The following is a 57,671-nucleotide window of genomic DNA, read 5'->3' on the forward strand; positions in this document are numbered from 1 at the left end:
CCATACGCCGAAGCGTTCGAAGTAGTAAGGAGGGTCTGGGAATGAAAATGAAACTTGAGTTTCCGTATCCCTATGTAATCAAATCATTGGATAAATATTTTGGAATTCGATCATTTTCAACACAAAAAAAGAAGAGTACAATGCAAGAACGTTATACAAATACAGAGTCGAAGAGGTCTAAAAAGAAAAATCTTTCCATATTAATTGCTACGTTTTGGGACTATCCTCATACTGGAGGATTATCTAATTATATTACGGCACTTAGTGAAGGTTTAAGACAACAGGGACATCATGTCGACATTATCTCTCCTAATCAATTTTCTCAAAGCCGAGTAGAAAAGATGCGTGAATCGGTTGTTCCCGAATTAAAAAATTTTTTTAAAACACGTTATGAAAATTATAATAGCACAATTGTTAGAAATCAAAGAAATATGTATATCTATGAAAAAATGTTACTTGATAATATTAACTTTAAAAAATATGATATCCTCCATGCGCAAGATTTGTTTACAGCTAATATATTAGGAAGAATTAACGAGTACTATGGGAAAAAATTATTATTTACCCCCATGGAATGTATACTTTTAACCGGCTGAGGTTTGGCATATTTCAAAAAGGTTCGCTGGAAGAAGTCTATTATACAGTATTAGAAAGAAAGGCCATTGAATTTGCCAATCACCTTATTATTCTCAGTGATTCATTTCGGCGTCCATTAATGCAGTTGGGGGCAAAGCGAGAGAACATGACAACTGTGTTGACGGGCATTGATTATCCTGATAAGTATCATACAAAAAATACATCAGCGCATAAGAAACTCGTTATTACATGTGTCGCTAGATTAGGCCCAAGAAAAGGCCATAATATATTACTTGACGCTCTTTCACAAATGGGAAGCAAATATACTGACAACGTTAAAGTACTCATTGTCGGAGATGGTGAGATGAGAGACAAGTTAGAGGAACAAGTCGATGATTCGAATCTTTCCATGGTGGAGTTTTTAGGGGCAAGAGATGATGTGCCAGACATTTTAAGTAAAACTGATATTTTTGTACTTCCAACTTTAAATGACAGCCTGCCTGTTTCTATTATTGAGGCTATGCATAGTGGGGTTTGTGTCATTTCCACACCATTAGGAGGTATACCTGAACTGATTAACCACTCTAAGACAGGTATCCTTGTCGATGCAGGAGATACAAATAAATTGGCACGCGCATTAAAGTTCGCCATTGAAAATCAAAAAGCTCGAGAGCAGTTGGGTAAAAATGCAAGAGAGTTCGCTAAGAAGCATTTAACTAGAGAGACAATGGTAGCGAATATCGAAAAAATCTACAAAAAGTATTTAGGTGAGGAAGAACTCTATGAATCATGAACATGCAGCGGTTGTACTAGATTTAAGCGCTAATGGAATTGGAATTATTAGAAGCTTAGCGAGAAAAGGAATCAAGGTTTATGCATTTGATGTAGAGAAACCTTATAAAATAGGAAAATCACGCCTCGCTTCATGTGGAGTATGCCCAAGCCCTTTATCTGAAGAAAAGGAATTACTCACTTTTCTAATCAACTTAGCTAAAGAATTTAAATTGAAACCCATTTTGTATACAGGTGCGGATGATTATGTGGTATTCATTTCAAAATATCGAATAGAGCTGTCTAACTACTATTTATTTTTGTTCCCTGAACATTCGTTGATTGAAGAAACACTGAATAAACATAAAATGTATGAACTGGCAGTCAAACATAATATTCCATGTCCTAAAACGTATGTGATTAAGAAGCAAGAACAATTGGAAGAAGCAATATTGAGCCTCGACTTCCCATGTATATTAAAGCCGGTTTTGGGGCATGAGTTTCGAAAAAAGATAAATCAAAAGGCCATTCTCATACAGAATCCAGACCAACTTAGAAATGAGTATAAATTGTATCGACAGCATGGAAAACTCATCCTTCAGGAAATCATTCCTGGCGACAATCAATGTTTTTATAAAGTTGCCACATTTTATGACGACAACATGGAGTTACTAGCGTTATTTTCTTTACAAAAGAATCATCAATTTCCAGCTGAATTTGGAACAGGGGCTCACATCGTTAGTAAACAAGTTCCAGAATTAGTGGATATATGCTTACCTTTTTTGAAAATATTAACCTTAAAGGTATTGCTATGGCAGAGTTTAAAAAGGACCCTCGCGATGGTGTTTATAAGTTTATTGAAATAAACCCTCGCTTTTGGTTAACGCATAGTCTGACAGGGCCTGCCGGTATCGATTTTGTTTACATGTATTATTTATATTTAACCAAGCAAAATCCAGCGCCGAGACTTAAACAAATAGATGGTATCAAATGGATCTATCTTGTGCGGTATTATTTAACATTCCGCCATAAGAAAAAAGAGCTGAAATGACGTTTAAAGATTTTTATGAAGGGTTACGAGGCAAAAAAGAGTTTGCTTTGTTTGCATGGGATGATCCAATGCCATTCATTAGAAGCACATGGTCTCATTTGATAAACGCCTGGAAACGAAAGCGAAAGGAATGAAAACATTGTACGAGGCAAAAACATTATCCTATCATTTTGAAAAGTTAAAAATTGTAGAAAAACTCTCTTATTCAATGGATAAGAGAGTTGTAATAGATTCCGATAAAATAGAGTGTTTAAAATCAACAAGAAGAAGTAGCATATACAAATTATTTATTCGAACAAAAGCTGATTACTATCCTATCATTTTAAAAATATATAATTCAGCAGATTACAAAAATGAAATAGAGATTAATATATATGATAGAGCTTATCCTATATTGAAAGAATTTCTTCCTAAAATATATCATATTGAACAAAATGGAAATGAAACTTGGATATTCATGGAATTTGTACGCCAAGTACGCGGTCAGATTACCTTCTCTCCGAAGCATTTTGACTACATTATCCCTACTGTTGCCAAACTTCACGCACACACATTTGAAGACAAGATTAAAAAGCATAAAGATGTTTGGGAATCTTGGCTCCCCATTTATGAATCGAGCCAAATGAGAAATGATCGAACAAAATACATTGGAAAGACGATTAATTTTCTTGATGATGCGATGAAAGACGACCGGTTAAGGGAGATCATTAAACCTTATTATAAATCTCTAGTAAAAATATGTAATAAGGGACCGGATTTTTCCCGGAACTATTTAAAAATGGTTCATCGATAACACATGGTGATCTTCATATGCAAAATATTTGTAGCAACAATGTGACACTAAATGCACCATGGAATATTCAATTTATTGATTGGGAGTCAGTTAAATATGCACCCGTCTGGTTTGATATGGTTGTTTTAGTTGAAATATTATTAGGTTTTAGAAAAGATTGGCAGGGCCATGCAGAAGAAATTCGTACACATTGTGTGGAATTCTATGCAAAAGAAATGAAGAAGAAGGGTATTAAATTTAAAACCGCTCCAATGGACCTTTATAAAATGGCATATTTGCAGAGAACATTAGAAAAAGGACTGCATACCCAGCTACGAAGAATATTTGATAATCGCGGCGGTGAGTTATTGCCGTATCACCTTGAAAAAATTTCGACCTGGGGAAGAGAATTAGGCTTATAACATATATAAAACTTTCATCATTAGCTGAGTTAGGGGGAGATACTTCTGAACACAACACAGGAAGAGCAAAATGAATGTATTTGTCCCTTCCATGCGAGCCTGCTAAAAGTTATGGATGAATATTATCAAATAGATAGTAAAAAAAATTATGTAATCAAACCGTTTCAGACGTTTGGAATCAAAAAAGATAGTATACCAAGTAAAACGAAAAATTTAAAAATTCTTTATGTAACATTTTTAAAATATCCCAATACAGGGGGATTATCAAACTATATTACTTCCTTAAAAACAGGTTTTGAGAAGTATGGTCATGACGTAGATGTCATCTCTCCTACTCAAATGACAGCAGTTCATCTAGAACAAGACATTCCGCAGGCTGCTAAACATGCAAGGGATTTTATGTTACAACGATATGGTACAGCTAATGAAAAAATTATAAAAAACACGAGCTTTTTGAACGTGTTTAAGTCTTTCTTAAGGGAAAAAAAGCTAGAACAATATGATGTGTTTCATGCGCAAGATTTATTTGCTGTCTTTTTATTAGGACAACTAAATCTAGAATATAAGAAACCTCTTTTTTTACACCGCATGGGCATTTTACAGAAAGTCGATTAAAATTCGATAAAATAAAAAAAGGATCAATTGAAGAAGCGTATTTTAGTGAAATTGAAAAACAGGGAATAAGAGCATCCGATCAAATCATAACGATCAGCAATTCCTTTCATTCTCCTTTAAAAGAATACGGGGCAAAGGCAGAACAATTGATTACTGTTCATACAGGTATACCTTTTCATCAAAATTCTATATCTAAACAGAAGTGTAATGATAATCTTGTAATTTCCTGTGTTTCTCGTCTTTCTCCTAGAAAAGGCCATGACATCTTTTTGAAAGCGCTCTCGCAAATTCAACAAGATTTGTCTAATGTAGAGGTATGGATTGTTGGTGATGGTGTTATGAGAGAAAGATTAGAAAACCAAGTGCTACAACTGGGTCTCGATAATATTAGGTTCTTTGGTAGAAGAATAGATATACCAGAAATTCTTTCCTCTTCTGCAATCTATGTTTTACCTACCATTAACGATAATTTTCCTATTTCAGTTATTGAAGCTATGTTTTCTCGTCAAGCTATTATTACAACAAATTGCGGTGGCATACCAGAAATGATTCAACACGGAAAAACAGGGATCATTTGTGACCCAGGCAATGTGCAACAACTTTCCGATGCTCTTAAATTGCTTTTAAGCAATAAGGGTCTTCGTGAACGATTAGGAAGAGAGGCTCAGGCCTATTCACGACAACATCTAACTCAAGATGTGATGGTCTCAAAGGTAGAAAAAATCTATCACTCTTTTATGAGCGATATGCAGAATCTGTATGGAATGCCTTCATAGAAAGATGATGACTCAATCTATGAAGGAGAATTATTCTGAATCAAGAATGTGAAAATATTAGTTATAAATACTTTTGCTAATGGAATAGAGAGCTTTTGCCATGAGGCATCGGGGTCAATTCGGCTAATGGTAAGTATCTGTTAAAGATACTATATGAAAAACTTCAACTTTTCTATTACAATGTAATTGAATGAGAAAGGCTGAGATTCTTAATAACTATAAGGGTGTATTTCTAGATTGCCAAATACAAAAGACATTTTAGTATCACTAAAATGTCCTTTATTTCACGACTTCCTTGCAATCCGCTCTACTACCTTCTCTAACTCATCAGGTTTCAAAAACTCAATAGGGGAGAAACCTTTTTCAAACGTAAGTGAATCCGCCTCAATCATCAGTACATATTTATCATTAACCTTCGCAATATGAATCTGGTCTCCAAAATCCGCAAGTAAGGCCTTCACAGAAATATGGTCTGCCTTTAGCTTTAATTCAATCTCAGGGGTATGCTCCACAATTTGTGCGGTAGCTTCCATTACTTCTTCTGTTGTGAAATGCTCCATAATTTCACGCTTAGGACTTGCAGCCCATACTTCCATCGCTTGGTCGAAGTGTTCCCGTTCCTCTGTACCTTCTTCAAACACGTCTTCAATTTGGTCGTATACCATATCCATAACTTGTGTTTTCATAATTTCTGGCATGGAACGCTCGTACTCAACGAATTTTAAGAAGTCTTCGAAGTAGCGGGCGTGAGATGCTTGGTGGATTTTTAGTTCGCCAACTTCCACGATGCCTTCTTCTGGCATGTATGGATATTGAATCGACTTCATGTTTTTCGTTGTGATTGCCATTTCGACGTTTCGGATTAGTGTTGCTTCATCAGAAATAGAAGCGACTTTTGGTTCGAAGTCACATTTCATTACAAAGACGAACGGATCGTCGAAGTATTTGCGAAGCTTTGCTTGGGCAACGAGAAATACACCGCCGCGTACAGCGCTTGTATCAATATATGTATAAACGAGCGGTTCATTTACATCCTTAAATGTTTCTTTCGTTTCTGCAAAGCGAATGCGGTTAAATAGGTTGTAGTTCGGATTCGAATCTAATTCGTGCCCAACTTCAACGATAAAGCGGCCTATTTTTGTTGGGACTTGTTCACTTTTGGGATGACGGTCTACTTTTCGTTTTGAGATTTTTAATAATTCGCCGTCTAGAAAGTCTTTTAGTGAACTGTCCTCATATTCTTGTGCATCTAACGTTTGAAAATGTTTATAACGTTTATCTGCTTGTTCACCTTGTCCGTCTACTTGTACGACGTAAAAGGAAAGAAAATTGATTTCAAAATCCATGATTATCACCTTGTTTCGTTTCATTAACTCTTTTCAGTATAGAGATGGAGAAAACATTCGTCAATTTAAGAAAGGAAGGGGAAGCCCTTCCTTTCATATTTTTTGTTTTACATATTAAAATCCATCTTCGTATGGTGTAAGTGGGATGTTTAATTTGTTTTCAACAACGCGTAGACGTTGATTTAGTCTATTTAAGCGGCGTGATTGGCGTTCTACAACTTGTTGAAGTTGGTTTACTCTTTTCTCTATCTCATTTACACGACGTTCTAGCTCACGGCTGCCACTGCCTGGAAATGAGATAGGAATTGGAAATTGACGATTTGGGTCGTATGGATCGTATTGCTGCATAGGTTCTATATATTGTTCATATTGTAGTTGTATATCGTATTGTTGTGGGATATAAGGATTATATGGATTGTAAGGATACATAGACAACCTCCATTCTATAAATTGATTGAATTTATCATACTGTATGTGCGGGAGTGGATGGCTGACATTATGATAGGTCACCTTTTCTTTTTGTATGGCCATTAAACAGTTAGCCTTAAAATGAGTCATTATTTATTATAAATATACGTATTATAAACATAGTAAAATATTGATCGATAAAAAATTGTTTCTAATGAGCTTGTTGGTATATAATGGATAAAAAGGGTGAGATAAAATTTTTAACAAAGTTAAAGATTTTTTAGTAAATATATGTAGACATTTAAGAAAGAAAAGAGTAATTTAAAGTATGATGGAAATGTAATGATAATGTAATAAAAGTAATATTGTGAAATAATGTGATCATACATAGACTTGTTTGAATTAGAAATAGAAAAAGATAGAGAATAAAAGGAGAGAGTAGATTGTTAAAAAAGGTTCGAGGTTTGATGATAGGGGCACTATGTATAGGCGTAGTTAGCGGATGTAGTCCGAAGGCTAGTGAGGTCACATTAGTGAGTGGTGCAGGTGAGAATGTTGCACAAGCGAAGGAAGAAGTAAATAAAAGTATAAGTTTAGTAGATGGAAGAAGTGGAAAAGAAGTAAAAAAACTAGATTTAGCAAGTTTAGGTTATTTTGAAGATGAGAATAAATTTAAAAAGGAAGTTACTAAGGTTGTTAGCGAACTTGGAAAGAGTATCGATACAAAGATGGTTCCTTCTCGTATGACAAGTGATGGTAAATGGATAGAAGGGAAACCCTCTTATGAATTAATGGAAAAAGAGTTAATAGATCAATTGATGAATGTAGGATTGTGGGATTCTTCTTATCAGCTGCCGATTGTAGAGAAAAAGCCTGTAGCAAAACCAGAAGATGCAACTGGCAATGGAGCAGTTTTAGGAAGATATGAAACGAATTTAGGAGGTTCTACTGGTGGTAGAATAGAAAATATTCGTTTGTCTGCAAGCACTGTCAATGGAGTTGTATTAGGAAAGGGAGATAGATTTTCCTTCAATGCTTTAATAGGTGATACAACACCTGATAAAGGGTACCAATTAGGAAAAGAGATTATAGATGGTAAATTAGTAGATGGATATGGCGGTGGTGTATGTCAAACTTCTTCTACACTGTTTAATGCTGCAGATCAAGCAGGGTTAACAATGGTAGAGAGATCAACACATTCCAAACAAGTAGGCTATGTACCTAAAGGTAGAGATGCAACGATTGCGTATCCTTATTTAGATTTAGTATTTGAAAATCCAAATGAAACTCCAGTTAAGCTTGTGATGTACATAGAAGGTCAGAAATTAATCGCAGAGGTACGTGCTGTAAGATAAAGTGAAACTTCCATCAGTGGGGGTTTTCTTCATTCCCCACTGATGGTTAGTTGAACCAATCGAGCTTTTACGGGCAGTTATCCCCTACCTATCTTCTTCGTTTTTCTCTGAATCTTGAGGTGGGGGTCTTACTGCCCGTTAATGCGGGATAAATGTAGTAGGTCATTCCTTTAAAAAGTGTGAGTCGAAGGAATTTGAATAAAGAAAAATAACGGGTTGTAATAAAAAACAAAAAAGGTGCTTCTTATGCAAGCACCTTTTTTGTTTTTTTAAGTATATAGATGGAAACGTATGTTCCTTTTTGGTATACTTTGTGTATACAAAATAAGAAAGGAGCTTGTCCAATGAAAAAAGCATATTTTTCAATTCGTATCTATAAGAATGCACTGAATCCGAAGTATGTTGAAGCTATTGGACATGCTCTTTTCGTATTTAATCGTGCGAAGCATTTCGCTTTTCAAACGCAAGTGTTAGAAAAACGTTCTGGTACCTCCAGAAATTCTGATAGTATGCAAATTACTGTAAAATCACGATTTAGTCTGAATGACTATTATGCAAATAGTGCTGTGCAGGAGGCCAATGCGCTGTTTTCTTCTCAGACAGAATTGAAGAAATTGTATATCGAAAATAAAAATGAACAGATTAAAGCTGTAAAAAAGAAGATTAAGAAAACCAAGTCAGATTTGACAGTGCTGAATAAAATGAAAACATCTTTTATCAAAGGAAAGCCAAAGTTCAATAAAACGTCCAAAGAACAACAAATGGGACGATATTTTGTTGTGCAATTTAAAGAGAGAACGGATATTTACTATCACGCCTATCAATTTGAGCATGAATATTTAAATGTGCGTATTCAAACACTTCGTTCTCGTTTAGGTAACCTTGAATTTCGGTTGGATAGACTACAAAAATTACTTCATAGTTTAAAAAACAATGTTTCTTCTGTTGTATTTGGGAGTAAAAAACGATTCAAAGCACAACATACTGTAGATACTTATGTTCAAAATCATACACTTTGGGCTCAGGATTTTGAACAGGCTCGTTACAGTCAAATGTTGATTTCAGGTCGAAAAGACGCGAAATCAGGAAACTTTGTATTTACATACAATATAGAATCACAATCTTTACACTTTACAACACCAAACGGTGTTGCAGTTGAAATTCCGAACCTTACATTTCCGTATGGACAAGAACAAGTGAATGCAGCTGTTCAAAACCAATGGAATTGCAAAGATAAAAAGAATGCAGGAAAACCGATTAGTTGTGCAATTGAAGACCACGGGGATTACTACATTTTTAAATGTTTAATAGATATTGAAGAGAACCAAAATAAAAACTTCAGCAAATCCGATGGTGTCATTGGAGTAGACTGTAATTTTGACCACTTTGCTTGGTCAAACATCAATAAACAAGGACAACTCATAAAAACGGGTATATTATCCTTTGATATTTTAGGTAAAACATCAGAACAAATTACTAAAATCATGGAAGCAGAAGCCATTGCATTAGTTGATATTGCTGTAAAAGCAAACAAACCGATTGTTGTAGAAAAATTAAACACAACAAAAGCAAAGGTTAAGAACCCTTATGGTAACAAAAAAGCAAACATGATGATGAGCATGTTTGCTTACAAAAAGATGATTTCAGCTATTAAAAGCCGTGCTGAGAAGATGGGTATAGCAGTATTTGAGGTAAATCCAGCGTACACTTCTCAAATTGGTAAAATCAAATATATGAAACGTTTTGGTATCAGCATTCACCAAACGGCTTCTTATGTCATTGCTAGAAGAGAAATGGGATTTAAAGAAAAACTTCCACCAATTTTGTATTCACTATTACCGGAGAAGATGGTAGGTCTGCATCATTGGGCGCAATGGAAGTGGCTGTCTGGTATCCTGTCTGATTTACGTGTTCACACATTCTATCAGATGGAGCTTTCGAACCATAACAAGATTCGTTCTGTGAACGAACTTTTTCCTCCAGGGGCTCTTACAGACTTGGAAGTAAAAGGTTTGTCTAAGTTTGAAAGCAGAAAAACCATACCTTGTTGAATGGGTATGGTCTGCTAAGCATTTTGTCTTAGTTGTCCCTTTTGGGAATCCCTTCATCAAAAATCCATTAGGATTTTTGATGGGAGTAGTTCAATGAAATGATCCTTTGAGATAGGTAATCTTATATTTTTTGATTTTGTAATTTAGATTTTGTCTTGGAATTCCTAATTGTTCACTTGCTTTTGTAATATTTCCTTGGGAATCATATATTGCTTGTTCAATCATAATCCGTTCAAGATTCTCGATTTGTTCCGGCAGACTTTTGGAAAAAATAGTATGCTCTTGAATAGATGATTGATTGGCTTGCTGGATCATTTTGTTTTTAAAAGTAGGAGAAAGATGTTCAAATGAAATGGCACTTTCATCGTAAATCAGGTTCAAAGCTCCTTCCAACGAATGCTCCAATTGTCTGACATTACCTGGCCATTGGTAGTTCATGAAAAATTGATAAACATCTTCATCAATCCCTGTAACATTAACACCTAAGGCAGTCGAATGTTTGTTGATAAAATACTCTATTAAAGTAGGGATATCTTCTTTTCTATTTCGTAATGGGGGGATGACAATATTTACTACCGCTAACCGATAATAAAGATCTTCCCGTAGTTTGCCATTGGCTATAGCCTCAAGAGGATCCTCATTAATCGTAGTAATAACTCGAACATCAATATCTAAAACTTTAGATGAACCTAAGCGTTGAAGTTTTCTTTCCTGTAAAACACGAAGTAACTTTGCTTGAAGGTTCGTTCCCATAGAATTAATCTCATCAAGCAATAAAGTTCCTCCATGCGCTTCTTCAAATAATCCTGCTCTATCTGTCGCTCCGGTAAAACTCCCTACACTGGTTCCAAATAACAGTCCTTCAAGCAATGACTCAGGTAATGCTGCACAATTTTGAGCTATAAAGGGCTTGTTTTTTCGTGGGCTTTCATTATGGATGCTTTGAGCGAATAATTCTTTTCCCGTACCAGTCTCACCGAAGATTAAGACGTTCGAATTAGACCGTGCAGCTCTTCGGGCTTGTTCAGCCGTCTGCCTCAATTGTTTGCTTGAAAATATAATATTATCAAATTGGAATCTTGTATTGTTTTTTCGAGCTAACATAGAATTGGAAGGAGCAGAACTTCTTTTTGTTTGTTTTTGTAATTGAAAAATGGTTTCAGTTAGCTGTTTTTGTTTTGTAATATCTGTTGCAATCTCTAAAGCTCCCACCTTTTTATTTCCTAGAAATAAAGGAACAGTTTTTGAAAGAGTTGTGACCGATTTGCCATTGGTAGTAAAATGATTTTCTCGTTGGCTGAGTGTCTTCCCTGTGTTCAAGGCCGTAAGAAGAGTGCTGGAATTTTCTTCTATTGGCCAGGTATCCACAATTCTTTTATTTCGTACTGATGCAGGTTCAACGGTATCAATTTCCCCCATTTTTCGATTGTAAAATATAATTTTTCCTTGTTGATCGATTGCGGTGATGCCTTCTTCAAGTTGATCTAATATTACTTCGTATAAATGCTTAGTTTCATTCATTTGTTGAAGTTGATATTGCAATTGTTGGATCTGGGTATTGTCTTTGAGATTAAGAAGGTAGTAGACAGTTTCAGAATCGATTTGGATAACTGAAATATTTACAATTAACTGCCGGGTACCAAGAGAAAGTGCGATGCCTGTTTTATCTTTTTTGAATTGAAAACTTTTTTAAATTCCTCTGAAGGGAAAATTTCATAGATAGAAGTTCCGATTATGTTACTTGGACTTGATGAAAATAAACGTGCAGCAGATCTGTTTAAAGAATGGATTTCTCCTTGTTCACCAGTAAGAATCATACTATCAAAATTGGAATTCCAAACCTTATGTAAGGGAAGAACGGAAAAATCACTCATTGTGTTCACCACCTTTATAAATATTCAATGAAACAGAGAAAATATAAATAATCAGAATATTTTTAATTATACCAAAGGTAATGATCTGATTAAAACGATTCGTATAAATTTTTTGCTGGAGGTCATAGAAAAATATTTTTCTATGAATTTTTTTCATTTGGAGGATATTTTTCATATTTATATTTTATAAAATTCGAAGAAACCTTGATATAATTAGTATTTTTTATTTGGCATGAATGTTGCATAGAGAATAACTAAAAAGATTAGAGGAGGTTATTTATGAATAAAGTATCTTTACAACATATTCATGCTATTGATGTACATGCTCATCCTTTTGTTGCTAATCAAGAACCTTACACAGTAGAGGAATTCGTTAGGAAGCTATCTTTATCTGTTATACCACCCCGCTCTATAAACAACTATATACAAAATAAGAATCAACCTTTTCCAGGAATTAATATGTGGGTTCAGATTTTGATTCAACGACTTGCAAAATATTTTTCATGTGAGCCTAACTTGATGGATGTAGTAGATAACAGAAATAAATATGCAGGTGATTTTAGAGGGTATACAAGGAATTTGTTTCAAGACGCTAAGATTACTGGAGTTGTAACTGACTTTGGATATCCAATGCCGATGTTAAGTAAAGATGAGTTTGCAGATCTATGTGGATCAAAAATATGGGAAATTCATAGAATTGAACCTGTTATGGTTCATTTATGCAAAGAATGTGACCGTTTTGAGGAATTTAGTGAAAGGTATCGTATTGATTTAAGACAAGCTTTGCAGAAGTCTGATGTTATCGGTTTAAAATCGATTATTGCTTATAGAAGTGGATTGGAAATCTCAGAAATGAGTGAACAAATGGCTCGGGATCAATACCGAGAATTTCAAACGAACGACAGGGCAGAGGTGAAAGCATTTCGTGATTATTGTCTTCATATAGCGATGGAAGAATGTACAGCTGCCGACAAGGTTATGCATATTCATACTGGTATTGGAGATGGAGAAGTTGTTTTACCGAAAGCGAGTCCGAGTTTTCTAATAAACATGCTTAGGGATAAAAAATACATCGATACTAAGGTTCACCTTGTTCATGGAGGATATCCCTGGGTTGAGGAAGCTGCTTTTATTGTAAGCATTCTCCCAAACGTTTATATGGATATTTCGCTGCAAAATCCTTTCGCAGGTCATGGAGTTCAACGAATTCTTTCTCAAGTGTTTGAATTTGCTCCTTTCGATAAAGTTATGTATGGGTCAGATGCTTTTACTGTACCTGAAATGAATTGGTTAGGAGTGCATTTATTTAAGGAATGTTTCGAGACAGTTTTAAATACTTGGATTGACTCTGATTATATGAATGTGGAAACAGCCCAATGGATTGGCGAAATGGTTTTGTTTAGAAATTTTGAAAGGGTTTACAAAAAGAACCTGCAATTTAACCTGTGATTGAAGGAGGAGCTAGAGATGTCAATCGAACAATTCGGTTATAAACAGGAATTAAAGAGGACATTAACATTTTGGGATCTTGTATTTTATGGGCTGATTTTTTGGTTCCTATTGCTCCATTTGGTGTTTTTGGCTATATCTCAGACACTTCGAAGGGTATGGTCGCCCTAACTTATATCATTGGTATGATCGGAATGATTTTTACGGCCTTGAGCTACGCTAAAATGTCCCAGGCTTTTCCGATGGCAGGTTCCGTTTATACTTATGCACAAAGAGGGATTAATGAGTATGTTGGTTTTCTTGCTGGTTGGGGAATCTTGCTAGATTACATTCTTGTACCTGCTTTAACTTATGTTGTCAGCGCAGTTTCATTAGCGGGAATGGTACCAGAAGTGCCGGTTTGGTTTTGGTTGGTTCTCTTTATTTCCTTTAATACCTTCATTAATATTCGCGGGGTAGAATTTACCGCAAAAGCAAATAAAATTATTTTGGTTTTACAATTTATGGTTTTATCTATTTTTCTTATATTCGGGCTGATCGCTTTATATAAAGGAGTAGGCGGTACTAGCTTAACAATCAAACCTATATATGATTCTAGCAAGTTTAATCTACACATGGTTATGGGAGCAGTTTCAATAGCGGTGCTATCTTTTTTAGGTTTTGATGCTATTTCCACACTTTCCGAAGAGGTAAAAGGAGGCAACAAAATTGTAGGTAGAGCTACAGTTCTTACTTTGTTGATTGCAGGCGTATTGTTTATATCTCAAACCTGGGTCGCAAGTGATCTTATCCGTGGATTGAAAGTTGAAAATTTAGATACAGCTTTCTATCAAGCTGCTGAATTGGCTGGGGGTATTTGGTTAAAGAATTTGACACTCATTGCGACAGTATTTTCTTGGGGAATCGCCAGTGCACTTGCATCTCAGGCAGCCATCTCCCGACTTCTTTATTCCATGGGGCGGGATCGTAAATTGCCTTCTATATTCGCAAAAGTTCATCCGAGATTTCAAACACCATATATGAGTACTTTTCTAGTGGCTATTGTTTCTTTTTCTGTAGGAATGGCGTTTGAAAATAACATTGGGATGTTAACGAATATTGTTAATTTTGGAGCGTTGATTGGTTTTCTTATATTGCATATTTCAGTAATTAATCATTATATCATTCGTCAAAAATCAAAAAAATTTATTCAACACCTTGTATTTCCTCTTTTTGGGTTAATTATTATCAGTTATGTAGTGTATGGAATGGATCGGCTTGCGATTGAAATCGGATCTGTTTGGCTTCTTATAGGGGCTATATATATGTTTGTGCTTCAAAAAGTGAAAGCAGGGAAGATAGAAATTGAAAAAGGGGGGCTGAACACATTGAAAACCATTGAAAAACAAGACATAGAATTGAGTAAGGAAATGACAGAACAGTTGACTCGTATTCGAAGGCATATTCACCAATATCCAGAACTTTCTTTTCAGGAATACGCTACGTGCGAGTATATCATTTCGTGCTTACAAGAATGGAAGATTCCGTACGAAAAAGTTGGAGAAACAGGAATTGTCGTTGATATTATCGGAGAAATGGGAGAGGGATTGCATATTGGGGTGCGGGCAGATATCGATGCGTTGCCGATTGAAGAAAAAACGGGTCTTTCTTTTTCTTCTCAAAATCATGGAGTCATGCATGCTTGCGGGCATGATGGTCACACCGCTATTTTATTAGGAACAGTCTATCAGTTATTTCAATTCAAACATAGATTTAGTGGACGAGTCCGTTGTATTTTTCAACCGGGTGAAGAAGCGGATGGCGCCGCAGAAGAAATGATACAAAAAGGAGTGATGGAAAATCCTTTGATCGATGAAATGATTGCCCTTCATTTATGGCCTCATTTACCATTCGGAACAGTTGGTATCAAATACGGTGCAATTACGGCCTCTTGTGATAATTTCATGATTGAAATAGTGGGAAAAGGGGGACATAGTGCACGTCCGCACCAAGGTATTGACGCAATAGCCATTAGCGCTAATGTTCTTCAGGCCCTTTCTCTTCTTGTCACGAAAAGTCATAATCCTATTGAGCCGGTAGTGGTTCATGTCGGGAAAATTCAAGGCGGGACGGCAAGTAATGTAGTTGCTGATCAGGTAGTACTAGAAGGCACAACAAGAACCATAACTATGGAAACAAGACAGAAGATAAAATCACAAATTATTCAACTGGTTGAAGGTATAGTGAATTCGTATGGAGCCAAAGCCAATGTTACATATACATATAGCCATCCGCCGGTGATAAATGACGAAGCATTAACTCATAGCATTGAAGAAGGAATAAAGGAATTATTAGGTGCGAATGCAGTTTATGTATTGAAAGATCCCTCAATGGGTGCAGATGACTTTGGCGCATTTGCTGTAAAGGTTCCGAGCACCTATTTCCGATTAGGTATTAAACAAACAGATCAGCCTTGTTATGATTTACATCATCCTGAGTTTCAATTTGATGATCAGATTATTGCGGTTGGCGTTAAGATCTTTACTTATAGTGTACTAAGAAGATTACTAGAAGGGGGACAATCAACATGTTAACAAAAGAAAACGTTTTAAAAATCGTCGAACAAGAAAATATTGAATTTATTCGAGTGGAATTTTTAGACTATGCTGGTATGACAAGAGGAAGAACAATCCGTACCTCTCAACTTAACAGCGCAATGGAAAAAGGAATTAACTTTAGTACAGCAATTATGAGTTTCGATTGTTTTGATGAATATATTCCCAACCCTACGTATGGAGCAAACGATGGAGATTTCTTTGCGGTACCTGATCCAAGTACCTTCGCTATCCTTCCTTATCGGAAAAATACAGCAAGAATGCTTTGTGATTTAGTCGATGAAAACGGAGAACCATGGGAGGGATGTCCAAGAAGCGCATTGAAACGCCTGCTTTCAGAAGCGGAAACACTCTTAGGCGGAAAAATGTATATGGCATTTGAACAGGAAGCTTATTTACTGAAAGAAATAGATGGGAAGCTTGAGCCGGCAGATAAAAGCCATTGTTTTTCTACAGACGGCATAGACATTCAAGAAGATTTTGTTCAAGATTTTGTTTATTCCTTGGAAAAGATGGGTGTTCAAACAGAACAAATTTCCAGTGAGTATGGCCCTGGGCAATTAGAGATAAATTTGAAATACGCTCCTGCTTTGAAAGCGGCGGATGATCAAGTAACATTTATGCATTTATTTAAACAGATTGCTAGGGACAAGGGGATGGTCGGCACATTAATGCCTAAACCATTTCAACACTTACCGGGCAATGGACTGCATGTTCATATTAGTATATTTGATAAAATTGGTGAGAATATCTTCCAGGATGCCACAGATTCAAGAGGGTTGGATATGTCTGAAAAAGCGTATCATTTTATAGGGGGCTTCTAAAACATGGAGCATCTTTAATTGCAATCGGTGCCCCTAGTATTAATTCGTATAAACGGATGCAGTCAGGATCTTGGGCACCAGCCCACATCTGCTATGGAGCCAGAAATCGTTCGGTATTAGTAAGGATCCCTGACAAAGCAAGGGCAAGAAGATTTGAATTTCGAGGTGCTGATGGAACGTGCAATCCGTATTTACTTGCAGCCTGTTTAGTAGCTTCAGGCCTACATGGTATTCAAAACAGAATGGATCCAGGTGAACCGATGGATGTGGATATAAGTAAGTTAGATGATATTGAATTAAAAGAAAGAGGAATTTCCTGGGGACCGAGAAACTTAAATCAAGCAGTAGGCCATTTAGCAGAAGACACAATTTTGGCTGAAACTATTGGAAGATCAATTTGGGAGGAATTTATTAAAATTAAAAGATCAGAATGGGATAAATATATTAGGCAAGTAAGTGATTGGGAATTAAGGCTATTCTCTTCCAGGTTCTAAATAAAAGGATACGGTTGGAAAGGGAATATGTAAAGGATCAGATCATTACAAAAAAGTTCCTATTATATGGACTCTCATAATCCTAAAAGATAGTAAATGTACTATGAGATAAGGTTTCTACCTTATCTTTTTTATTTTAAGTATAAAGATTCATCTTTATATCTGTCCGGTTAATTCTATATGTGGTAATCTTTTGTATTTGATTAACGTGATATAAAAGAAATTTAGTAAGGCGCGAATTCCTAGAGAAGTAGCGTCTTTTTTATCCCGTATTAACGGGCAGTAAGCCCCCCACCTTAAGATTCAGAGAGAAACGAGGAGGGTAGGTGGGGGATAAAAAACCCTCCACTGATGGAAGTTTCACTTTATGTGTTAAAGAGCAGACTGGTTACAAAAAGAGGAATAATAAGGTATTTTGTCGAATGAGTTTTCGTAAAATAATGAATTGAAAAAAGTTAATGCGTATTACAGTAGACGTTGTAGCTAAAAAAGGAGTATTTACATTGGACAAAATAAAAAAATTATCAATTCCAAATAACGTAAGAGTCATTGTTATTTCCGATATTCATGGAGAATTAGAACTTTTCAAAGCGTTATTAGAAAAAGTTAATTTTAGCACAGAGGATTACTTAATCATTAATGGTGATCTTTGTGAGAAAGGCAGTAACAGTAAAGGTGTTGTAAGCTATGTAATGGAACTTTCAGCTAAGAATCCAAAGGTTCATGTGATAGAAGGGAATTGTGATACTTTAGTTGAAGAGCTTTTAAATGAAAATCCCCAGTTAGTAAACTATTTATGTACGCAGCGGCATTCTATATTGAATGATTGGCTTGAGTGCTTAGGGTATTCTGTGAGCGAAGATACAAACATCCGAGAGATAAAGGGAATATTAACAAGTCATTTTTCAAAAGAAATGAAGTGGCTTACAGAATTACCAACTGCTATTGAAACAGAAAACTATATTTTTGTTCACGCAGGACTAGAGGACATAGAGAATTGGAAAGATACAGATCGAGATGTTGCTATTACACTGCCAGCATTTTTACATAAGTCACATCGTGCGAACAAATATGTAATAGTGGGACATTGGCCAGTAGTTAATTATTCTTCAGATGTGCCAGTTGATAATCCGATTATAGATCAAACCAAAAAAATAATTGCAATCGACGGTGGAAATGCAGTCAAAGAAACGGGTCAATTAAATGCATTTATTATTCATACATCATCTAGTGGAGATATATTTTCATATACATATGTTGATCGTTTTCCAAAATGTAAATTGTTGGAGAATTTTAGTGCGGAACGTATGATGGTTGGTTCTATTACATATCCACGATACGATATTGTTCCAGTCGAAAAAGGTGAACACTTTACTCTATGCAAACAGCTAGAAACAAAGCAACTAATTTACGTTAAAAATGAATATATTCATCAAAATGAAACGGGTCATTTCACTGCAAAAACAGATGTTTCCTGCGCGCAAATAAGTGTAAGTAAAGGAGATAGTGTATCAATAGTCGATGATAGCTGTACAGGATATAACTTGATAAAAAAAGATGGTGTAGTCGGCTGGGTGGCTAAAGATATTCTTGGTAAAAACAAATAAGTTACTTTATATATGAAAAGGGGAATTGTAAATTGGTTCATCAACTGGAAATAGAAGATGTGAAAATAATTGATGAAGATATTGAAGAGCTTTCAGAACTTTTGAGAGTAGTAGTGGATGACGGGGCATCAATAGGTTTTTTACCGCCAATGAAACAAGAAGAAGCGATAAAGTATTGGGAAACCGTGTTAAGTCCTGAGGTTATACTATTTATTGCAAGGATAAACAAGGAGGTAGCAGGCAGCGTACAATTGCATTTAAGTACGAAGCAAAACGGAAGTCATCGGGCTGAAATTGGAAAATTAATGACTCATTCTAAGTTTAGGCGTAATGGAATTGGACGTGCACTGATGCAAAAAGCAGAAGAAAGAGCGAATCAAGAAAATAGATCTTTGTTAGTATTAGATACAAGAGAAGGAGACCCTTCTAATAAACTATATACATCATTAGGCTTTGTTGAAGCGGGGAAGATTCCTCGCTATGCTGAATCGGCAAACGGAGAATTACATACAACGGTTTTTTATTATAAATGTATTTAGTACCTTTTTATATTTCCGTAGTCTTTTCAGAATAAATTAGTTAAAAAGAAAAGACTACATACTATACGCGAAAGGGTATAAAACCGAGGAATTATATAAGGGGTTAATTGGTTTTGGAGGAGGACATAGCCCATAGCGGGAGACGTATCCGCAGATGTGAATCATCGAGGTGTAGCCTTGGAATAAAGTTTGATCAAATTGAAATTAATAGCCTTGATAAACGAACAAAAAGAAAGAGCGTGTTTTTGAAAAAAGATTGATTAAAACACGCTCTTTATATTTTCAATTAAATGATTCTTTTATAAAAAAGTTTGATCATTTCTATGATCTTTCCTCCATTAAATCGCCCTTTAATTAAATAACGACTTGTTTCTATTAGCTGGTTTAGTTAAAGAAGGCCTCAAATGGGTATGTAGTCAACATAAGCGATGTTATCAGCAATGAAAAAGGATCTTCATTTGAAGATCCTTTTATAATATCTATAAATCATTATTTAAAATTTCCCACATTTTACACATTTACCTCTGGTTTGCTTCTGATAATTCCAGGTAGCTCCAGTGATCGCGATACCCAGCAACAACCATCCTCCATATACTATAGATACCAACAAACCTTCGTCATCGAAAGACATTGGTCCATTCGAAAGACCTAATACCTCCAAAAGAGATCCCAATATTGCCAAAAATCCCATTGAAACTGTCATAGATGCAGCAACCCAGCCTCCGGTGATTAGAATGAATCGAGGAACTTTTTCCCAGCAACAAACGGTACCCACTTAGGAAAAATACGCCCCCATTTTTGTACAAGAGCAAGACAAAGCAATGCACAAGCGCCAAATACTAGCATTTCTCCATAAGCAGAATGTTGACTGAAATTTTGGCCACCCCCTAGGGTGCCACCGAAGGACCAATAAAGTTTCAATAATGGATATGGAAAAGATAGTACAAACGCAGCATAGCCGAACCAAATACGGTCAGATTGGGTTTTCACTGAAGGCCCTTGACCACATACAATGCATGCTCCTCGGGATATACGTTGAAAAGAGAGAGTTGCTGTAGCAAGCAGTATGGCAGCTATGAGGCTAATGGTTCTGGTTGCAAATCCTGGCCAATCCACAACAGGGGGCAAACCGGGGATTCCAAGTACAGCAGCTGTTCGTAATATGTCAAACACAATACCGCCTGATGACCAGACTAACATAAAACAAGCTCCCCATGTGCTAATTAGCAAAAGAAAACGTGGCGTTAAACTTTCACGCTGCCAGTTAATAGATAGTGCTAGTGCAATCATTCCTAAGATTGAAGCAAATACCGTAATTCCTACTGGAGCAAATCCCATTGTGTAATCCGGTGCTTCAGGTAAAAAGGATTTCAATATAATTGCGAATAGTGTGATAGAACTTGCTCCAATTGCAAACCACGCTTTAATATTCGATTGAACAACCTTGGTTTTACTGTCCACCTTGGTAACTTCTTCTCCATTGAAATTAATCATTAATGAGTCACCTCATTTTATTTTTCAAGATTGTTACCAACCTTTTTGCTTTTACTATAATTCCTTTACGATAATCAACAATGAAGGCAGATCACTAAGGACATTTTCAATCCCTTACTTCTCGGTTATTAATTTAAGTTTATATAAAAACTTCAGTTGCTAACATAGCCTCAGGAAGTATTTTCCAATACAGCTATGGTCTTAATTAAATTTTAAATATCAAGACTTCAATTTTTTCAAAACGGTTCAACTTTATTTCAATGCTGCATTAAGACTTAAAAAACTAATTTTCTGTAAGTATTTTAAGAGATAAAAAACAACTGTTTACGGTATAAAAATAGTGCTATTATCAAGAGGGATTTTTTACTTCCTCTTAGGATAGCACTACACTACATTCGTTAAGTTTTTAGTGCAATCTTTGATAAAAAATTTAAAAAATAGTGTAGTGCTTTGAGAAAAAAGAAAAATCTTTAAACAAAAGAAATCTCTACTTCCGAAACAAATAGTGGGGATTTTTGGCATTTTAATGGACTTAGGGAAATGAATAAAAAATCGTTGCTTATTCAAGAAAAGCATCTGTTAGTTCAAGTGAAATTCTTCACAATTTAAATATAAAAAATTACCTCCTGCTATTTATTAAAACCTTTACCTAATTAATGAAAATTATTATTAAAGTAGTCCCTATTAGTCACCATGTTGACATATTTTTAGAAAACATGGTATTCTATAATTGTAAACATGGTGACTAATTTAAAGGGGAGCTAAATATGGATATCAACTTTTTAATGAAAGAACTACATTTTATGCAGCAAAGTTACGCAACTTTGTTTTCGGTTGTCAATAAGGTTCAAACTCGAGGGGACGAATACATGGAGATATTAACTGCCCGACAACACATGGCTCTGATTGCTATTGCACATTTACCAAGTGAAAGCACTACACTTATTAATATCGCTAAAAAGCTAGGTACAACAAAGCAAACCGCTAACAAGTTGACTACAAGCCTTGTGAAAAAAGGTTATGTTAAAACTATGCCGAGTAAAATGGATAAACGTTCTATCAATATCGAGATTACCCCCGAAGGAAAAAAAGCGTTAATTGCTTGTTCGGAAAAGTCTACCTATTTTTTAGCGGATATGTTTCACGATTTCACAACTGACGAAATTAAAACATTTTGGAGATTATTACAAAAGCTCTATCGCTTCGACGGCGAAGAACAAGACGGTTTTGAAGAAAATGCAAATCTTGAAGTTGAAGAGCAGGCACAGTTAAACTCAGATAGTTATCAGGAAAAAGTTTTGGCGGAGTTTTCAAAACGTCGATATGGGGGTGCAGAATGTGAGTGAATCCTATATTAGTAATATTCTTCATCAGAAAGCAAAAGATACTGAGAATAAGATTAAAGAAAAAACCTATTATGTTAAGAATAAAGTCCGGCAATCTATTTCTCAGGCCAAGCATAAATTTCATCGCAATAAGAAACTAAACTGGGTTGGCAATTGTGTATCAATTGCTATTGCGCTACTCATCATCGCCGCTTCTTGGCTAACCGCAACAAATTGGCTATTTTGGATAGGTGTAGCAAGCATTGTAAGTAATGCCTTATTGCTCATTATTACCGTTATCAAAAAATGATCTAAGAAAGGAATACATACTATAGGTACTATTGTTTCAATTTATTATTATGAATAACAGATTTTAAAATATTCCCTGTTTTATATAAAATTATTGAGAAAATCTTACTTTCATTAGGTTTATAGAAATTAGAAAGGTAAAATATTATCTCTTCTAGAATTATTCGTACATTCGAAATAACTCTAGAAGAGGAGAGTGATCGTTTTGTTGAAAAAAGTTGTCGCGGTTGCAACGGCAATTCCGTTGGTTTTTGGTATTATGTCCACTGCTTCTGCAGTAGAGGAAACACAAGTAAAGGTACAGGCAGTTTCGCCTCAAGTACAGGCAACCGAATATTTAAAAGCGAACGCTGCTCAGTATTCTTTAAAGGCGGATTTATCAGATTTGCAATATGTTTCTACGACAGATACACAGGTGGCATCTTATGTTAGATTTCAACAAACAGTAAATGGATCTCCTGTGTTTTCTAGGCAAGTAACCGTTACGCTCAATAAAGGAGGACAAGGTATACTAGCAGTTTCAGATTATCTTCCTGTACAGAGCGTCAAGCAAATTAAGCAGAAATTGAGTGAAAAGGAAGCAGAAGGAAAATCTAGTCAGTATATTGAAGCTGACGATCCAAATATATGGGCTCCGACTACGCGTGAATTCGGATATATGGTCGAAGAAGGTGTAGCAATTCCAGTGTATCGGATTGTCATTCACTCCCAAAAGCCGTTCGGTGCATGGGAAACATTTATTGACGCGGAAAACGGAAAGCTGCTTAAGAAAAAAGACTTAAACCGAAAAGCAGAAGGGCAAGGAAAAGTGTTCCTGCCAAATCCTGTAGCAACGAGTGGAAGTTTGGTTGGGCTGGCTGACAATAATGATGCAGACTCTACTGCATTAAATAATCAACTAAAAACGGTCACTTTAAAAGGACTTAATGGATCAGGATATTTGATTGGAGACTATGTGACGATTACGTCGAAAGTAAAAACGTATTCTGCCTCTCTTCAATATAATTACACACGTTCAAATGATAGATTTGAGGATGTTATGGCATATTATCACATTGATACTTTGCAACGGTATATACAACAGCTAGGCTTTAATAATATTAACAATCGTTCTATTAAAGCGAATGTGAATACATATAAAGCCGATAATTCTTTTTATTCCCCTTCGACTAAGGCGCTGACATTTGGTTCCGGCGGAGTTGATGATGCGGAAGATGCAGGGGTTATTGGTCATGAATATGGTCATTCCATTCAAGATAATCAAGTTCCTGGGTTTGGAAATTCTTCAGAAGGCGGAGCCATGGGAGAAGGCTTTGGGGATTTCTTGGGAGCTACTTATGAAGATGCTGTATCAAGTACAAGTTATGGAAAAGCGTGTATCGGAGAATGGGATTCGACTTCTTATTCAAATACGAACCCAACTTGTCTTCGCAGATTGGACGATAATAAAGTGTATCCAAAAGACATTGTAAATGAAGTTCATGCGGACGGCGAAATTTGGTCGCAAGGTGAGTATGATATGGCGCAAGCTTTTGGCCGCGATATTGCGACAAAAATCATTTTGCAATCGCATTGGTCCCTTACTCCTAACGCTACGTTCCGTGACGGTGCGAGAGCGATTAAACAAGCGGATGCTCTTCTTTACGGAGGACAGCACGGCACGGAAATTGATCGTATTTGGACGGCGCGGGGCATCAGTACGAATTAGGAATTGTCAGAAGTGTTTTGTCTAATTAGGTCATGTTGTTTTCAGTGAAGCAGAATTTTATTGTTAACAAAGAGCGCATTGTAATAGAAGATAAGACAACAATGTATACTTGTCATAGTGATACGTATGAGAAGCCGCTGACAAATGCAGAGGGAATTTGAATGGAATTCTAGAAGATAAAAGGATATCGACATTTGTTGATATCCTTTTTGATATTGTTGAATTGGAAAAATATCGGATAAATGTGTTGACAAAAAACAATTGTGTAACTAATATAGTTACATCTTGTCTGTTATTCTATACTCTAATTTATTGAAGTAATTGAACAAGGTATAAGCAATTTGAAACATAAAGTGAAACTTCTATTTAATAGGGTTTTTTCTTTATCCCGCGTGTTAGTGGGAAGATAAAAAAGGGGGTTATATGATTGCAAACAGAATTACAAATGAAAGTACAAGTCGCAAAAGATAAGCGAATCATCCTAGCGATTATTCTTGGAAGCTTATCTGCGATTGGTCCGCTTTCTATTGATATGTACCTTCCGGCTTTTCCAGCTTTAACAAACGATTTGCATGCGACAAGCGCACTTACGCAGTTAAGTTTAACTGCATGTTTGTTAGGAATTGCGTTAGGTCAATTGTGGGTTGGTGCATGGAGTGACCGTCAAGGGAGGAAAAAACCGATTGTAATTGGTCTTGTTATTTATGCAGCTGCTTCCTTCTTATGTGCGTTGACACCGTCTGTATGGTTGCTCATTGTATTACGCTTTATTCAAGGTGCAGCCGGTTCAGCAGGAATTGTACTTTCTCGTGCTATTGTGAGGGATTTGTACACGGGATCTGAGCTTACAAAATTCTTTTCTGCTTTAATGCTAGTAAATGGAGCAGCTCCGATTTTTGCGCCTATTATGGGCGGACAAATTTTAAACTTTGCTTCTTGGCACTGGGTGTTCATTGTGTTAGGTGTATTAAGTGGACTTATGTTATTAAGTGTTATTTTTATTTTGCCAGAAACGTTACATGAAGAGAAAAGAACAGCAGGCGGATGGGGAGAGAGTTTATCTCATTATAAACGTTTATTACAAGATCGCGTATTTATGGGATATGCACTTTCTCAAGGGTTTATCACAGCAGCCATGTTTGCTTATATTTCAGGATCACCATTTGTTATTCAGAATATTTTTGGTGCTTCGCCGCAATTATATAGCTTATTTTTTGCGATTAATGGTTTTGGTATTATTATTGCATCTCAAGTTACAGGGCGCCTGGCAGGGCGGATTAAAGAACGTACTTTATTAGTAGCTGGACTTCTCTTTGCATTGCTAGGAGGCATCACTCTTCTTCTTATTATTTTGCTGGCACCTTCTTTAATAGGAGTGTTAATCTGCTTCTTTATTATTGTTTCTAGCGTAGGGATTGTTGGGACGACTGGATTTACGTTAGCGATGCAGAATCAGCAGAAAGCAGCAGGAAGCGCCGCAGCTTTATTAGGACTTTTACCTTTTATATCTGGCGCTGTAGTAGCACCTTTAGTTGGTATTCAAGGAGAACAGACAGCTGTACCGATGGGAATTACAATTGTTTGTTGTCATATCGGTGCAATGCTTAGCTTTATCATTTTAACAAGGCGAAAAAATAATTGAAAGTTTTATATACAATATTGGGAACTTTTTAGTTTGATTGTACGTGTAAGGTTAAATGTGCAGGAAACTTATAGAAGAATAAATAGTAGCTAGCTTTATGAAATTGATGTTAATGAGAATTAAGGTACAATATATGGAGGAGGATTTTATATAGAATTCTCCTTTATACATAGATAGAGGTGAAAAAAGATGATGCTGCAAGAGATGGCACTTCGTATATTTGTAGCTATATTGGCAGGAGCACTTATTGGAACAGAACGCCAGTGGCTTCATCGTATGGCAGGATTAAGAACGAATGCTTTGGTTTCATTAGGAGCATGCTTGTTTGTTTTATTGTCAGTTATTGTGACAGGGGAATCTAGTCCAACCCGGATTGCAGCTCAAGTTGTTAGTGGAATTGGCTTTTTAGGCGGGGGCGTCATTATTAGAGACGGCTTTAGTATTCGTGGCTTAAATACTGCTGCAACATTATGGTGTTCTGCAGCTGTTGGGACTCTTGTCGGAGCAGGTTTTCTAACAGTAGCTATACTAGGGGCGTTTGGAGTTTTATTAGCTAATATTTTCCTTCGTCCAGTTGCATTATTTATGAATAAAAAATCAACTGATAAAATGCCAGAGAAAATGAATTATGTGTTATCTGTAACGTGCTCTAATAAAGATGAAGTGCATATTAGGTTGTTGCTAATGCAAATGCTAAATACAGAAGGAATTGAGTTAAGAGAACTATATAGTGAAGAGATTGAAGAAGGTAAAAAAATAATGATTCGAGCAGTTTTACATTGTGATGCTAAGAAAACAGCTTTTATTGAAAAAGTAGTGAATGGTCTTAGTTTAGAAGCAGGCGTTACAGCTACCGGATGGAAAGCTATTTCTGGACAAGAGGTTGATTAATGTTTTTTTTATAAAATTAAAATAATAAATTTGGTACATGTCAAAGGCCAAATATTTAAAGTGGAAACGCCATCATGAAATGATGAATCAACACATGCACTGTGTTGATTCATTTTTTATTTGAACTTCATTTGAAATTTTTAGATTATTCTGTATAATGTAAAACAAAACTTTTTAAATCCTACAGTGAGGCGGTCAAAGATATGAAGAATGTGAAAGAAATGATCAAAATTGAAGATATTCTCGTTGCGTATAATACGTTAAAAGATGTGATTCGAAATACATCTTTAGAGCGAGATCCTATTCTATCAGAGAAATATCAATGTAACGTATATTTAAAACGAGAGGACTTACAAGTTGTTCGTTCTTTTAAAATACGGGGTGCCTATAACTGTATTAGCAATTTACCGATGGAAGAGTTGAAAAAAGGAGTTGTATGTGCTAGTGCGGGTAATCATGCACAAGGTGTAGCTTATACATGTCATAAATTACAAATTCCAGCAAAGATTTTTATGCCAAATACAACACCAAGTCAAAAAGTATCACAAGTGCGCTTTTTTGGAGGAGATTACGTAGAGGTGATGCTGCAAGGAGATACATTTGATAGTTCTTATGGGGAAGCAGTAAAATATTGTGAAGAGCAGGAATTAACATTTATTCATCCGTTTGATGATCCACATGTGATCGCAGGACAAGGGACGATTGGTGTAGAAATTCTACATGATACGGATTGTACGATTGATTACATGTTTATGGGAATTGGCGGAGGAGGCTTAGCAGCTGGAGTTGGAACATACGTAAAAGGAATTAGTCCTTTAACGAAAATTGTTGGGGTTGAACCAGAAGGTGCTGCTTCTATGAAAGAGGCGTTTGCGCAAGGAGAGGTTGTTAAGCTTCCGCATATTGATTCGTTTGTGGACGGAACAGCGGTCAAACAAGTTGGTTATCTTACATATGAAGTTTGTAAACGTGTACTAGATGACATTGTCGCTGTACCAGAGGGGAAAGTGTGTACGACATTACTTGAACTTTATAATAAAAATGCAATTGTTGCAGAGCCGTCTGGTGCCCTGCCAATTGCAGCACTTGATTTATATAAAGATGAAATTCGGGGGAAGACGGTTGTTTGTATCGTGAGCGGTGGCAATAACGATATTGATCGGATGCAGGAAACGAAAGAGAGATCGTTAATTTATGAGGGACTGAAGCATTATTTTATTATTAATTTTCCGCAGCGTCCCCGTGCTTTGCGTGAGTTTTTAGATAACGTTCTCGGTCCTAATGATGATATCACTCGTTTTGAGTACACGAAGAAGAACAATAAAGATAATGGTCCGGCTCTAGTTGGAATTGAACTTCAGCGAAAAGAAGATTATGAGCCTCTTATTAGACGAATGGAGGAACAGGACGTACGTTATATGGAAATCAATCACAATCCAACATTATTCAATTTATTGATCTAAAAGGGGTATTGAAAATGAATTTAGAAAAAAGAAGTCAGGTGAAGAAGAAATAGCAGAACTGAAAGAGCTTGTGAAAGAATTGCACGGTTCCATCCATCAACTGCAAGTAGAAGTGCAGCAACTGCGGCATGAAAGACCAGTTGTACAAATGAAAAAGGGGATGGAATGGACACCATCGATGATTGGTCAAGTTGGAGGTTTAATTTTAGGCGCTCTTGCAGTTATAGGTATCTTTTGGTGAAAAAGAAAGGTTTGCAGCTCATGCTGCAAACCTTTTCTACATTAAATAACGTAAATAAATATACACGTGTGATAAAAGTAGGGCAACAATGGTTAATGGTAACCCGATTTTTAAGAATTCCATGTAAGAGAAACCATATCCTTCACGTTTTGCAATTCCTGCTACAACGACATTGGCAGAGGCACCAATTAGCGTGCCATTTCCTCCTAAGCAAGCTCCAAGAGATAAAGCCCACCATAGTACTTCAATTTGCGGAGAATCCGGTGAAAGTCCAAGTCCGCTTGCTAAGTTTTGAATAAGCGGAATCATTGTTGCTACAAACGGAATGTTATCAATTGTGGCAGAAGCAGCACCAGATACCCATAAAATTAAGATGGATGCATAGCCAATATCTCCGTTTGTTACATCCAATACTTTCTGTGCAAGTGAGGAAATAAGTCCGATATCAACAAGTGCACCGACAAGAACGAATAAACCTGCAAAGAAGAAAATTGTTACCCATTCAATATGAGCAAATACATCTTCTATCTCGTGTTCTTTTACACCGATTAGCATTAAAAGGACAGCACCAGTCATCGCAATTACAGCAGCATCAACATGAATAATAGAATGAAGAATGAATCCAAGTATTGTTAATGCTAAAATTGATAAGGACTTAACGAGTAAGCTGCGATCACGAATGTAGTCTTTTTCATTTAAAGACATCAGTTTCTGAATTTGTTCGTCTGTTGTTTTTAATTTGTTGCGATACATAACATATAAAATAAGTAATGTAACGGCAGCAATAATGGCAACAATCGGTGCTAAATTCAGTAAAAACGCATTAAAATCAAGATGCTTATTAGCAGATCCAATCATAATGTTTGGAGGATCACCAATAAGTGTCGCTGTTCCGCCGATGTTAGAGAATAATACTTCTGAAATTAAATACGGAACAGGAGCTACCTTTAAAATACGTGTAATCGATAATGTAACTGGTACGACTAATAAAACGGTTGTTACATTATCTAAAAAGGCAGAACCAACTGCGGTTAAAAGGGATAGGAGCAGTAAAATTCGAATTGGTTTTCCGCCGGCTGCTTTTGCAGCTTTAATAGCCACATATTCAAAGACCCCAGATTGACTTGTAATATGTACGAGAATCATCATCCCAATTAATAGAGTAATGGTTTCCCATTGAATATGTGTAGTAAAGGCAGTATGTAAATCTACAATTCCCATAATAACCATAATGGCAGCCCCAAGCAAAGCAATGACAGCACGGTTAATTTTTTCTGAGATAATAAAGCCGTATGTTACTAAAAATACAGCAATGGCAAAGTAATATTGCCAGTTTGCAACTTCATGTGCTGAATGTTCCAATGTGTTCACCTTCTTTTTTAATATCCTATACATAGTTGTGTATAAAATTGTCGAAATACATTCCTCTGCATAAATTTCATTGTAGCAAATTCGCATACAGAAAGAAATGAAAATACAGAACACACAAAAAAAGATATGTAATTTCACATACCGTATTAAAAATAAAAAATAAAAAGCAAAAAAATAGGCAAAGTAATCATTGTCCTCTATTATAAGAGATAGCAATTTACATTATTTTTTCGTAAACTGATTAAAAGAGGTGAAATCCGATGGAAATAATTACAGATACTTCTGTCGTACAAAACGAGATTGAACGTTTTCTAAATAATGATGTATACCTTCATTTAGAAACAACGAACGGTGCATATGCTTCGCATGTAAATGAAAAAACGATGACAGTTGGGGCATTTGTGCGTAATGCAGTAATTCGCTTTGAACGCGGTAAAATTACGGGAACGAATCCATACCGTATTGGTTTAAAAATGGAGCACGGCTGGGTATATGCAGAAGGTGTGACACATTGGGAAATAGATGAGAAAAATCGTCTGTTATTAGCAGGTCATGATGAAAAAGGGCGTCTAGCAGTTGCGCTGCAATTAAGTTTAACGCCATTTGCATAAGGAGTGAGATTATGGAAAGACACGTACTTGTAGTATTTCCGCATCCAGATGATGAATCATTTGCAGCGGGAGGAACAATTCGTCAATATCGAAATAATGGAATACCTGTTACGTATGCTTGCGGAACACTTGGGCAAATGGGACGTAATATGGGGAAAAATGTATTTGCAAATCGCGAAACGATTCCAAGCATTCGAAAGCAGGAATTAGAAGAAGCTTGCCAGGCAATGGGCATTGAAGACTTACGTTTACTTGGATTCCATGATAAAACATTAGAATTTGAAGATGTTGACTTTGTAGCAGATAAAATTGAAGAAGTGATTCGTGATGTGAATCCTTCCTTAATCATCACATTCTATCCAGAGCACGGTGTACATCCAGATCATAACGCATTTGGACGCGCAGCTGTTCGTGCGGTAGAACGTATGCCAAAAGAAGAACGTCCAGTTATTCATGCAGTGGCGATTACGAAAAACCGTGAAGAAGTATTAGGAAAGCCAGATGTAATTAACAATATAAGCGACGTGTTAGAACAAAAGTTAGCGGCGCTTCGTGCGCATCGTTCGCAAACAGAAGCGATGTTAGAAGAGATGGAAGCAAAGCTAAAAAAACAAGACCCAGCGACATTAAAATGGTTACAAGGTGAACAATTTTGGACGTATAAATGGGAATCATAAGCTAGAAAAAATAAATTTTCTAGCTTATGATACATAACGAGATGCTGCAATTATGGCATCTCGTTTTTTGTTAGATAGGCACATTTATCTAATCCCTCTCATACAATACAAGCGAATTGTAGAAAGAGGAGGTAATAATCATGGATTATTCACATGAAGATGTGCATGGAGACTTTCGAAATGGTTATCAATTGAACGGAGAAGTGATTTCTAATGTTGATCCGTATGTTGTGCAAACTTTACAAATGATTGTTGGGAAAAATGTTGTTGTGGATACAATGCGTGGTAGCGTGCATGGGGTATTAAAAGCTGTCAAACCAGATCATATTGTAATTGAAGAAAAGGATACACCTTTCTTTATTCGCATGCAGCAAATTGTTTGGGTAATGCCGGAATAATAATACACATGAAACAACCTTTATCTTTCATACATCAGTAATGATGGAAATGATGAAGATAAGGGGGCTTCATACTGATGATAAAACGAATTGACAAGTTGATTATCCCACTCCCCGACCCGAAGTATGCTGATGCAAACGCAGCGGCTGCGGTGCAAGAATTGTTAGGCGGCCGTTTTGGTGAGATGTCGACACTAAATAACTATATGTTTCAATCTTTTAACTTTCGCGGTAAGAAAAAATTAAAACCATTTTATGATTTAATTGCCAATATAACAGCGGAAGAATTTGCACATGTTGAATTGATTTCAAATGCAATTAATCTTTGCTTAACTGGAACAACGCATGCGGGAGATCCTGATATTGGAACAATGAAAGCTGCGAAAGATAAACGTAATACGCAGCACTTTATTTCAACCGCACAAACTACTCTTGTCGGTGATTCAATGGGAAAAGCATGGAGTGGAGATTATGTGTTTAATAGTGGAAATTTAATACTAGACTTATTGCATAACTTTTTCCTAGAATGCGGAGCACGGACAAACAAAATGCGTGTTTATGAAATGACAGATCATCCAACAGCGAAAGAAGCAATTGGGTATTTACTTGTCCGCGGTGGCGTTCATGTTTTGGCATACGCCAAAGCGTTAGAAGTAGCAACAGGTGTTGATGTGGCAAAAATGCTCCCAATTCCAAACTTATCTAACAAAGTATTCGATGTGGCAAGACGCTTTGAAGATCAAGGTGCCCACTTAAAACTGTACCGTTTTAGTGATAATGATTACACAGACTTAAATAAAATTTGGAAAGGAAAGCACCCGGAAGATGGGCAGCCGCTTCAAGTTATCGATGGCTCCCCACAAGGTGCGCCAATTCCAGACTTAGATGAATTGCCAGAAGAATTTGCCCCAGGGATATCACAGGAAGATTTCTTTGAAATTGTGAGAAGGTTACAGAGATCGGCTGGGTTGTAGGGGAGAGTGTTTGAAAAAAACCCCAACATCTGTTACTAGTGTCAGATAAATTATCATGCTTTATTTTGAATGAAAAAACCGATGTGAATTGGTTTTTTCATTTTTTTGTATTTGTTGATTTTTAATGAATTAAAAATAGCTACGAAAATCATAAGTGTATCGAAAGATGATGTATACCAGAAAGTGAAGTTCAGCGTATTTTAAGCTTGAACACGTAACAAACCATAGCTATACATGCTCATGTTTCATCGAACAAAAAGGAGATTTAGAACGTCGGATTCAAAATGTACAATAAAAAATGTAACATATGAATTTCGAATTGATTCTCATTTTTTCAAACGGTATGTATGGTGAGCATAATTCACGCTGCTGCATCATATAAATTTAATAGCGTCTATGAAAATCATAGAAGTTATTCCAAGTAAATTTATATAACGAGAGGGGGAGTATAAATGAATAAAACGCTTTCTACAAAATTAGTTGTTGCAATTGGAATCGGTTCAGCAATATACGGTGTATTAGGATTATGGGGATTTTCCATTGCACCGAATACTTTCATTAAACCAGCGCTTGCTTTATTAACGATTTTCGGTGCTATCTTTGGACCAATTGCAGCTTTATTAATTGGACTAATTGGTCATACAATCACAGATGCCATTGCTGGCTGGGGCATTTGGTGGGGCTGGGTGTTAAGCTCAGGAATTATTGGTTTATTTATGGGATTTGTCCAAAAGCGCTCTACATTTAGTGTGAAAAATGGAAGATACGGTAAAGGGGATATTATCCACCTTTCTATTACAGGTGTAATTGGTATTCTTTTAGGAATCGTCTTTGCAGGTGTATTTGACATTCTCATTATGGGCGAGCCGTTCGATAAGATTGCTATCCAAGTAGGCGGTGCGATTATCGCAGATGTTCTCGTGTTTTTCATCCTCGGTTTACCAATTGTGTTAGGACTTGTGAAAGCGAATAAAAAGAATACTCAATTAAAGATTGAGAAGTAGGAATATACATATGAAACCGATTATTTCTTTTGAAGATTTCACATTCCAATATAAAAACGTAGCTGAACCGACGATACAGGATATTACCTTTCATATTTATCCTGGCGAAAAAGTGTTAATCGCTGGGCGAAGCGGATCAGGAAAATCTACATTAGCTCATTGTATCAATGGGCTCATTCCTTTTTCTTATGAAGGGACAAGTACAGGAAGTCTTTCTGTATGTGGTATTGACCCTAGACATACGAGTATATTCGAGTTAAGTCAACGTGTAGGAACGATTCTACAAGACCAAGATTCCCAATTTATCGGATTAACAGTTGAAGAAGACGTTGCGTTTGCAATGGAAAATAATTGTGCGGAGCAAGGGGAAATAAAACAAATTGTAGAACGTTCACTTAAAGAAGTAGACATGATCAAGTTTCATTCACATAGCCCTCACGATTTATCAGGGGGACAAAAACAGTCAGTTTCTCTAGCGGGCATACTAGCTACAAACACTGAGATTTTGTTATTTGATGAACCTTTAGCGAATTTAGATTCTGTAAGCAGCCAAAAAGCAATCCAACTTATGAAAAAGATTCATAGACAAACGAATAAAACGATTATCATTATTGAGCATCGCATTGAAGAAATGCTCGATCTCGATTTAGATAAAATTATTCTTTTGGAAAATGGCCGTATCGTAGCAATCGAAGCACCGACTGATCTATTACAAACAAATGTTTTACAAAAAGTAGGGCTAAGGGAGCCTGTATACATAGAAGCATTAAAAACATTGGAATATCCATTCTTGAATGAAGAAGTTTATCCAATAGAAAATATTAATTCTCGTATATTACATGAAACGTTATCAAAATGGATGTTACAAAACCCAATACATACAGCAATGTCCGAAAAAGAATGTATATGTAAAATAGAAAATATCTCGTTTGTATATCCAAACAGTAATTTTGCATTGAAGGATGTATCTATGTCTATATACAAAGGTGAAGTACTCGCTCTTTTAGGAAACAACGGTGCTGGAAAATCAACATTTGCTCATATCATGACGGGAATGAAAAAAACATCAAGGTAAAATTCTTTTAGAAGGAACTGATATTACAACATGGTCAATCCGGAAGCGGGAGAGGCCATCGCTTATGTGATGCAAAATCCTAATCACATGATTACACAAGCAACTGTTTGGGAAGAAGCTGCATTTGCTTTAAAACTGAAGAATGCTTCAGAAGAAATGCAGAAAACAGTAGAAAATGTATTACAAATTTGTGGTTTATATCCATTTCGAAAATGGCCGGTACAAGCATTAAGTTATGGACAAAAAAAGCGTTTAACGATAGCCTCAATTCTTGTTACAAATCCCAAACTTATTATTTTAGACGAACCAACTGCAGGACAAGATTATTTTCACTACAAAGAGTTTATGATGTTTATACAAAAATTAGCGAAACGTGGAATAGCTTTTTTATTCATTACACATGACATGAACTTAGCGCTAGAATACGCAAATCGGGCGATTGTACTACATAACGGAGAAATCATTGCAGATGATGCAGTAACTACCGTGTTGGCAAACGAGCGTATTTTAAAGCAGGCAAACCTCCGTGAGAGCTCACTTACTGGCTTAGCGAAACATGGGAATATACCAATTCCACAGCTATTTGTTCAATCTTATATGGAAGCAAGGAGGGGGGATCATTCATGAGTAAGATGGGGACACTATATATAGAAGGCAAATCATATTTCCATCGTATGGATGGCGCTGTAAAACTAATCCTATTTATTATATGGATGATTCTCACATTCCTATTCTTTGATTTTCGTATTTTATTATGCTTATTTCTAATCGGATGCATACTACTAGGCATCGCAAAAATTCCAACGCGCAGCATGTTGATTATTTTTAGTGTTATTTTCACATTTAGTATTTTGAATTCCATCATGATTTTACTCATTACCCCAACACATGGATCGGAGCTAACCGGTACATATACGTCACTTCTCCATATTGGCTATGCAACTATTACACTAGAAACTCTTTTTTATGCAATGACACTATCATTAAAATATTTTACCTTATTACCATTTACACTTATCTTTATTTACACAACACACCCGGGTCAATTTGCAAGCAGCTTAAACAAAATTGGACTGCCTTATAAAATTGCTTATGCAGTTAATATTGCACTGCGCTACATTCCGAATATACAAACGGAATACGAACTCATTAAACATGCACAGGAAGCAAGGGAATTCCATTTCATAAAGGAGAAGCAACTCTTTTTCAACGCATTAAAAATCGAATGACGATTTTTTGGCCGCTTGTGATACATTCATTGGATCGAATTGATACTGTTTCGAATGCTATGGATTTACGCGGTTTTGGAAAAAAGGAGAAGCGAACATGGTACTATAGGACGAAAATGCAGCCTCTTGATTATATGGCTATTCTTATTGGGATTTGCATTTTGATTATTGCTATTTATTTGAAACTCACAATTTTTTATTCGTTTTGGTATCCTTTATGAGCATTAAATGAATATTTGGTGGCTTGCGTATAATAGATGACAAACGAAGATAGGGTATTATCCAAGTCAAAGAGTACTAGTTTTATATCTTGTAACATGTGCTTGCTCCTTTTAAGTCCTCCTTTTTAAAGAATTAATCGAGTCTATTAATGCATTCTTTACTTTGATTTTAGTATAATTGATATAGTTATCAGTAGGAAATAATTTCAAAAGGGGGAGTTGGTTTTGGAAAGAGTTAACGTGGTTTCAGCTTTAATTTATGATGATAATGAGAATATATTAATAGTAAAAAACATAAAGGGTGATTCTTTTTATTGGAGTCTTCCGGGCGGAGCAGTTGAAGGAGAAGAAACCTTAGAACAGGCTATAATCCGTGAAGTAAAAGAAGAAACGGGATTTAACGTTGTTGTTACCGGGTTGAGTTCCGTTAGAGAAATGTTCTTCGAAGAAAGAGGTCATCATGCTTTAATCATTACTTTTCATGCAAAGATTATTGATGGTGAAATAAACATTAATGATCCTGATAATGATATTGTTGAAGTAAGGTGGGCAAATAGTGAATCAGTAAAGGAATTGATGCCGTCCTTATTTGAGAGGCTAAAAATAAATTCTGATAGTAATAAAACACTGGCTTTTTATGCATTTGAAGGTACCAAATAAAATCGAGAAAAGGTTTTATTATTGATAAAAGAGTAGGATACATAGGGATTTTGTTGCAAACATAAGAGAATCGTTCCTTTTGATTGGTTTGGTTGTGGTGACTTGATTATATCAGAAAAAGGCGATTTATATACAAAGGAAGAGGCTGCCCAAAAGTTTTACTCTTGGGACAGCCTCTTTCACTATATAAAGGGAGTGGAACCTATTTTACACCAACTGCATCATATGACTGCTTCACGGCTGCCACTTCTGCAGAGTTTGCGCCGTATAAATCAGCTGCTGCTTGTACTAAGGCAGCACGCGCTTGACTAAAAGTTGCAGATTCAGTTAAGTATAGTGTATTTGCACGATAGTAAATTGCACCTACTTTATCTTTACCAACGCCATTCACTGTTACACCATAATGTGTACCGCCATTTGCTAATAAGTAAGCAGCTTTATTGATAATACCGCTATTTGTATGAACGCCGCCATTATCGCTCGTTCCAGTATAACGTTTAGAGTAATGATCTGGGTCACCATATTTTGTTGGATCGCTCATAGAACGAAGCGCATCCCCAGCTTTACCAGGTGTATAAATATCTTCACCAACTTCCCAATCTGGATTACGGTTATCATAGTATTCTATTAATGTTCCAAAGATGTCAGAGAATGCTTCATTTAACGCACCAGACTCACTTTGATAAATGAGGTTTGAACTATATTCTGTCACGGCATGTGTTAACTCATGTCCGACAACATCGATACCACCGGAAAATGCAATAAATGTAGATCCATCTCCATCACCATAGACCATTTGCGATCCATTCCAGAAGGCATTGTTATAATTTTTGCCATAGTGAACCGTAGATTTTAACGGTGCACCAGCATCGTTATAAGAATTGCGGTTAAAGGTGTTTTTGTAATAATTATATGTTACACCTGCATAATAATGTGCATCCACTGCCGCTGCATCGGATTTAGCATTAAAGACGTTATCTGTATCTGCCCATAACGTTCCCGGCAATCTTGTTCGGTTATTTCCATTGTATGTGTAAATTGTTGCACCGTGTGTATTATCTTGTAAATAATAACTAGATCCAGAGAGTGTTGTATTAATAGACTTTGTATCGCCTAATACCCCTTTACCGGTTCCTACTGTACTTGTACCTGTTACAGGTTTACTTGGAGCCGTATTGTCATTTGTTGCATTGTGGATTGTATTATATTTGTTTAAAACTTTACCGCTATCAGCTTCAATGAAATAATAATAGTTTCCTGGCTCTGGATCTAAGAAATTCAATTTTACAACATATGCATATGTTGTTTCCTCACCATTTTGATATACATATAAGTCCGCAGACGGCTCTACTTCATATTTTGGGGTAAATCCTAAATCTTTTTGTGCGATTGCAATCGCTTTTTTTCCTTCAATTTTATTTTTGTTCTTCAATTTCTCTTTCTTATCTAAATCAGGTGCAACTGTTCCTGATACAACCTTTAATACACCATCTTTCCCAACATGAGCTACTTGAGTAGATCCCCATACTGGTACACCTTCATATATTTGCTGTAAACGGATAACTGTTGCTTCTCCAACAGGGTCTTTTATAATCTTTTGTACTTTAAAGGATTCTTCTGCACTTTTTTCGCCTAGTTTATAATCTTTTTTAGCAGTGTTTAAATAATCAAATACAACAGATTCTGCCTTCTTTCCTGATGCACTTGTTAGATTGCCCGATACAAACTCTGGAGACTGTACCGTCTCATTATATTTCTTTGTGGAAAGTACGTTCTTTGAATCTGCAAACGCAGAGCTTGTCCCTCCAAATGTTGTCACTGCCATTCCAGCTGCTAACACAAGTGCTAGACTCTTTTTCTTCATCATTTTTTCCCCCTAACAAAAATTTTTAAAAGAGAGTAGCTTAATGGTAGCATTAAGTTTCTATTATTAGAATACTGAAAATTCAAATAATTTATTTCTCAAGTTTTCTAGAATTTTGATGAACAATAAAAAAAACAAGAGTAAAAAAACTGATTCGAAAAGTCGTTTTTCAACGACATTTGATTCAGCTTCTTTATTGTTTAAGTATCCATTAAGATTGATTGGTTATTTGCTTAATAATCAATAGATAGATTCTATTTAATAAGGGGTACTCCTTTAAAAAAAGGAAAGATAATAATAGTTAAAGATATAACTAATGTACAATTTGTTTTCATAGCTTTAGATAGGAATCTTTACATAGTGTATAGAATATTCCAAAACAATCTTATTTTTTATGTTGTAAAGGAGATGTTGTAATGGAAGTAACTATTCGTCCCGTTCAGATACAGGATGCTAGCGCAATTCATCATATTTGTATACAAGATTCGGTTTTACCATATATGGTTTTTATGCCAAGTATGCGAGTGGATGCTATGGAAAATAGAATTCGTAACTTAGGACATAATCAATTTGAATTTGTTGCGGAGTTTGATGGTAATGTTGTTGGATTTGTAGGTTTAACGCAAGGACAAGGACGAAGATCGCATTCGGGAGATATATTTATCGGTGTAGATAGTGAATATCATAAAAAAGGAATTGGGAAAGCATTACTCACAAAAAATTCTCGATCTTACGGACAATTGGCTAATGCTTGAAAGGGTAGAACTTGGCGTTCTCGAAACAAATCCTGGTGCACAAGCGTTGTATGAAAAATTTGGATTTATAGAAGAAGGAACAAAGAAGGGGAGTTTAAAAGCAAACGGTAAATTTATTGATGAAATTATGATGAGTCGCCTTCGTCCAAATGGTCTGGTTATGCAAGCGTGATTATTGTGTAATTACAATAAAGTCATAGACTAAGCAAGAAAAAGGTATAGGCTACATTCAAATCCTCATCATATTTTTTGAAAATATGATGAGGATTTATTTGTTTATGCTTTTTTTCATTTATCTAAAAGCGAATGAATGAGGTGACTTCTTTGTTTAAATGGAACAAAGAAAAAAGTAATATAGCCTTCTGATAAAGTAAACTAAAATAATGAAATGATAGAGAAAACAACGTTTGAATACAAACGTTGTTTTTTATGTACTTTTCTTACAATTTGTCTTGTTATTTCTTAAAAGGTCATTTTATTTCAAATAATGTTGTAACAATAATACTGTATGATGCATAGCATAAAGTATACACTGTATGACATATAGTATATAAAAAATGAGGTGGGTGAATGAGTACATTATTGAATTCATTAACGACAGAGCTTAGGAGAGGAACGTTGACATTAGCCGTTTTAAGTCAATTACGAACACCCCAGTATGGATATTCACTTGTTCAGTTATTGGAGGAATCGGGCATTACCATTGAACAAAGTACCTTATATCCATTGCTTCGCCGACTAGAAAAACAGGAATTAGTGACGAGTAGCTGGGATACATCTGAGAGTAGACCCCGTAAGTTTTATGTTTTAAGTGAATATGGGTTAGAGATCTTTTTGCAGTTAAAAAGGGAATGGCTTAAGAATTCGAAAGAGCTCTATAGCTTATTAAAAAGGGAGGAAGACGATGAATCTGATTGATATTTATATACACGAAGTTACTCGGAGGCTGCCTGAAAAAAATCGTGAGGATATTGCTCTAGAGTTACGGTCAACCATAGGGGATATGCTGCCTGATGATTACAGTGAAGAAGATGTAAAGGCGGTTCTTGAAAAATTGGGGAGTCCAGTCACAATGGCTAGTGGTTATCGAGATTGGCCAATGCACTTAATTGGTCCACGCTATTTTGATGTATATGTGACGCTACTAAAAATGATTTTACCGATTGCCGCTGTCATTTCGTTAATTTCGATGATTGCCATACATTTTATTGGGTATAGTGGAGAACAAGCAGTTATAAATATTGTTTTTAGTCTTATAGGCAAAGGAATAGGGAGCATCATTGAAGTAGGGATCCACGTATTCTTTTGGCTAACACTTGTGTTTGCTATTTTAGAAAGAGCAGATAAAGGAAGAGATGAGCAGCCATTAACAGCAAGCTTAAAAAAATGGACTCCTGATGATTTGAAAAATATCTCTTATGTCCCTAAGAAAAAAGCGATTTCAAAGGGCGAAGTATTTGCAAGTTTAATGTGGACTGCGATTTGGTCAACTCTTTATTTTTATGCGAATCATCTTGTAGGTGTATATGAACGCGGTAGAGACGGACTTGAATTTGTGACCCCAACTTTTAATCAGGAAGTTTTACTTGGATATTGGCCAATCGTTCTTGTTGTAATTGGTTTCGAAATAGCATTAGCTCTTTATAAATTATTAAAGGGGCAATGGACAAAAGGAATTGCAATTTGTAATGCTGCACTCCAGCTTATCGCAACCATTGTGTTCATTGTTATAGTAATAAATCCGAATGTGATGACCCAAGATTTTATTACGTTTATGGCTGATTTATTTACCATAACAGCTAATCAATTTAAAACATGGGTAGTTGGCGGTGGAATTTTCATCTTTATTTCATTTACAGTAATCGGTGTATTTGATGGCTTCCGTAAGGCTAGAATTCGTTAATATATTTGCTTATTAAACTACCATTACGTACTTTAAGACCGGAATAATCATGTTGCAGTTGTATCTTTGAAATAACGTTGAACCGTTTTGAAAAAGATGAACTGTTTATAAAAGTTAAACCGTTTTTATGGTTAATTAAGAAACTGTTGAGTGATAATAGAGTTGTTCCGTTAAAGGGCCATAATATTGAATAAGAGATCACATAAAACCTGACTTTTTCATGCTAACAGGATTCTGAAAAAACCAAAAACGTTGATTCATCTACAATGTATAAAACTGTATAAACGATAAAATATGAATAAACACCAATCCCTTGAACCGTAAGGGATTGGTGTTTTTGCTCACTTCATATAGATTAGCTAGTATACAACAGGTATAAAATTTAATAAGGCATCTTTTAATATAAAAAGTGAAATCACTAATTTTTTATCGCGAACTAAGACTTACAACTGAGTCTATAATTTGGTCCCAGTCTTCACTATGAATCTCATGACCTGATCCATCAAGAGCCACTAATTCAGCATGGGGAATAGCTTTCGCAAGAGCAAGTCCATGCTCGTATGGGAGAGCTGGATCTTCTGTGCCATGAATAATGAGGACAGGTACGTTGATCTCACCCATTCTATCGTAATACTCGCCTCCGCCTTGCAGCATGGCATGATTGAATCTGCTCGGCAGCTGTTTAGCTCGGGCAGCCTCTCTTTCCGCCAGTTTATATATTCTTACCTCCTCGTAAGGTTTGGAACCACATAAAGTTTTCCATCCACCCGCCAGATAGGAAATGACCTCCTCACGATTTGACCAATCTATGGAAGCACTTTTCGCATGGTAATCCAGTATGCTTTGATCCATTGGAGGCAGTTTTTCCATCTCAGTCCCGAACACACTTGATGCAATTAGGGTAAGCGTAAATATGCGTTCTGGATATCTCAGGGCAAGAATCTGACCGATCAAACCGCCCAGGGACATTCCAACGATATGGGCCCGCTCTATGGAATAAGCATCCAGGACTCCAACCGCATCGTCAGCCATGTCCGTTATTGTATAGTTAGAAGTCCCAGGTTCATAAGTGACGGATCGTCCCAAATCACGATGATCGTACCGAATGACAAATCTCCCCTGATCTGCAAGGCGGAGGCAGAAGTCCTCATCCCACCAGTCTAATGAAGACATCGCTCCCATGATTAAAAGCACAGCAGGATCCTTAGGGTTTCCAAAACTTTCTGTACATATATCTACTTTATTTACTTTATTTACTTTCAGTATCTGTTCACTCATGTTTTTACCTCCTTTTAAATGTTAAATGATTTGGAAATCATAACCATACTTATTCCTGTTAATATAGGGGTATTCCCTCATCGCCATCAACTTAACACAAATGAACTACCCCCAAACGATAAAATTGAGCAATTTGTACAGAATTATCGTTTGGGGGTAGTTCTAAATTCTTAGCTTGATGGGCATGTGGTAGGACCCCTAATATCTATTAATAAAAGCAGTTTTTCTCAGATGGTTGAGGGCATCATCCTCAAAATAGATGGATATATATGAAAATAATATTATAATATAACATTAAAAAATATACGCCAAGCCTATGATTATGCATCCGTCTTGGCGTTTTCCTTTAAACAATACCTAAGTTCGGTTTCAGTCTTCGATTGCTTGGTAGACAGTGGTCCAGAAGTCTTGGATAAGATGCGATGAGTCCGGAGTGGACATCCCAACCTGGGTGAACAGGATTCCAGTAAACTGTTTGTCTGGATCAGCGTAAGCTGCAGTTCCGGTTCCGCCATCCCAGCCGAACTGACCGATAGACGCGTAGTCTCCAAGATAGGTACGTACCGCCATCCCAAAGCCCCAGCCGCCTTGTATCCCTTGTCCAAACGATAAATGGACGTTGTTTTTGGCCAAATCGTCTCGGTATACTTGTTGTTCAGGAGTGAGACGGTTGGTGGTCATCAGCTGGACTGCAGGTCGGGACAGGATCCGTTTGGTTCCGTGCATCCCTTTGTTCAACAGCATCTGCAAATACGCGTGATAATCGTCGACGGTTGCGAGCAGCCCACCGCCGCCTGCTTGGAATGCTGGAGGTTTGCTGTAACGTCCGCCTGCACCCTCATCCCACACGATGAACTCACCTGTCTGCGGATCGGGGTTGAAGGCAGGTGGAAGCCGGTCAATCTTGCGCTCAGGCACGTAGAAGCCAGTGTCCTTCATCCCCAGTGGATCGAGGATACGTTCGCGCAGGAACGACTCGAATGTCTGACCCGTGACCCTGGCAACAAGCACGCCGAGCACTTCGATACTGATATGATACTGCCACCGCTCTCCGGGCTGGTAGCTTAGCGGAAGTGCACCTAGGCGACGCATAAACTCATCTGGATCGGGCATATCCTGCCCTGGCGTGTCGAATATCCCACTCTCGAAGAACGCGTTCATGATCGGAGAACTCATCAACGTGAGATCCACTCCGAGCCCAAATGTGGAGGTCAACAGGTCTCGTACAGTGATAGGACGCCGTGCTGGGACGGTCTCTTCCAGCGGACCATCGGGCCGTTTCAACACCTGCCGGTCGGCGAGTTCGGGCAGCCATTTGTCTACTGGCTCGTCCAAATGCAGTTTGCACTCGTCGAGCAGAACCATTACCGGTGAAACTGCGATCGGCTTGCTAGTGGACGCCAATCGAAAGATCGTGTCCCGACGCATTGGTGCGCCACCATCATGCCTCATTGTTCCAAGCGCTTCAACGTGCGTCTCGCCGTTTCGGCTGACTAAGGCGACGAGCCCAGGAATCTTTCCAGAATCGACATGCTGCGCCAGTACATTGCGCATTTTGCGCAACCCTGTTTCGGAAAATCCTTTATTGTTTTGTCCCATTTTGTTCTCCTTTAGTTTAGATTGAGATTTCTAATACATATTGGCAAACAATTATTAGTTCTTCAAATAGAAAAATTCCCCTTTTTAATAATTTCGACAAAATGTATTTATGTTTATCCTATACATGTGAAGTTAACATAACGCCGCATTATAGGTAGTAAAAAAGCTCACTTCTTATCTTTTTTCAAATAAGAAGTGAGCTTTTCTTTCTATCATTAAATTCTAATTTATTTACCAAATAGACGACTCCAAAGTGATTTCTTCTGTTCTGAAGCTGCTATTAGGCGCTTGCTATCTTGTATTTCTCTTAATACTTGCATTAATTGAATATCTCTTTGGCGTACCGAAAACATTTTAACGAAAATATACGCTAAGTATATGGGGTAGTATCAGCGTAGCTGACACCACTTGTTTTAGATGCTGTTAATTCCTTGAACAAGACTTAAAATTAAAATTCTGAAAAATAAAAATATTTATCGAAGAAAAGTTGAAATGGCCAAATATACAAAACCAAAAGAATCATACGACGAATTAGAAAAATTAACAGCTAATGCGGAAAAAGTATTACAATTGCTGCAATTACCTTATCGAGTAATTACATTATGTACAGCCAATATGGCATTTCCATCTGCAAAAATATATGATATTGAAGTATGGTTACCGAGCTATGGAACATATCGAGAAATTTCTTCTTGTTCAAACTGTGAAGATTTCCAAGCTTGCCGTGCAGGTATTCGTTTTGGTCGTACACAAGGAACAAAGCCAGAATTTGTGCATACATGAAATGATTCTGGATTACGGTAGGGCACACAGTAGCAACGATTTTAGAGAATCACCAACAAGAAGATGGGTCAGTTATGATTCCGGAAGTATTGCGCTCATACATGGGTGGAAAAGAAGTTATTAAATAAGACAGAGTAAATATGAAAATAAAAAACAAGCCTCAGTAGGCTTGTTTCTTATTTTGAACAGGTATATCTGTTCGATCAATGATTAAATTATATGTGAGTCCCATTAATACTAATAAACCTCCAGCGATCTTACCAACCGATAGTTCATGTGAATTGAAAAAATCAATGATAATTCCCATACTTAATTGACCAATAAAAATGAGTAATGTCAAATAGAAGGAAGATATTTTAGGGATAATATAGTTTGATAATCCAATTACGATAACACCTACTAATCCTCCTAAATAAGCGAAAAACGGTATGGATTGCAATGTCGTGTAGGACATATTAAAAGATTCATTACTAAAAACTAAAAATAGAAAAGAAAAAGCTAGACCAGTGATATAGTTGAAAAAAGTACCTTGGAAAATTCCAATTTGAGTTGCTAAGTTTGCATTAATTACTCTTGCGATTACAATGGAGCATCCAGCTAAAATGGCAATACATATATATAACATCATTTACCCTCCGTTAAAAAATATTCATGACAAAAATTCCAGAAGCAACAAGTAGTAGGCCGACCATTTTCTTTTTTTCAAACTTCACAACTTTCATTCCTAATAATCCGAAATGATCGATGATAATAGAAGTAATCGATTGACCGAGTAAGCCTAAAGCGATTGTTAAGGATACACCAAGTTCCGAAAAGCTAATATTATTAAATAGTACGGTGAACACTCCGATAGCTCCTGCGCTATATAAGTAGAGCGGGATTCCTTTGTGAATCTTAATTTTAAATTTACCAACTAGTAAAATGATAATAACCGCAATTAATCCAACAATATGAATAAGAACGCTGGCGTTATAGTTTCCTATAACTTCTGCTAAGATGCCGTTTAATGGAAGCATAAGTGCGATAAAAGCACCAATAAGTGCGGAAAGTAATTTGTACATAGCGTTTCCCCCTTGCAATTTTAATCATAATTTATCATGATTGGATTAAGGGGTATTATGACATATGTCATAGTAAAGAGGGGATTTGGAGAATTTATGAAAAAAATATATGATCCGCATAAGTTAGATGAGTATATTCAAAAGAATAATATTGAGGGATTTTTCAGTAGCGATATAAAATCTGTTATGGAATTGTTGTTATTTAAAAAGAATGAATACATATGTAGAGAAAATGAAACGCTTTCTTACCTTTACTTCTTTGTAGAAGGAAAAGCGAAGGTATATACGACTTTAAGTAACGGTAAATCTTTATTATTAACTTTTTATAATCGATTTGAAGTAATCGGAGATGTAGAATTGGTCCGTTCTCAAAAAACTTTTTCAAATGTTCAACTGATAGAGGACTCATATTGCATTGGAATCCCACTGGAAAAAATTAGAGTGCGTTTACTTCATGACGCAACTTTTTTAAGATTTATTTGTGATTCTTTAGCCCATAAACTAGCTAGACTTGCTCAAAATAGCTCTATTAATTTACTTTATCCACTTGAGAGCCGATTAGCGAGTTACATTCTTGCGACGTGTGAAAAGGTTGAGGATAGAGAAAAAACAATGATATTTCAAGGGAATTTAACTGAAGTATCGGAGCTATTAGGGACGAGTTATCGACATTTACTGCGAACATTAAATACTCTTTGTGATAAAGGAGCGTTAGAAAAGAAGGGAAGTTATTTTGAAGTAATAGACGAGCCTTTACTGGAAGAGTTGGCGGCAGATGTTTATAAACAAAATTAAACATATGTTTGTAAGGGAAGCTGTGAGTAGAGTAAGATGATTTTTATTAATGATGAAAATACGATAAAAAATGAAATAAGTACGATCTTCCTTTAGAATAATGAAAAGCCGATTTTCCTTAACGTACAGGAAATCGGCTTTTTTCTTGTCGAAATTTGCTTAGCGTACAGTGGTCATGTATTTATCATATTTGGCGAGAAGACCCCACCTCAAGCGCGAAGCGGTAGGTGGAGGATGAATCGCTTTTTTGTTTTTTTAAGTATATAAATAGAAACGTACGTTCCTTTTTGGTATACTTTTTGTATACAAAACAAGAAAGGAGTGTGTCCAATGAAAAAAGCATATTTTTCAATTCGTATCTATAAGAATGCACTGAATCCGAAGTATGTTGAAGCGATTGGACATGCTCTTTTCGTATTTAATCGTGCGAAGCATTTCGCTTTTCAAACGCAAGTGTTAGAAAAACGTTCTGGCACCTCCAGACGTTCTGATAGTATGCAAATTACTGTAAAATCACGATTTAGTCTGAATGACTATTATGCAAATAGTGCTGTACAGGAAGCCAATGCACGGTTTTCTTCTCAGACAGAATTGAAGAAATTGTATATCGAAAATAAAAATGAACAGATTAAAGCTGTAAAAAAGAAGATTAAGAAAACCAAGTCAGATTTGACAGTGCTGAATAAAATGAAAACATCTTTTATCAAAGGAAAGCCAAAGTTCAATAAAACGTCCAAAGAACAACAAATGGGACGATATTTTGTTGTGCAATTTAAAAAGAGAACGGATATTTACTATCATGCCTATCAATTTGAGCATGAATATTTAAATGTGCGTATTCAAACACTTCGTTCTCGTTTAGGTAGCCTTGAATTTCGGTTGGATAGACTACAAAAACTACTTCATAGTTTAAAAAACAATGTTTCTTCTGTTGTATTTGGGAGTAAAAAACGATTCAAAGCACAACATACTGTAGATACTTATGTTCAAAATCATACACTTTGGGTTCAGGATTTTGAACAGGCTCGTTACAATCAAATGTTGATTTCAGGTCGAAAAGACGCGAAATCAGGAAACTTTGTATTTACATACAATACAGAATCACAATCTTTACACTTTACAACACCAAACGGTGTTGTAGTTGAAATTCCGAACCTTACATTTCCGTATGGACAAGAACAAGTGAATGCAGCTGTTCAAAACCAATGGAATTGCAAAGATAAAAAGAATGCAGGAAAACCAATCAGTTGGGCAATTGAAGATCACGGGGATTACTACATTTTTAAATGTTTAATAGATATTGAAGAGAACCAAAATAAAAACTTCAGCAAATCTGATGGTGTCATTGGAGTAGACTGTAATTTTGACCACTTTGCTTGGTCAAACATCAATAAACAAGGACAACTCATAAAAACGGGTGTATTATCCTTTGATATTTTAGGTAAAACATCAGAACAAATTACTAAAATTATGGAAGCAGAAGCTATTGCATTAGTTGATATTGCTGTAAAAGCAAACAAACCGATTGTTGTAGAAAAATTAAACACAACAAAAGCAAAGGTTAAGAACCCTTATGGCAACAAAAAAGCAAACATGATGATGAGCATGTTTGCTTACAAAAAGATGATTTCAGCTATTAAAAGCCGTGCTGAGAAGATGGGTATAGCAGTATTTGAGGTAAATCCAGCGTACACTTCTCAAATTGGTAAAATCAAATATATGAAACGTTTTGGTATCAGCATTCACCAAACAGCTTCTTATGTCATTGCTAGAAGAGCAATGGGATTTAAAGAAAAACTTCCACCAATTTTGTATTCACTATTACCGGAGAAGATGGTAGGTCTGCATCATTGGGTGCAATGGAAGTGGCTGTCTGGCATCCTGTCTGATTTGCGTGTTCACACATTCTATCAGATGGAGCTTTCGAACCATAACAAGATTCGTTCTGCGAACGAACTTTTTCCTCCAGGGGCTCTTACAGACTTGGAAGTAAAAGGTTTGTCTAAGTTTGAAAGCAGAAAAACCATACCTTGTTGAATGGGTATGGTCTGCTAAGCATTTTGTCTTAGTTGTCCCTTTTGGGAATCTCCTTTCTCAAAAATTCGTTAGGATTTTAGGTGGGGGTAGTTCAATAAGAATAACGGAAGAATATATAGAAAATGCTACATAAATAGGAAGTTTGATTAACTTAGGGGGGACAACCTTGTTCAATCGGATAGTAAAAGCTGTACCTAATTTATTTACGCTCGGAAATTTATTGTGCGGTGTTTTTTCAATTACCTTGAATATGAGTGGCTTTTTGGAAGTGGCTTCCATTTTTATTTTCTTTTCGGCTGTTTTAGATTTTCTTGATGGAAGGATTGCGAGAAAATTAAAAGTGAATAGTGAACTTGGCGTAGAATTGGATTCCTTAGCTGATATTGTTAGTTTTGGGGTTGCTCCTGCACTTCTATTTCATTCGATAGCAGCACCATCTATTTTAACTTCTTTGGCATTTATCCTTTTTCCAATGATGGGTGCTTTAAGATTAGCTAAATTTAGTGTTAAACCAACCATTGGATATTTTAAGGGATTACCTATCCCAGCTGCTGGATTACCATTGGCCGGTATGAGTTTGTTTTCATATAGTAATGCATGGATTACCTTAATCCTTGCTCTCTTAATGGTAAGTCCAATTAGGTTTAAAAAACTTTAATTTGGGTCCCGCTCCATTGCCATCAAGCCTTTATGGAATATCGTTTATCCCGCATTAACGGGCAGTAAGATCTCCCACCTCAAAATTGAGAGAGAAGTGAAGAAGATAGATGGGGGATAACTGCCCGTAAAAGCCCGATTGGTGAGAGATCTCCATCAGTGGGGGATGAAGAAAACCCCCACTGATGGAAGTTTCACTTTATTTGAGTAAGGCAATAGAAATATTAAAGAGTAAGTATGATTTCAATGAGGAATTGCTAAAACATATTTTCACCACTGGGATTGGAGCATATGAACTTTCTTAGAGTGAAAAATCGGCTCGTTTTATCGGAAAATGAGCAAGAAAACCCCACCTTCAAAACGCGCAGGGCATAGCCCGGTTTAAGGTGGGGATGAATTGCCATTACATTCATAAAAAAATTTTGGCATTGATACGAATATATGTTCCCTTTTTGGGCGTTTTGTAGTATCATGAAGGAAAGAGGAGAGGGAGGTGAAAATCATGACGAAAGAAAAAGAATAGGCAACCTATCAAATTTGGATCAAGAAAGGTCATAAGTTATACTCTTACTTCCTAGAAATGTGTCAAAACGCAAAAAATCTCTACAATACAACAAACTTCTATATTCGCCAAGTGTATACGGCCTTACGTGCTGGTAAATCATTACATCCACTTCAACAAGAAGTTCTCCATACATTACAAACACATATTGAAGTCATGAATGAAAATCAATTCCATGCGTACCAAAAACGCGTGCAAAAACAGAAAGAAAAACCTGTTAAAGAGCAAAACGAAATGAAATGTAACTTGTTTACATTCCCGACACAAGAGAAATCGTTCCTATCGTATCATTTCTTAGATTGCTTGTTTAAAACAATGAAACAACAAGATTATATGAATTTGCCAGCGCAAACGAATCAAGCAGTTATGAAGAAGTTGTATCAAAACTGGAAATCATTTTTTGCATCCATCAAGGCATATATGAAACATCCTTCCACTTTTACGGGTAGACCTCGCATTCCCAAATATATCAAATCATCTATGAAAGAAATTGTATTCACGAATCAAGTATGTAAACTCCAAGATAAGTACATTCGTTTTCCAAAAACAAGCATAAGATTAAATGTCGGTAAATTGTTCGGATCTATCGAAAATCTCAAAGAGGTACGTGTTTCCCCTGCTTACGGAAAATTTAAAGTGGAAATTGTGACAGAACAGTCCGAGCCAGCACCTGAGTATGTTGACAACAATCGTTATATGAGTATTGACTTAGGGAGATCAATAACATTGCAACTATCGCAACGAATACAGGGAACATCCCGCATAATCTACTCATTGAAATGATCACCTATAAAGCAAAACGAAAAAGTATTACTGTACAAGTCGTAGAAGAATCGTATACAAGCAAGGCCTCCTTTCTAGACAATGATGAAATCCCAACTTACGGTGAGGAAAACATTCCTGAGTTCAGTGGGAAACGGATCAAACGTGGATTGTATCGTACGAAAGGGAATTTTCTACTAAACGCAGATGTGGATGGTTCCAATAACATCCTAAAAAAAGCAGTTCCAAAGGCGTTTGCTGATGGAATAGAGGGGCTGTGCCATCAGGCAGCTGTGTCAACTCCACTCGTGTTAAGCATCTCTTGAAGGTGATACACGGGAAACCCCACTTCAAGATCCGAAGAAGATAAGTGGCGGGAGTTTTCATATCGAAATTTACTTAGCATATATTTTCATTAAAATGTGGGCGGGACCCTATCGCTATCAAGTTAAGAAATTTCCTGTTTCCCAAAATGAAAATTTCATCTCTTCATAGTTGTTCGTGGGAATACAGATTTCGGTTTTATGGGTTTGAAATAAAGTCACGATGTTTATATAAAATAGGAAAGAAACAAGGAATCACTATATAAATAGTAGAAGAATTATATACAAGCAAGATTAGGATATTAGAAAAGCTCTACTAAAAAGTGTTTCAACTTAATGTAATAAGAGAAAGCTAATCGAGTTGTTTTTACTACTATTAGGAAGGGGTGTAAAACTTGCATACAAAACGGTGTACGCATAATAATTGCAAATGTTTTATTGTACCTAACTATATTTTGGAGAATTTAGCACAAAATGAAGTAGAAGCAGCACGAATTACTTTAGAGAAAAGTCTAAAAGTTCGAAAGCGTAGAATTTTGAAAGAATATGATATTGATGGTGTTGTCGCCTTAACTGATGTTGGAACAGGAACGCGAGGTGAGTCTGCTCGCCATGTATACGATTGCAAAGGGAGGACAAACCTTAGAGTGAATGAGGTTAGAAAAAGAAGGAGACAGATCAAGTGGGGATACTGTGGTTAACCATGCGTACGATTATGCTGGAATTGTGCGTGACTATTTTAAGAATGTGTTCCACCGTAATTCTATTGATGACAATGGGCTAGATATCATTCTGAATGTTCACTATGGGCACAACTTTCAAAATGCCTATTGGGACGGTGATGAAATGGTGTTTGGTGATGGAGATGGAATTATTTTCACAAGTTTTTCAAATTCACTCGATGTTATTGGGCACGAACTTACACATGGTATTACTCAATTTACTAACGGATTAGAGTATGAAGGACAACCCGGAGCTTTGAATGAACATATTTCGGACGTGTTCGGAATAGCAATTAAGCAATCTTATTTAAAGGAAACAGCACGAGATGCGGATTGGCTAATTGGTGCTGATATAATGGGACCAACACTAAAAGGACAAGCACTTCGTTCAATGAAAGCACCTGGTACTGCATTTGATAACCAACTAATGGGTAAGGATATGCAACCTGATCATATGAAAAACTATTATCAAGGAGATCTTGATCACCATGGTGTTCATATCAATAGTGGCATACCAAACAAGGTGTTTTATCTTGTATCTATGGAGATTGGAACAGATAAGGCAGCTTTGATATGGTATAATGCAATACAAAATTTATTTACAACTACAAACTTCAATCAATTTGCACAAATCGTAATTAAAGCAGCGCAAAAACTTGTTGATAGTAGAGAAGTTCCTAAAACGGCTGCAAAAACAGTAGAATCTGCTTTTAAAACGGTGGGAATACCTTCTTAGACATATTCTTTATCATGAATTGGAGGCTTAATATTAATATGCATATCCAATTTAGCTGTATCGGGGGAATCGCTAATCTCCATTTAACCTTTCAGACAAATACGGTCGAGTTACCAAAGGAAATAGCTAAGGAATTACTTGATTTAATCAAGCAAGCTAATATTTTAAATCTTAAACCAAGTGAATTAGAGGTTGTTACAACCAAAGGGGCAGATGCTTTTTCTTATCAGCTAAGGATAGAAGATGGAAAAGAGCCAAAATCCTTTTCATTTACCGATGTAACAGCTCCGCAGGAAGTGCAACCTTTATTGGATTATTTACGTAATTTGGCGATCGCAGAAAAAATGAAAGAATAATAAAAAAGAACTCACTATGTATATATTTACATAGTGAGTTCTTTTTTGTTTTGGGGTATTTTTATTTGTTAGCTTGATGGGGATAGGGCGGGATCCCACATCCATCAACTTAAGAAATTATTGTTCCTAAAAACGAAGGGGCATTATGATATAACGATATCAATATATCTACTAGGTAAAGGGATATTTTTTTGATTAAATTAAATTCACTAAATTTAATCTTTAGTAAATTAATAATTAATATAGTAAAATAAAGTTCTGAAAATAAAAAGGGGTGTTTTTCTTGCGTACAATGCAACAATTATTACAAAAACGAGCAACACAATCACCAAGTATTGAAGCACTTGTTGGTGGAGGGGCAAGTTATTCATTTAAAGAATATAACGAACGAGTAAATCAGCTTGCGCATTACTTGTTAAACAGCGGTGTGCAAAAAGGAGATCGTATCGGTGTTTTATGCAAAAATAATCATCCGTTTCCAACGATTATGATGGCAAGCTTAAAAATCGGTGCCGTACTCATACCTTTTAATCATCAACTTACTGTTTATGAATTAGAAACGATTGTAAAAGAAGCGAAGCTAAAGGTATTATTTTATGATGCTGAATTTAACGAAGTTTTATCTAAAGTTGAAGCAGTAAAAGAAATTCAACATGTACTAGAAACTGGAAAAAGTATGGAAGTATCAAATTCATTTGAATTACGATTACAAGACCAGCCGAAGACGGAACCAATGGTAGAAGTTCATGAAGATGACGATGCGATTTTCTTATTTACTTCTGGAACAACCGGAAATGCGAAAGCATGTGTCATTGGTCATAGAAATTTACATTATTATTTTACGGAAATTGCAGGCCAAAGGGAGGTTCCAGTAGGCGGACGTTTTCTTTCCGTACATCCACTTTTTCATATGAGTGGTGTACTTTCTATATTAAATTGTATTTATTACGGTATCACGATGATTTTTCTATCTGACTCAAATCCTAGTCTCATTTGGGATACGATTGAAAAAGAGAAGATTACAACTATACTTGCGTTTCCAGCTGTGTACAGTTATATGCTTGATGAATTAAATAAAAAAGAACGGAATATTCCTTCTTTCAAAGTAGCACAAAGTGGTGGAACAAAAGTACCTGAAACTCTTATACAAAAGTATGCGGAGAAAGGAATCTTTATGGTACAAGGATATGGAAGTACAGAAGGTTGGATCGTAAGTTCATGGAGACCAGATATGGGGAAAGAAAAAATTTCTTCTGTAGGAAAACCTATTAAACATGTAGAGGTAAAGATTATTCATCCAGAGACAGGAGAGGAATTACCTGCGAATGAAGTGGGAGAAATTATTGTAAAAAGTCCATATATGTTTAAAGGTTATTGGAATAACGAACAGGCAACAAGAAAAGTAGTAAAGAATAATTGGTTTTACATGGGTGATGCCGGGATGCTGGATGAAGACGGATGCTTATATATAATGGGAAGATACAAAGATGTGATTGTACATGGTGGCGATAATGTATATCCAGATCAAGTAGAAGAAGTAATTCATGAAATAAGTGGTGTGTTAGAAGTTGCAGTAGTTGGAATTCCAGATGATTTTTGGGGAGAAATTCCAAGAGCTTATATCGTGAAAGACATTCACACATCATTATCAGAAGAAAATATTATTCAGCACTGTAAGCTAAAATTAGCGAGCTATAAAATACCAGAAGTAATATTCGTTGAGGAATTACCAAAAAATGCTTTAGGAAAGGTATTAAAAAGAGAGTTAAAGAGTACTACCCTAGTAAAAAATGATTAAAGGAGTTACCTATTTTAAGTGATAAGTCCGGTTATGTTTTATACATAACTGGACTTTTTACTTGTTTTAATGATTTACTGGATTTTGTATAAGATGATAAAGATTATTCACTCAATAATTGTGTGAGTAATATAAGAGATGCTTTAGAAGTTTTATAAGTTAAGAGTTGTCATATTGCAGTTATTCCTTTTGCCTAATCACCCAGTACATCATAATCAACCTGAAATGTGTTCGTATATATTGTCTAATTTCTTACAGACTGTGTAAGCTGCTAGTCGAGAAAGCTAACTTTTGGGTATAATAATAAAGAAATTTATCAATTTATAGTATCGGTTAGGAGCTCAGTAGGTATGAAAACAGTTGTTGTCGTAGGTGGAGGTATTACGGGACTCTCTACTATGTTTTACTTAGAAAGATTAAAAAAGGATTACAATATAGATTTAAAATTGATCCTTGTAGAAAAAGAGGAATATTTAGGCGGGAAAATTCACAGTGTAAAAGAAAATGATTTTATCATGGAAACAGGAGCAGATTCAATTGTTGCTCGAAATGAAAATGTGATGCCCCTTGTAAAAGAACTGAATCTAGAAGATGATATGGTATATAACGAAACTGGTATTTCTTACATTTATTCAGAGAATACGTTACATCCTATTCCTGCTGATACAGTATTTGGAATCCCTACAAGTGTAGAGTCGTTGTTTAACAGTACGTTAGTCTCAACGAAAGGGAAAATTATTGCACTGAAAGATTTTATTACTAAAAACAAAGGCTTTACGAAAGATACATCGCTTGCTTTATTTTTAGAAAGCTTTTTAGGAAAAGAATTAGTTGAGAAGCAAATTTCTCCTGTCCTTTCAGGGGTATATTCCGGTAAATTAAATGAACTTACAATGGCATCTACATTACCATATTTACTTGACTATAAAAATAAATACGGCAGTATTATTAAAGGGTTTGAAGTGAACAAAAAACAATTCCAGGCAGCTGGAAATAAAAAGTTTTTATCGTTCAAAGGAGGACTCTCTACGATTGTTAATCGGTTAGAAGAGGTGTTGACTGAGACGGAAATACGAAAAGGAGTAACAACGACAAATGTAAGTAGATTCGGTAATGGGTATGAAGTTTCTTTTTCGAATCAAGAGAAACTAAAGGCGGATTACATTGTTTTAGCTGCTCCTCACGATATTGCACAAGCAGTACTAAATTCTGCCGAATTAAACAGTGATTTCAATAAATTCAAAAATTCATCTCTTATTAGTATTTATTTAGGATTTGAAATACCTGATAATCAATTACCGGCAGATGGGACAGGCTTTATTGTTTCAGAAAATGGTAATTTATATTGTGATGCTTGTACATGGACAAGTAGGAAATGGAAGCATACATCAAATAAACAAAACTTATTAGTAAGAATGTTTTATAAAAGTTCAAATCCAGCGTATGAAAAGATTAAAAATAATAGTAAAGAAGAATTCATTCAAGTTGCTTTATCTGATATTAAAAAAAGTCTTGGAATTCAGGGTGAGCCGCAGATTGTTGAAGTTACAAACTGGAAAGACTTAATGCCAAATTATCATTTAGAACATAATCAGGCAGTTCAATCTTTGAATGAGAAATTGTCAGCTGCTTTTCCAAATGTTTACTTAGCTGGTGCTTCATATTATGGTGTAGGCATTGGAGCTTGCATAGGGAATGGAAAGAATACGGCAGATAAGATTATGAAAGCATTACATAATTGTTCGGAGTAATGCCACCTTTTGGTTCAACTAATAATCAGTGGGGGATGAAGGACCCCACTGATTAAAGTTTCACTTTATATTTTTGATGAAATCCTCCTCTAGTATAAGAGGAGGATTTCGTACGTTGTTGTACCTATATAAATCCATTTTAATTTTTCGACATCTAAATCCCTGCTATGCAGAATAAAAAGTAACCTACACTCGTTTACTATTCAACTTCAATATGCGACTGACGAAACGATGAAACTTGTTACTAATAATAACCAATAATATTTGACAATAATCAATTTTCTGACTATTATTAATACAATTAATAATTGGAAATAGTAATAGCGATGAAGAGAAGAGTAATTAAGAAAATGCTATGTGACAGAGAACTCTGGTAGCTGAGAAGGAGAGATAGCGTTCTTAATGAAAAAAGACTTGGAGCTTCGTACAGAACTAAGATGATTAGGGATAATGCGACGGGTTCTCCCGTTATAGAGATAGGGTATACGCAATTTGCCGTACCCGAAGAGGTTGATATGGTGACATATCGATAAACTGAGGTGGTACCACGATGAGCACAACTCTCGTCCTCAAGATTCATAATCTTGGGGGTGGGAGTTTTTTATTGTTTAAATTTTAATCAAAATTAGAGAGACAGTTTATAAAAGGAGAGGGTATTGTAATGAATCCAATATTATTAGATGTTCCATCTCAAATAGAAACAGAAAGACTATTACTACGAGCGCCCTTACAATCTGGGGACGGAAGTATTGTAAATGCAGCAATAAAAAATTCCTTTAATGAATTAAAAGCTTGGTTACCCTTTGCACAGAACATTCCTGCAGTTGAAGAAACAGAAATAAACTTGAGAGAAGCGCATATTAAGTTTTTAAAAGAGAGAGTTTTCGCTTTCTTATTTTTCATAAAGATACTAATGATTTTATTGGAATAGCAAGCATTCAAGGAATAGACTGGGACATTCCTAAATGTGAAATTGGTTACTGGATTAACACACCGTTTAGTGGAAATGGATATATGGTAGAAGCAGTAAAAGAATTAACCAACTTTGGGTTAAACCAAATTCAATTTAAAAGAATTGAAATTAGGTGTGAATCCACAAACCTTAAAAGTCG

At 36.0% G+C, this 57,671-nt stretch carries 40 protein-coding genes, 13 pseudogenes and 1 other annotated feature (2 of these 54 cut by a window edge); of the genes and pseudogenes, 41 read left to right on the forward strand and 12 right to left on the reverse strand.

The genetic code is table 11. The features are described 5' to 3' along the window. The 5 genes and pseudogenes from ACEWFJ_RS11200 to ACEWFJ_RS11220 form a co-directional block, all read left to right on the forward strand. Nucleotides 1-45: the final stretch of a PIG-L deacetylase family protein gene (locus tag ACEWFJ_RS11200; RefSeq protein ID WP_473692188.1), read on the forward strand. The gene continues 612 nt to the left of window position 1, outside the view; 45 of the gene's 657 nt are visible here — the last part of the coding sequence; its start codon lies off the left edge, out of view; it ends in the stop codon at nucleotides 43-45. Then, nucleotides 42-1,369: pseudogene (locus tag ACEWFJ_RS11205) on the forward strand (glycosyltransferase family 4 protein). The gene ACEWFJ_RS11200 and the pseudogene ACEWFJ_RS11205 overlap by 4 nt, the downstream one beginning before the upstream one ends. Next, a pseudogene (locus ACEWFJ_RS11210) lies at nucleotides 1,359-2,532 on the forward strand (carboxylate--amine ligase). Before ACEWFJ_RS11205 ends, ACEWFJ_RS11210 begins: the two co-directional pseudogenes overlap by 11 nt. Before the next feature lie 5 nt (nucleotides 2,533-2,537). Continuing rightward, nucleotides 2,538-3,592, forward strand: a pseudogene (locus ACEWFJ_RS11215) (phosphotransferase). A gap of 39 nt (nucleotides 3,593-3,631) precedes the next feature. Then, nucleotides 3,632-4,983 (forward strand): annotated as a pseudogene (locus ACEWFJ_RS11220) (glycosyltransferase family 4 protein). A 284-nt stretch (nucleotides 4,984-5,267) separates the two neighbouring features. On the opposite strand, the gene ACEWFJ_RS11225 reads toward ACEWFJ_RS11220, so the two are convergent. After that, nucleotides 5,268-6,329 (reverse strand): DUF3900 domain-containing protein, encoded by a 1,062-nt coding sequence (locus ACEWFJ_RS11225; protein WP_473692190.1) that lies wholly within the window; start codon nucleotides 6,327-6,329, stop codon nucleotides 5,268-5,270. A 114-nt stretch (nucleotides 6,330-6,443) separates the two neighbouring features. Then, nucleotides 6,444-6,758, reverse strand: a complete 315-nt coding sequence (locus ACEWFJ_RS11230) for a hypothetical protein (RefSeq protein WP_473692192.1) — start codon at nucleotides 6,756-6,758, stop codon at nucleotides 6,444-6,446. A 422-nt stretch (nucleotides 6,759-7,180) separates the two neighbouring features. On the opposite strand from ACEWFJ_RS11230, the gene ACEWFJ_RS11235 reads away from it, so the two are divergent. Further along, nucleotides 7,181-8,092, forward strand: a complete 912-nt coding sequence (locus tag ACEWFJ_RS11235; protein WP_473692194.1) for a VanW family protein — start codon at nucleotides 7,181-7,183, stop codon at nucleotides 8,090-8,092. A 344-nt stretch (nucleotides 8,093-8,436) separates the two neighbouring features. Continuing rightward, entirely contained in the window at nucleotides 8,437-10,143 is a 1,707-nt protein-coding gene (locus ACEWFJ_RS11240; RefSeq protein WP_473692196.1) for an IS200/IS605 family accessory protein TnpB-related protein, read from the forward strand. A gap of 90 nt (nucleotides 10,144-10,233) precedes the next feature. On the opposite strand, the gene ACEWFJ_RS11245 is transcribed toward ACEWFJ_RS11240, so the two are convergent. Both ACEWFJ_RS11245 and ACEWFJ_RS11250 read right to left on the reverse strand, forming a co-directional pair. Then, the gene (locus tag ACEWFJ_RS11245) at nucleotides 10,234-11,685 is read right to left on the reverse strand and encodes a sigma-54 interaction domain-containing protein (RefSeq protein ID WP_473692198.1); all 1,452 of its coding nucleotides are present in this window, start codon (nucleotides 11,683-11,685) and stop codon (nucleotides 10,234-10,236) included. 83 nt (nucleotides 11,686-11,768) lie between these two features. Continuing rightward, the gene (locus tag ACEWFJ_RS11250; protein ID WP_473692200.1) at nucleotides 11,769-12,017 is read right to left on the reverse strand and encodes a PAS domain S-box protein; all 249 of its coding nucleotides are present in this window, start codon (nucleotides 12,015-12,017) and stop codon (nucleotides 11,769-11,771) included. A gap of 279 nt (nucleotides 12,018-12,296) precedes the next feature. On the opposite strand from ACEWFJ_RS11250, the gene ACEWFJ_RS11255 reads away from it, so the two are divergent. The 5 genes and pseudogenes from ACEWFJ_RS11255 to ACEWFJ_RS11275 all read left to right on the forward strand — a co-directional run bounded on the left by ACEWFJ_RS11255 (nucleotide 12,297) and on the right by ACEWFJ_RS11275 (nucleotide 19,524). Continuing rightward, a complete protein-coding gene (locus tag ACEWFJ_RS11255; protein ID WP_473692202.1) occupies nucleotides 12,297-13,466 on the forward strand; it encodes an amidohydrolase family protein in 1,170 nt (389 codons plus the stop codon). Nucleotides 13,467-13,537: 71 nt separating this feature from the next. Next, nucleotides 13,538-16,039, forward strand: a complete 2,502-nt coding sequence (locus ACEWFJ_RS11260; RefSeq protein WP_473692204.1) for an amidohydrolase — start codon at nucleotides 13,538-13,540, stop codon at nucleotides 16,037-16,039. Further along, nucleotides 16,033-17,378 (forward strand): annotated as a pseudogene (locus ACEWFJ_RS11265) (glutamine synthetase family protein). Before ACEWFJ_RS11260 ends, ACEWFJ_RS11265 begins: the two are co-directional and overlap by 7 nt. 503 nt (nucleotides 17,379-17,881) lie before the next feature. Further along, nucleotides 17,882-18,985, forward strand: coding sequence for a metallophosphoesterase (locus tag ACEWFJ_RS11270; RefSeq protein ID WP_473692206.1), 1,104 nt, complete (start codon nucleotides 17,882-17,884; stop codon nucleotides 18,983-18,985). Between the two features lie 32 nt (nucleotides 18,986-19,017). Continuing rightward, on the forward strand, nucleotides 19,018-19,524 hold the full coding sequence (locus ACEWFJ_RS11275; RefSeq protein ID WP_473692208.1) for a GNAT family N-acetyltransferase: 507 nt from the start codon (nucleotides 19,018-19,020) through the stop codon (nucleotides 19,522-19,524). A 729-nt stretch (nucleotides 19,525-20,253) separates the two neighbouring features. On the opposite strand, the gene ACEWFJ_RS11280 is transcribed toward ACEWFJ_RS11275, so the two are convergent. Then, nucleotides 20,254-21,018, reverse strand: coding sequence for a hypothetical protein (locus ACEWFJ_RS11280; RefSeq protein WP_473692210.1), 765 nt, complete (start codon nucleotides 21,016-21,018; stop codon nucleotides 20,254-20,256). 767 nt (nucleotides 21,019-21,785) lie between these two features. Here ACEWFJ_RS11280 and ACEWFJ_RS11285 point away from each other — a divergent pair. The 7 genes and pseudogenes from ACEWFJ_RS11285 (at nucleotide 21,786) to ACEWFJ_RS11315 (ending at nucleotide 28,597) form a co-directional block, all read left to right on the forward strand. Then, the gene (locus ACEWFJ_RS11285) at nucleotides 21,786-22,364 is read left to right on the forward strand and encodes a MarR family winged helix-turn-helix transcriptional regulator (protein ID WP_473692212.1); all 579 of its coding nucleotides are present in this window, start codon (nucleotides 21,786-21,788) and stop codon (nucleotides 22,362-22,364) included. After that, entirely contained in the window at nucleotides 22,357-22,653 is a 297-nt protein-coding gene (locus tag ACEWFJ_RS11290; RefSeq protein ID WP_473692214.1) for a hypothetical protein, read from the forward strand. Before ACEWFJ_RS11285 ends, ACEWFJ_RS11290 begins: the two co-directional genes overlap by 8 nt. A gap of 258 nt (nucleotides 22,654-22,911) precedes the next feature. Then, nucleotides 22,912-24,360, forward strand: coding sequence for a M36 family metallopeptidase (locus ACEWFJ_RS11295; protein WP_473692450.1), 1,449 nt, complete (start codon nucleotides 22,912-22,914; stop codon nucleotides 24,358-24,360). Between the two features lie 445 nt (nucleotides 24,361-24,805). After that, a complete protein-coding gene (locus ACEWFJ_RS11300; protein WP_429721242.1) occupies nucleotides 24,806-26,002 on the forward strand; it encodes a multidrug effflux MFS transporter in 1,197 nt (398 codons plus the stop codon). Nucleotides 26,003-26,191: 189 nt separating this feature from the next. Further along, a complete protein-coding gene (locus tag ACEWFJ_RS11305; RefSeq protein ID WP_473692216.1) occupies nucleotides 26,192-26,893 on the forward strand; it encodes an MgtC/SapB family protein in 702 nt (233 codons plus the stop codon). Nucleotides 26,894-27,096: 203 nt separating this feature from the next. Continuing rightward, the gene (gene ilvA / locus ACEWFJ_RS11310; protein ID WP_473692218.1) at nucleotides 27,097-28,356 is read left to right on the forward strand and encodes a threonine ammonia-lyase IlvA; all 1,260 of its coding nucleotides are present in this window, start codon (nucleotides 27,097-27,099) and stop codon (nucleotides 28,354-28,356) included. 14 nt (nucleotides 28,357-28,370) lie between these two features. Next, nucleotides 28,371-28,597, forward strand: a pseudogene (locus tag ACEWFJ_RS11315) (hypothetical protein). 36 nt (nucleotides 28,598-28,633) lie between these two features. Here ACEWFJ_RS11315 and ACEWFJ_RS11320 read toward each other — a convergent pair. Further along, nucleotides 28,634-30,055, reverse strand: coding sequence for an ArsB/NhaD family transporter (locus ACEWFJ_RS11320; RefSeq protein ID WP_473692220.1), 1,422 nt, complete (start codon nucleotides 30,053-30,055; stop codon nucleotides 28,634-28,636). A gap of 173 nt (nucleotides 30,056-30,228) precedes the next feature. Here ACEWFJ_RS11320 and ACEWFJ_RS11325 point away from each other — a divergent pair, with 173 nt between their 5' ends. From ACEWFJ_RS11325 to ACEWFJ_RS11360, 8 genes and pseudogenes are all read left to right on the forward strand, one after another. Beyond that, nucleotides 30,229-30,579: a YojF family protein gene (locus ACEWFJ_RS11325; RefSeq protein WP_098310188.1), complete on the forward strand. Its 351-nt coding sequence runs from the start codon at nucleotides 30,229-30,231 to the stop codon at nucleotides 30,577-30,579. An 11-nt stretch (nucleotides 30,580-30,590) separates the two neighbouring features. Then, the gene (bshB2, locus tag ACEWFJ_RS11330; RefSeq protein WP_440603913.1) at nucleotides 30,591-31,256 is read left to right on the forward strand and encodes a bacillithiol biosynthesis deacetylase BshB2; all 666 of its coding nucleotides are present in this window, start codon (nucleotides 30,591-30,593) and stop codon (nucleotides 31,254-31,256) included. Between the two features lie 140 nt (nucleotides 31,257-31,396). After that, nucleotides 31,397-31,654: a YuzF family protein gene (locus ACEWFJ_RS11335; RefSeq protein WP_473692222.1), complete on the forward strand. Its 258-nt coding sequence runs from the start codon at nucleotides 31,397-31,399 to the stop codon at nucleotides 31,652-31,654. Nucleotides 31,655-31,731: 77 nt separating this feature from the next. Next, on the forward strand, nucleotides 31,732-32,628 hold the full coding sequence (locus ACEWFJ_RS11340; RefSeq protein WP_473692224.1) for a manganese catalase family protein: 897 nt from the start codon (nucleotides 31,732-31,734) through the stop codon (nucleotides 32,626-32,628). A 452-nt stretch (nucleotides 32,629-33,080) separates the two neighbouring features. Further along, nucleotides 33,081-33,632: an ECF-type riboflavin transporter substrate-binding protein gene (locus ACEWFJ_RS11345; RefSeq protein ID WP_473692226.1), complete on the forward strand. Its 552-nt coding sequence runs from the start codon at nucleotides 33,081-33,083 to the stop codon at nucleotides 33,630-33,632. 10 nt (nucleotides 33,633-33,642) lie between these two features. Continuing rightward, nucleotides 33,643-35,334: pseudogene (locus tag ACEWFJ_RS11350) on the forward strand (energy-coupling factor transporter ATPase). Nucleotides 35,335-35,339: 5 nt separating this feature from the next. Next, nucleotides 35,340-36,157, forward strand: a pseudogene (locus ACEWFJ_RS11355) (energy-coupling factor transporter transmembrane component T family protein). Between the two features lie 225 nt (nucleotides 36,158-36,382). Beyond that, entirely contained in the window at nucleotides 36,383-36,817 is a 435-nt protein-coding gene (locus tag ACEWFJ_RS11360; protein WP_429718050.1) for an NUDIX domain-containing protein, read from the forward strand. Between the two features lie 202 nt (nucleotides 36,818-37,019). Here the strand turns inward: ACEWFJ_RS11360 and ACEWFJ_RS11365 are convergent, their stop codons facing one another. Then, nucleotides 37,020-38,681: a M4 family metallopeptidase gene (locus ACEWFJ_RS11365; RefSeq protein WP_473692452.1), complete on the reverse strand. Its 1,662-nt coding sequence runs from the start codon at nucleotides 38,679-38,681 to the stop codon at nucleotides 37,020-37,022. Nucleotides 38,682-39,097: 416 nt separating this feature from the next. Between ACEWFJ_RS11365 and ACEWFJ_RS11370 the strand changes: the two are divergent. From ACEWFJ_RS11370 to ACEWFJ_RS11380, 3 genes and pseudogenes are all read left to right on the forward strand, one after another. Then, nucleotides 39,098-39,608 (forward strand): annotated as a pseudogene (locus tag ACEWFJ_RS11370) (GNAT family N-acetyltransferase). Nucleotides 39,609-40,006: 398 nt separating this feature from the next. Then, entirely contained in the window at nucleotides 40,007-40,354 is a 348-nt protein-coding gene (locus ACEWFJ_RS11375) for a PadR family transcriptional regulator (protein WP_035433855.1), read from the forward strand. Beyond that, a complete protein-coding gene (locus ACEWFJ_RS11380; RefSeq protein ID WP_473692228.1) occupies nucleotides 40,341-41,339 on the forward strand; it encodes an HAAS signaling domain-containing protein in 999 nt (332 codons plus the stop codon). The genes ACEWFJ_RS11375 and ACEWFJ_RS11380 overlap by 14 nt, the downstream gene beginning before the upstream one ends. A 426-nt stretch (nucleotides 41,340-41,765) precedes the next feature. On the opposite strand, the gene mle is transcribed toward ACEWFJ_RS11380, so the two are convergent. From mle to ACEWFJ_RS11395, 3 genes and pseudogenes are all read right to left on the reverse strand, one after another. Then, a complete protein-coding gene (mle, locus tag ACEWFJ_RS11385; protein ID WP_473692230.1) occupies nucleotides 41,766-42,617 on the reverse strand; it encodes an alpha/beta fold macrolide esterase in 852 nt (283 codons plus the stop codon). 369 nt (nucleotides 42,618-42,986) lie between these two features. After that, entirely contained in the window at nucleotides 42,987-44,216 is a 1,230-nt protein-coding gene (locus ACEWFJ_RS11390; protein WP_473692232.1) for a serine hydrolase domain-containing protein, read from the reverse strand. 227 nt (nucleotides 44,217-44,443) lie between these two features. After that, nucleotides 44,444-44,554 (reverse strand): annotated as a pseudogene (locus tag ACEWFJ_RS11395) (DUF3967 domain-containing protein); the annotation flags it as partial. 145 nt (nucleotides 44,555-44,699) lie between these two features. On the opposite strand from ACEWFJ_RS11395, the pseudogene ACEWFJ_RS11400 reads away from it, so the two are divergent. Beyond that, nucleotides 44,700-45,127: pseudogene (locus ACEWFJ_RS11400) on the forward strand (aminoacyl--tRNA ligase-related protein); the annotation flags it as partial. Between the two features lie 32 nt (nucleotides 45,128-45,159). On the opposite strand, the gene ACEWFJ_RS11405 reads toward ACEWFJ_RS11400, so the two are convergent. Beyond that, on the reverse strand, nucleotides 45,160-45,624 hold the full coding sequence (locus ACEWFJ_RS11405; RefSeq protein ID WP_473692234.1) for a DMT family transporter: 465 nt from the start codon (nucleotides 45,622-45,624) through the stop codon (nucleotides 45,160-45,162). A 13-nt stretch (nucleotides 45,625-45,637) separates the two neighbouring features. Next, nucleotides 45,638-46,060: a DMT family transporter gene (locus ACEWFJ_RS11410; RefSeq protein WP_473692236.1), complete on the reverse strand. Its 423-nt coding sequence runs from the start codon at nucleotides 46,058-46,060 to the stop codon at nucleotides 45,638-45,640. A gap of 96 nt (nucleotides 46,061-46,156) precedes the next feature. Here ACEWFJ_RS11410 and yeiL point away from each other — a divergent pair, with 96 nt between their 5' ends. The 10 genes and pseudogenes from yeiL to ACEWFJ_RS11460 form a co-directional block, all read left to right on the forward strand. Continuing rightward, entirely contained in the window at nucleotides 46,157-46,855 is a 699-nt protein-coding gene (gene yeiL / locus ACEWFJ_RS11415; RefSeq protein ID WP_473692238.1) for a transcriptional regulator YeiL, read from the forward strand. 330 nt (nucleotides 46,856-47,185) lie between these two features. After that, nucleotides 47,186-48,892 (forward strand): IS200/IS605 family accessory protein TnpB-related protein, encoded by a 1,707-nt coding sequence (locus ACEWFJ_RS11420; RefSeq protein WP_473692240.1) that lies wholly within the window; start codon nucleotides 47,186-47,188, stop codon nucleotides 48,890-48,892. A gap of 166 nt (nucleotides 48,893-49,058) precedes the next feature. Further along, nucleotides 49,059-49,550 (forward strand): CDP-diacylglycerol--serine O-phosphatidyltransferase, encoded by a 492-nt coding sequence (gene pssA / locus ACEWFJ_RS11425; RefSeq protein ID WP_098310210.1) that lies wholly within the window; start codon nucleotides 49,059-49,061, stop codon nucleotides 49,548-49,550. 534 nt (nucleotides 49,551-50,084) lie between these two features. Continuing rightward, a pseudogene (locus ACEWFJ_RS11430) lies at nucleotides 50,085-51,199 on the forward strand (zinc ribbon domain-containing protein). Nucleotides 51,200-51,591: 392 nt separating this feature from the next. Further along, a complete protein-coding gene (locus tag ACEWFJ_RS11435) occupies nucleotides 51,592-51,897 on the forward strand; it encodes a hypothetical protein (RefSeq protein WP_473692242.1) in 306 nt (101 codons plus the stop codon). After that, the gene (locus tag ACEWFJ_RS11440; protein WP_473692244.1) at nucleotides 51,890-52,654 is read left to right on the forward strand and encodes a M4 family metallopeptidase; all 765 of its coding nucleotides are present in this window, start codon (nucleotides 51,890-51,892) and stop codon (nucleotides 52,652-52,654) included. The genes ACEWFJ_RS11435 and ACEWFJ_RS11440 overlap by 8 nt, the downstream gene beginning before the upstream one ends. Nucleotides 52,655-52,692: 38 nt before the next feature. Next, nucleotides 52,693-53,010 (forward strand): protealysin inhibitor emfourin, encoded by a 318-nt coding sequence (locus ACEWFJ_RS11445; RefSeq protein ID WP_473692246.1) that lies wholly within the window; start codon nucleotides 52,693-52,695, stop codon nucleotides 53,008-53,010. 283 nt (nucleotides 53,011-53,293) lie between these two features. Then, a complete protein-coding gene (locus tag ACEWFJ_RS11450; RefSeq protein WP_473692248.1) occupies nucleotides 53,294-54,808 on the forward strand; it encodes a class I adenylate-forming enzyme family protein in 1,515 nt (504 codons plus the stop codon). 350 nt (nucleotides 54,809-55,158) lie between these two features. Next, nucleotides 55,159-56,559 (forward strand): protoporphyrinogen oxidase, encoded by a 1,401-nt coding sequence (locus tag ACEWFJ_RS11455; protein WP_473692250.1) that lies wholly within the window; start codon nucleotides 55,159-55,161, stop codon nucleotides 56,557-56,559. Nucleotides 56,560-56,876: 317 nt separating this feature from the next. Next, nucleotides 56,877-57,133: a binding site (T-box leader), on the forward strand. An 87-nt stretch (nucleotides 57,134-57,220) separates the two neighbouring features. After that, nucleotides 57,221-57,671, forward strand: a pseudogene (locus tag ACEWFJ_RS11460) (GNAT family N-acetyltransferase); it runs 148 nt beyond the window's last position.

This window comes from Bacillus sp. EA-CB0995 (assembly GCF_055814245.1).

What these genes read in the sequence shown, in the direction of transcription:
- ACEWFJ_RS11225 (WP_473692190.1), bottom strand. Translation starts at nt 6,329, where the DNA reads ATGGATTTTGAAATCAATTTTCTTTCCTTTTACGTCGTACAAGTAGAC.
- ACEWFJ_RS11230 (WP_473692192.1), bottom strand. Translation starts at nt 6,758, where the DNA reads ATGTATCCTTACAATCCATATAATCCTTATATCCCACAACAATACGAT.
- ACEWFJ_RS11240 (WP_473692196.1), top strand. Translation starts at nt 8,437, where the DNA reads ATGAAAAAAGCATATTTTTCAATTCGTATCTATAAGAATGCACTGAAT.
- ACEWFJ_RS11250 (WP_473692200.1), bottom strand. Translation starts at nt 12,017, where the DNA reads ATGAGTGATTTTTCCGTTCTTCCCTTACATAAGGTTTGGAATTCCAAT.
- ACEWFJ_RS11255 (WP_473692202.1), top strand. Translation starts at nt 12,297, where the DNA reads ATGAATAAAGTATCTTTACAACATATTCATGCTATTGATGTACATGCT.
- ACEWFJ_RS11280 (WP_473692210.1), bottom strand. Translation starts at nt 21,018, where the DNA reads ATGATTAATTTCAATGGAGAAGAAGTTACCAAGGTGGACAGTAAAACC.
- ACEWFJ_RS11285 (WP_473692212.1), top strand. Translation starts at nt 21,786, where the DNA reads ATGGATATCAACTTTTTAATGAAAGAACTACATTTTATGCAGCAAAGT.
- ACEWFJ_RS11295 (WP_473692450.1), top strand. Translation starts at nt 22,912, where the DNA reads ATGTCCACTGCTTCTGCAGTAGAGGAAACACAAGTAAAGGTACAGGCA.
- ACEWFJ_RS11300 (WP_429721242.1), top strand. Translation starts at nt 24,806, where the DNA reads ATGAAAGTACAAGTCGCAAAAGATAAGCGAATCATCCTAGCGATTATT.
- ACEWFJ_RS11305 (WP_473692216.1), top strand. Translation starts at nt 26,192, where the DNA reads ATGATGCTGCAAGAGATGGCACTTCGTATATTTGTAGCTATATTGGCA.
- ilvA (WP_473692218.1), top strand. Translation starts at nt 27,097, where the DNA reads ATGAAGAATGTGAAAGAAATGATCAAAATTGAAGATATTCTCGTTGCG.
- ACEWFJ_RS11320 (WP_473692220.1), bottom strand. Translation starts at nt 30,055, where the DNA reads ATGCGAATTTGCTACAATGAAATTTATGCAGAGGAATGTATTTCGACA.
- ACEWFJ_RS11325 (WP_098310188.1), top strand. Translation starts at nt 30,229, where the DNA reads ATGGAAATAATTACAGATACTTCTGTCGTACAAAACGAGATTGAACGT.
- bshB2 (WP_440603913.1), top strand. Translation starts at nt 30,591, where the DNA reads ATGGAAAGACACGTACTTGTAGTATTTCCGCATCCAGATGATGAATCA.
- ACEWFJ_RS11335 (WP_473692222.1), top strand. Translation starts at nt 31,397, where the DNA reads ATGGATTATTCACATGAAGATGTGCATGGAGACTTTCGAAATGGTTAT.
- ACEWFJ_RS11340 (WP_473692224.1), top strand. Translation starts at nt 31,732, where the DNA reads ATGATAAAACGAATTGACAAGTTGATTATCCCACTCCCCGACCCGAAG.
- ACEWFJ_RS11345 (WP_473692226.1), top strand. Translation starts at nt 33,081, where the DNA reads ATGAATAAAACGCTTTCTACAAAATTAGTTGTTGCAATTGGAATCGGT.
- ACEWFJ_RS11365 (WP_473692452.1), bottom strand. Translation starts at nt 38,681, where the DNA reads ATGAAGAAAAAGAGTCTAGCACTTGTGTTAGCAGCTGGAATGGCAGTG.
- ACEWFJ_RS11375 (WP_035433855.1), top strand. Translation starts at nt 40,007, where the DNA reads ATGAGTACATTATTGAATTCATTAACGACAGAGCTTAGGAGAGGAACG.
- ACEWFJ_RS11380 (WP_473692228.1), top strand. Translation starts at nt 40,341, where the DNA reads ATGAATCTGATTGATATTTATATACACGAAGTTACTCGGAGGCTGCCT.
- mle (WP_473692230.1), bottom strand. Translation starts at nt 42,617, where the DNA reads ATGAGTGAACAGATACTGAAAGTAAATAAAGTAAATAAAGTAGATATA.
- ACEWFJ_RS11390 (WP_473692232.1), bottom strand. Translation starts at nt 44,216, where the DNA reads ATGGGACAAAACAATAAAGGATTTTCCGAAACAGGGTTGCGCAAAATG.
- ACEWFJ_RS11405 (WP_473692234.1), bottom strand. Translation starts at nt 45,624, where the DNA reads ATGTTATATATATGTATTGCCATTTTAGCTGGATGCTCCATTGTAATC.
- ACEWFJ_RS11410 (WP_473692236.1), bottom strand. Translation starts at nt 46,060, where the DNA reads ATGTACAAATTACTTTCCGCACTTATTGGTGCTTTTATCGCACTTATG.
- yeiL (WP_473692238.1), top strand. Translation starts at nt 46,157, where the DNA reads ATGAAAAAAATATATGATCCGCATAAGTTAGATGAGTATATTCAAAAG.
- ACEWFJ_RS11420 (WP_473692240.1), top strand. Translation starts at nt 47,186, where the DNA reads ATGAAAAAAGCATATTTTTCAATTCGTATCTATAAGAATGCACTGAAT.
- ACEWFJ_RS11445 (WP_473692246.1), top strand. Translation starts at nt 52,693, where the DNA reads ATGCATATCCAATTTAGCTGTATCGGGGGAATCGCTAATCTCCATTTA.
- ACEWFJ_RS11455 (WP_473692250.1), top strand. Translation starts at nt 55,159, where the DNA reads ATGAAAACAGTTGTTGTCGTAGGTGGAGGTATTACGGGACTCTCTACT.